The 57671-nt window shown below is 69.8% G+C and carries 53 protein-coding genes and 1 tRNA gene; 36 read left to right on the top strand and 18 right to left on the bottom strand.

Translation table 11 applies throughout. The annotated features are described in order from the left end of the window. Positions 1–319 precede the first annotated feature (319 nt). Entirely contained in the window at positions 320–829 is a 510-nt protein-coding gene (locus AB0D85_RS41505) for a hypothetical protein (protein ID WP_362332719.1), read from the bottom strand. Between the two features lie 14 nt (positions 830–843). Beyond that, positions 844–5457 (bottom strand): DUF6531 domain-containing protein, encoded by a 4614-nt coding sequence (locus tag AB0D85_RS41510; RefSeq protein WP_362332722.1) that lies wholly within the window; start codon positions 5455–5457, stop codon positions 844–846. Positions 5458–5815: 358 nt separating this feature from the next. On the opposite strand from AB0D85_RS41510, the gene AB0D85_RS41515 reads away from it, so the two are divergent. From AB0D85_RS41515 to AB0D85_RS41540, 6 genes are read left to right on the top strand one after another with little or no spacing between them, the layout of a single operon-like run. Next, a complete protein-coding gene (locus AB0D85_RS41515) occupies positions 5816–6469 on the top strand; it encodes a hypothetical protein (protein WP_362332725.1) in 654 nt (217 codons plus the stop codon). After that, complete coding sequence (locus AB0D85_RS41520; protein ID WP_362332728.1) at positions 6469–7500, top strand: hypothetical protein; 1032 nt, start codon at positions 6469–6471, stop codon at positions 7498–7500. Before AB0D85_RS41515 ends, AB0D85_RS41520 begins: the two co-directional genes overlap by 1 nt. Positions 7501–7515: 15 nt before the next feature. Continuing rightward, positions 7516–8148 carry a hypothetical protein gene (locus AB0D85_RS41525; protein ID WP_362332731.1) on the top strand — a complete coding sequence of 211 codons (633 nt, stop codon included), beginning with the start codon at positions 7516–7518 and terminating at the stop codon, positions 8146–8148. Beyond that, on the top strand, positions 8145–8447 hold the full coding sequence (locus AB0D85_RS41530; RefSeq protein ID WP_362332734.1) for a hypothetical protein: 303 nt from the start codon (positions 8145–8147) through the stop codon (positions 8445–8447). Before AB0D85_RS41525 ends, AB0D85_RS41530 begins: the two co-directional genes overlap by 4 nt. Further along, positions 8444–9835, top strand: a complete 1392-nt coding sequence (locus AB0D85_RS41535) for a WXG100 family type VII secretion target (RefSeq protein WP_362332737.1) — start codon at positions 8444–8446, stop codon at positions 9833–9835. Before AB0D85_RS41530 ends, AB0D85_RS41535 begins: the two co-directional genes overlap by 4 nt. Further along, positions 9832–10428 (top strand): hypothetical protein, encoded by a 597-nt coding sequence (locus AB0D85_RS41540; protein WP_362332740.1) that lies wholly within the window; start codon positions 9832–9834, stop codon positions 10426–10428. Before AB0D85_RS41535 ends, AB0D85_RS41540 begins: the two co-directional genes overlap by 4 nt. On the opposite strand, the gene AB0D85_RS41545 is transcribed toward AB0D85_RS41540, so the two are convergent. The 9 genes from AB0D85_RS41545 to AB0D85_RS41585 all read right to left on the bottom strand — a co-directional run bounded on the left by AB0D85_RS41545 (position 10411) and on the right by AB0D85_RS41585 (position 15147). Then, complete coding sequence (locus AB0D85_RS41545) at positions 10411–10857, bottom strand: hypothetical protein (RefSeq protein ID WP_362332743.1); 447 nt, start codon at positions 10855–10857, stop codon at positions 10411–10413. The genes AB0D85_RS41540 and AB0D85_RS41545 overlap by 18 nt on opposite strands. A gap of 152 nt (positions 10858–11009) precedes the next feature. After that, positions 11010–11153 (bottom strand): hypothetical protein, encoded by a 144-nt coding sequence (locus AB0D85_RS41550; RefSeq protein WP_362332747.1) that lies wholly within the window; start codon positions 11151–11153, stop codon positions 11010–11012. A 75-nt stretch (positions 11154–11228) separates the two neighbouring features. Beyond that, positions 11229–11978, bottom strand: coding sequence for a transposase family protein (locus AB0D85_RS41555; protein WP_362332750.1), 750 nt, complete (start codon positions 11976–11978; stop codon positions 11229–11231). A gap of 42 nt (positions 11979–12020) precedes the next feature. Further along, positions 12021–12521 (bottom strand): hypothetical protein, encoded by a 501-nt coding sequence (locus tag AB0D85_RS41560; RefSeq protein WP_362332753.1) that lies wholly within the window; start codon positions 12519–12521, stop codon positions 12021–12023. Positions 12522–12634: 113 nt separating this feature from the next. After that, entirely contained in the window at positions 12635–13177 is a 543-nt protein-coding gene (locus tag AB0D85_RS41565; RefSeq protein ID WP_362332756.1) for a barstar family protein, read from the bottom strand. A 23-nt stretch (positions 13178–13200) separates the two neighbouring features. Continuing rightward, positions 13201–13707, bottom strand: coding sequence for a hypothetical protein (locus AB0D85_RS41570; protein WP_362332759.1), 507 nt, complete (start codon positions 13705–13707; stop codon positions 13201–13203). Positions 13708–13758: 51 nt separating this feature from the next. After that, positions 13759–14082, bottom strand: coding sequence for a hypothetical protein (locus AB0D85_RS41575; RefSeq protein ID WP_362332762.1), 324 nt, complete (start codon positions 14080–14082; stop codon positions 13759–13761). A gap of 17 nt (positions 14083–14099) precedes the next feature. Then, positions 14100–14282, bottom strand: a complete 183-nt coding sequence (locus AB0D85_RS41580; RefSeq protein WP_362332765.1) for a DUF397 domain-containing protein — start codon at positions 14280–14282, stop codon at positions 14100–14102. 10 nt (positions 14283–14292) lie between these two features. Continuing rightward, positions 14293–15147 (bottom strand): helix-turn-helix transcriptional regulator, encoded by an 855-nt coding sequence (locus AB0D85_RS41585; RefSeq protein ID WP_362332768.1) that lies wholly within the window; start codon positions 15145–15147, stop codon positions 14293–14295. A 225-nt stretch (positions 15148–15372) separates the two neighbouring features. Between AB0D85_RS41585 and AB0D85_RS41590 the strand changes: the two genes are divergently transcribed. The 12 genes from AB0D85_RS41590 to AB0D85_RS41645 all read left to right on the top strand — a co-directional run bounded on the left by AB0D85_RS41590 (position 15373) and on the right by AB0D85_RS41645 (position 27637). Beyond that, positions 15373–15834, top strand: a complete 462-nt coding sequence (locus AB0D85_RS41590; protein ID WP_362332771.1) for an ATP-binding protein — start codon at positions 15373–15375, stop codon at positions 15832–15834. A gap of 98 nt (positions 15835–15932) precedes the next feature. Then, positions 15933–16181, top strand: a complete 249-nt coding sequence (locus AB0D85_RS41595; protein ID WP_362332774.1) for a hypothetical protein — start codon at positions 15933–15935, stop codon at positions 16179–16181. Between the two features lie 148 nt (positions 16182–16329). After that, complete coding sequence (locus AB0D85_RS41600) at positions 16330–17247, top strand: hypothetical protein (RefSeq protein ID WP_362332777.1); 918 nt, start codon at positions 16330–16332, stop codon at positions 17245–17247. A gap of 166 nt (positions 17248–17413) precedes the next feature. Next, positions 17414–18781 (top strand): nitrate/nitrite transporter, encoded by a 1368-nt coding sequence (locus AB0D85_RS41605; protein WP_362332780.1) that lies wholly within the window; start codon positions 17414–17416, stop codon positions 18779–18781. 88 nt (positions 18782–18869) lie between these two features. Further along, positions 18870–20030, top strand: coding sequence for a uroporphyrinogen-III synthase (locus AB0D85_RS41610; RefSeq protein ID WP_362332785.1), 1161 nt, complete (start codon positions 18870–18872; stop codon positions 20028–20030). Between the two features lie 185 nt (positions 20031–20215). Then, positions 20216–20356 (top strand): hypothetical protein, encoded by a 141-nt coding sequence (locus AB0D85_RS41615; RefSeq protein ID WP_362332788.1) that lies wholly within the window; start codon positions 20216–20218, stop codon positions 20354–20356. Between the two features lie 172 nt (positions 20357–20528). Next, entirely contained in the window at positions 20529–21137 is a 609-nt protein-coding gene (locus tag AB0D85_RS41620; RefSeq protein ID WP_362332791.1) for an ABATE domain-containing protein, read from the top strand. Positions 21138–21510: 373 nt separating this feature from the next. Further along, positions 21511–22032: a sigma-70 family RNA polymerase sigma factor gene (locus AB0D85_RS41625; protein WP_010039908.1), complete on the top strand. Its 522-nt coding sequence runs from the start codon at positions 21511–21513 to the stop codon at positions 22030–22032. A 47-nt stretch (positions 22033–22079) separates the two neighbouring features. Further along, positions 22080–22856, top strand: coding sequence for a zf-HC2 domain-containing protein (locus AB0D85_RS41630; protein WP_362332795.1), 777 nt, complete (start codon positions 22080–22082; stop codon positions 22854–22856). 190 nt (positions 22857–23046) lie between these two features. Continuing rightward, a complete protein-coding gene (locus AB0D85_RS41635; protein WP_362332798.1) occupies positions 23047–25374 on the top strand; it encodes a UvrD-helicase domain-containing protein in 2328 nt (775 codons plus the stop codon). A 339-nt stretch (positions 25375–25713) separates the two neighbouring features. Continuing rightward, the gene (locus AB0D85_RS41640) at positions 25714–27117 is read left to right on the top strand and encodes an NAD-dependent malic enzyme (RefSeq protein ID WP_362332801.1); all 1404 of its coding nucleotides are present in this window, start codon (positions 25714–25716) and stop codon (positions 27115–27117) included. Between the two features lie 238 nt (positions 27118–27355). Beyond that, a complete protein-coding gene (locus AB0D85_RS41645; RefSeq protein WP_046733427.1) occupies positions 27356–27637 on the top strand; it encodes an HU family DNA-binding protein in 282 nt (93 codons plus the stop codon). A gap of 104 nt (positions 27638–27741) precedes the next feature. On the opposite strand, the gene murA is transcribed toward AB0D85_RS41645, so the two are convergent. Continuing rightward, positions 27742–29082 (bottom strand): UDP-N-acetylglucosamine 1-carboxyvinyltransferase, encoded by a 1341-nt coding sequence (murA, locus tag AB0D85_RS41650; RefSeq protein ID WP_355717257.1) that lies wholly within the window; start codon positions 29080–29082, stop codon positions 27742–27744. Positions 29083–29333: 251 nt separating this feature from the next. Between murA and AB0D85_RS41655 the strand changes: the two genes are divergently transcribed. From AB0D85_RS41655 to AB0D85_RS41700, 10 genes are all read left to right on the top strand, one after another. Next, a complete protein-coding gene (locus AB0D85_RS41655; protein ID WP_362332805.1) occupies positions 29334–29906 on the top strand; it encodes a YqgE/AlgH family protein in 573 nt (190 codons plus the stop codon). Positions 29907–29935: 29 nt separating this feature from the next. Further along, complete coding sequence (locus AB0D85_RS41660) at positions 29936–30214, top strand: DUF3039 domain-containing protein (protein ID WP_351718250.1); 279 nt, start codon at positions 29936–29938, stop codon at positions 30212–30214. Between the two features lie 255 nt (positions 30215–30469). Further along, a complete protein-coding gene (locus AB0D85_RS41665; protein WP_362332810.1) occupies positions 30470–31759 on the top strand; it encodes an extracellular solute-binding protein in 1290 nt (429 codons plus the stop codon). Continuing rightward, on the top strand, positions 31756–32739 hold the full coding sequence (locus AB0D85_RS41670; protein WP_362332812.1) for a sugar ABC transporter permease: 984 nt from the start codon (positions 31756–31758) through the stop codon (positions 32737–32739). Before AB0D85_RS41665 ends, AB0D85_RS41670 begins: the two co-directional genes overlap by 4 nt. Before the next feature lie 5 nt (positions 32740–32744). Further along, positions 32745–33590, top strand: coding sequence for a carbohydrate ABC transporter permease (locus AB0D85_RS41675; protein WP_362332815.1), 846 nt, complete (start codon positions 32745–32747; stop codon positions 33588–33590). Between the two features lie 4 nt (positions 33591–33594). Next, positions 33595–35208: a beta-N-acetylhexosaminidase gene (locus AB0D85_RS41680; protein WP_362332818.1), complete on the top strand. Its 1614-nt coding sequence runs from the start codon at positions 33595–33597 to the stop codon at positions 35206–35208. A gap of 253 nt (positions 35209–35461) precedes the next feature. Next, a complete protein-coding gene (locus AB0D85_RS41685) occupies positions 35462–36355 on the top strand; it encodes an FAD binding domain-containing protein (protein WP_362332821.1) in 894 nt (297 codons plus the stop codon). After that, on the top strand, positions 36352–38073 hold the full coding sequence (locus AB0D85_RS41690) for a 2Fe-2S iron-sulfur cluster-binding protein (protein WP_362332824.1): 1722 nt from the start codon (positions 36352–36354) through the stop codon (positions 38071–38073). Before AB0D85_RS41685 ends, AB0D85_RS41690 begins: the two co-directional genes overlap by 4 nt. Further along, positions 38070–40379 (top strand): molybdopterin cofactor-binding domain-containing protein, encoded by a 2310-nt coding sequence (locus AB0D85_RS41695; protein WP_362332827.1) that lies wholly within the window; start codon positions 38070–38072, stop codon positions 40377–40379. Before AB0D85_RS41690 ends, AB0D85_RS41695 begins: the two co-directional genes overlap by 4 nt. Positions 40380–40737: 358 nt before the next feature. Continuing rightward, complete coding sequence (locus tag AB0D85_RS41700; RefSeq protein ID WP_362332830.1) at positions 40738–41907, top strand: SUKH-4 family immunity protein; 1170 nt, start codon at positions 40738–40740, stop codon at positions 41905–41907. A gap of 32 nt (positions 41908–41939) precedes the next feature. Here the strand turns inward: AB0D85_RS41700 and AB0D85_RS41705 are convergent, their stop codons facing one another. From AB0D85_RS41705 to AB0D85_RS41720, 4 genes are all read right to left on the bottom strand, one after another. Then, positions 41940–42635, bottom strand: a complete 696-nt coding sequence (locus tag AB0D85_RS41705) for a response regulator transcription factor (RefSeq protein ID WP_362332833.1) — start codon at positions 42633–42635, stop codon at positions 41940–41942. Further along, entirely contained in the window at positions 42632–43798 is a 1167-nt protein-coding gene (locus AB0D85_RS41710) for a histidine kinase (protein ID WP_362332836.1), read from the bottom strand. Before AB0D85_RS41710 ends, AB0D85_RS41705 begins: the two co-directional genes overlap by 4 nt. Then, positions 43795–44631 carry a type II CAAX endopeptidase family protein gene (locus AB0D85_RS41715; protein ID WP_362332838.1) on the bottom strand — a complete coding sequence of 279 codons (837 nt, stop codon included), beginning with the start codon at positions 44629–44631 and terminating at the stop codon, positions 43795–43797. The genes AB0D85_RS41710 and AB0D85_RS41715 overlap by 4 nt, the downstream gene beginning before the upstream one ends. Positions 44632–44853: 222 nt before the next feature. Then, positions 44854–44925: transfer RNA gene (locus AB0D85_RS41720), tRNA-Cys, on the bottom strand. A gap of 173 nt (positions 44926–45098) precedes the next feature. On the opposite strand from AB0D85_RS41720, the gene AB0D85_RS41725 reads away from it, so the two are divergent. From AB0D85_RS41725 to dapE, 5 genes are all read left to right on the top strand, one after another. Beyond that, complete coding sequence (locus tag AB0D85_RS41725; RefSeq protein ID WP_362332840.1) at positions 45099–46535, top strand: MFS transporter; 1437 nt, start codon at positions 45099–45101, stop codon at positions 46533–46535. A gap of 171 nt (positions 46536–46706) precedes the next feature. Next, a complete protein-coding gene (locus AB0D85_RS41730) occupies positions 46707–48512 on the top strand; it encodes a DEAD/DEAH box helicase (RefSeq protein ID WP_362332843.1) in 1806 nt (601 codons plus the stop codon). 374 nt (positions 48513–48886) lie between these two features. After that, entirely contained in the window at positions 48887–49528 is a 642-nt protein-coding gene (locus AB0D85_RS41735; RefSeq protein WP_362332846.1) for a helix-turn-helix domain-containing protein, read from the top strand. A gap of 340 nt (positions 49529–49868) precedes the next feature. Next, positions 49869–51338, top strand: coding sequence for an amino acid permease (locus tag AB0D85_RS41740; RefSeq protein WP_362332849.1), 1470 nt, complete (start codon positions 49869–49871; stop codon positions 51336–51338). Next, entirely contained in the window at positions 51335–52384 is a 1050-nt protein-coding gene (dapE, locus tag AB0D85_RS41745; protein ID WP_362332852.1) for a succinyl-diaminopimelate desuccinylase, read from the top strand. The genes AB0D85_RS41740 and dapE overlap by 4 nt, the downstream gene beginning before the upstream one ends. Here dapE and AB0D85_RS41750 read toward each other — a convergent pair. After that, complete coding sequence (locus AB0D85_RS41750; protein WP_362332856.1) at positions 52359–53909, bottom strand: helix-turn-helix domain-containing protein; 1551 nt, start codon at positions 53907–53909, stop codon at positions 52359–52361. The two genes, dapE and AB0D85_RS41750, sit on opposite strands and share 26 nt — an antisense overlap. Before the next feature lie 116 nt (positions 53910–54025). Here AB0D85_RS41750 and AB0D85_RS41755 point away from each other — a divergent pair, with 116 nt between their 5' ends. The 3 genes from AB0D85_RS41755 to AB0D85_RS41765 all read left to right on the top strand — a co-directional run bounded on the left by AB0D85_RS41755 (position 54026) and on the right by AB0D85_RS41765 (position 56782). Next, on the top strand, positions 54026–54808 hold the full coding sequence (locus AB0D85_RS41755; RefSeq protein ID WP_362332859.1) for a chorismate synthase: 783 nt from the start codon (positions 54026–54028) through the stop codon (positions 54806–54808). Next, on the top strand, positions 54805–55914 hold the full coding sequence (menC, locus tag AB0D85_RS41760) for an o-succinylbenzoate synthase (RefSeq protein ID WP_362332862.1): 1110 nt from the start codon (positions 54805–54807) through the stop codon (positions 55912–55914). Before AB0D85_RS41755 ends, menC begins: the two co-directional genes overlap by 4 nt. 79 nt (positions 55915–55993) lie before the next feature. After that, complete coding sequence (locus tag AB0D85_RS41765; RefSeq protein WP_362332866.1) at positions 55994–56782, top strand: S16 family serine protease; 789 nt, start codon at positions 55994–55996, stop codon at positions 56780–56782. Positions 56783–57017: 235 nt separating this feature from the next. Here the strand turns inward: AB0D85_RS41765 and AB0D85_RS41770 are convergent, their stop codons facing one another. Further along, a complete protein-coding gene (locus AB0D85_RS41770) occupies positions 57018–57602 on the bottom strand; it encodes a helix-turn-helix domain-containing protein (RefSeq protein ID WP_362332869.1) in 585 nt (194 codons plus the stop codon). Between the last annotated feature and the right edge of the window lie 69 nt (positions 57603–57671).

The raw sequence follows: 57671 nt of genomic DNA on the forward strand, positions 1-57671 counted from the left end.
CAGGCCAAGAGGCCACCGACGTCGGACCCGAGCGGCACCCACGACCGATTTTCGCGCTGTCACCACGGCGCGGGCAACGCGTCACATCAACTTGGGAGCACAGTGCTTCGGATTGCCCGCCGCACGGACGTCCACGGAAGTCATCACACCACCCCGAGGATCGCCCCCGGCGTGTTCGGCAGACCAAGACCATGAAGAGCAGCTACGTCACGTACGGCGTCCAGGTTGAGAAGAGCGCGACAGGGGTCTGGGAGTTCATGAAGATCGCGTCGAGTCGCGGTGCCGCCAAGTGCCAGCCGTGACGGCGGCACTGCTCAGCTCAGCCATACGGGTTCTCATCGAATTCCGGATTGCTGCTTGGGAAGTCGTCAGGGAAGAACGGCACCCGTAGCGATCCCGTGAGGAGTCCGAGCAATGTGGTCGTCGCCCCGGCGGGAGAGACCACGGCGTCGAGCTGCCCGGCTTGGATGATCACTGTCGGCCAGCTGTCCGGTTCCCCGACGGCGATCCACGCCAAGACGTCGCCGTTGTCGGTCACACCCCACTGGACCAGGTCCTCCGGGGCGGCACGGTGTTCGCTGAGAACGCGCCTGAGCGTCGTCAACGGCTTGTCACGGAAAGTCGACCGCATCTGCTCGGTTTGCCGAACGATGTCGAGGTTGCTGTTGGGCGCGCTATCCGCAAAAATCCACAGGAATTCATCGAAGCATCCTGTACCGTAGGTGTGGACCAGCTCCCGATAGTCAGAGGGGTAGGACCCCGGATTTCGGGGAGGGGGGCACAGAATGATCAGGCTGTGCAAGTCCTCCAGAGAGTCACTGTAACCCATGACTGACTCACCTTTTATAGATTGGGAATCCTTCTGCTGAACGACCATCCGAAGTCGTCGGCAGCTTCAATAAGGATATGGCTGGGAACGTTTCCCCCGTTTGCGTATTCGGGGGTGACGCTCATGATGACTGTGTTCTGGGATGCTCGAACGTGATCGGCGATAAGATCTTCGGCGTCGGAAATTGGTCCGTTGTTCTGGCTGGTCCCCTGAGTGACGATGTTCCTCATGTCCCTTCCGTCGCCTCCGAATTGCTGGCCGATCAGATGCCCTCGCGAATGACCGGCCGCACCGCCCTGAAAACCATGAGGAGCGTAACGGGCACCGCGACCGGGCGGACTTCCGATGAGACCGTTGGCAGCGTCGTCCAGTGTCTGGGGGGTGACCTCGGCGTAGGCACGCCCACGTTGCCCATTGGCCGCGATCTCACTGTAGTAGGGACTCAGCCCGAGAAGATCGACTCCGGTGTGCGGGTTGGAGACGTATGTGACCGGGTTGGGCGCCGGGGAAAGTCCCAGCGGGTCGGGAGTGAGATAGCGAGCAGTCTCGGGGTCGTAGTGCCGGAAGTAGTTGTAATGAAGCTCGGTTTCGGGGTCGTAGTACTGGCCTGGGAAACGGAGGGGGGTGTAGGCGGTAGAACCCTCGTTCCAGGCGGTGACGCCCCAAAGAGTGCTACGGCTGCGCCAGGTGACGCTCCCGTCCTCGTCGACGAGTTCCGTCGGCGTGCCGACGAGATCGGTGACGATCGAGAAGAACCTTGAATCGATTTCCGCCTGTGACGTTCCTGGTGTGACGATCCGTTCCGTCTGGGTGATCGGACGGATTCCGGAGTGATCCCACGTCGTCACCACCAGATGGGGCGTGGACGATGACCGCGTCACCTGTTCGCACAGGGTGACGCCGTCCCAGACGAAGTCAACCTGTTCCAGGACGGTCAGGCCGTCTGCGTCCATCCGCTGCTTGGCCGTCCGTCGACCCAGGGGGTCATAGGAATAGCGCCAAGAGGTTCCGTCCGGTGTCCTGACGGATGTCAGACGGTTTTCCGCGTTCCATGCGTAATGCCATGTCTCGGGCTTGCGGGAAAGGCGCTTCCGCTGGCGAAGTACGACCCGGCCCATGAGGTCGTACTCGTATCGGGTGTCGCCGGCACGGAGCACTCGCGTCCCGGCATAGTCGCGGGGTCCGATAGCCTGTTCACCAGCCTGGCGGACGGGCCAGGACGCGTCGGTCAGGTTGCCTGCCTCGTCGTAGGCGTACTGCTCGGACCAGTCGGTGGCACGGACCGCCGTCACGCGGCCCGTCACGTCCAGTTCGAACCGGCGGCTCCCCGCACCGAAATCGTCGATGCCGGCCAGGTTGCCGTCTGCGGCATAGGCATAGTCGCGGCGAATTCGTCGATCACCGAGGTGGGTCACCTCCTGAGCGGTGAGACGACCGAGACCGTCGTATGCCTGCCCGAGTACGAGGTCCTCGCCTGTGCGACGACTGGTTTCCAGCCCGGACCAGTCGTGCTGGAAGCTGACCGTGCGACCCGACGTTTCGAGCTGCGACCGGTTGCCCATCCCGTCGTAGGCCCATGCGCTGATGGCCCCGGACGGGGTAGTACGGCGAGATACCCGCCCCAGCCGGTCGTACTCGTAGGCCAGCACGTGGCCGTTGAGCGTTTCTCGTGTGACCCGCCCGCTGGCGTCACGCAGTAGCTCGAGTCGCGTGTCGGAGGACATGGCCGCGACCATCTGCCGGTTCAAGTCGTAGTCGAACCGGGTGACCTGGTTGTCGCTGCACTTCTCGATGAGATTGCCGACGGCGTCGTAGGCGAAACGGGTGGTCTGCCCGAGCGCGTCGGTGCGTGAGGTGAGTCGCCCCGCGGGGTTGTGGGTGTAGGTAAGGGTCCGTCCGTCGAAATCCGTCTCCGAGACGAGGCGTCCGGCCGCATCGTGTTCGTAGGTCCACGTCAGGCCCTGTGGATTGACGACGTGGACGAGGCGCAGATTGCCGTCATGAGCAAACTCGTAGCGGGATCCGTCCGGCCCCGTTCTTGCCGAGGGCAGATCGAAGTGCGTGTACTCGAAGCGGGTGACAGCACCTGTGGGGGTGGTGTGGCTGAGACAGTTGCCTTCCGCGTCGTAGGACCAGGACTCGGTTGCACCGTCCGACGTGATACGTCGGGACAAGCGGCCTTCGACGATCCACTCCAGGCGGGTCGTCTCCCCTGTCGGGTCCGTGTAGGTGACTATCCGACCGAAGGCGTCCCGCTCCCATGTCGTGGTCGCCCCGAGCGGGTCGGTGGTGGATACAGGCAGCCCGGCTGCGTCGTAGCACACCGTCCTGGCATTGCCGAGCCCGTCGACGACTTCGGTGACGCACCCCGCCGCGTCATGTGTGAACCGAGTCATGAGCCCTGCGGGATCCGTCAGAGCCGTGCAGTTGCCCTTCTCGTCGTACGCCCTCTGCCAAGTACTGCCGTCCGGCCGACCGATGACCGTGAGCATGTTCTCGGCGCCGTACTCGAAGCGGAAGACAGCAGCATCCGGCCGGATCACTTGAGTGGGGTGGCCTGAAGGGTCACGGACGAGCGTTGTCGTGTGACCGAGTTCGTCCGTGCGTGTTACGACGTGATGGTGGGCGTCGTAGGTGGTGCGGGTGGTGTTGCCAAGGGGGTCGATTTCGGCGATGACCTGGCTGTTGGTGTTGATGACGAAGCGGGTGGTGGCGCCTTCGGCGGTAGTGAGGGTGGTGATGCGGCACTCGGGCCAGGCGGGGTTGGTGCCGTCGTAGTCGAGGGTGATGGTGATGTGACCGGCTTCGCCGCCCTCGGCGATGCAGCGGTCGCGGTCGTCGTAGGCGTAGCTGTAACGGCTGTTGTTGGTGTCTGTCCAGGAGGTGACGCGCAACCGGTCGTCGTAGGTGAAGCGCAGAGGCAGGCCGGAGGAGTTGATCGTCTCGGTCAGATTGCCGTCGGTGTAGCCGTAGCGCTTGATGACGACGTCCGTGCCGTCCTCGCCGGCACCGGCCAGGGCGAGGGCGCTGACGCGGCCCTCGTCGGTGGTGATGCGCAGGTGGTAGCCGCCGGAGTGGCGGATGGCGAGCGGGGTGCCGTCCTCGTCGTGGTCGAAGGTGAGGGCGTGCTGGTTACGGTCGGTGATACGGGTGAGGAGGGCAGTGCCGTCGGGGGCGGGGCGGGTGAAGTGGTGGGTGTGGCCGGTTAGGGGGTCTTCGATGCGGTAGCCGCCGTCGTCCTGGCGGGTCAGGGGGCGGCGGGGGCCGGCCTCGGGCAGCACCGGGGTGTGGGGTGCGGCGGGGTGGGGGTAGGCGAGGAGCAGGCCGTCCTCGGTGACGTAGACGACGCCGGCGTCGTCGATTTCCAGGCGTTGGTCGAGAGTGGAGGCCCAGGTGGGGCCGAACCACCAGCCGCAGCGGTAGTCGGAGGCGACGCGGCGGGTGAAGGCGAGGGGCAGCAGGCCGGGCAGTTCGATGTCGGTCTGCGGGAGGTACATGGCGCCGGTGGCCATGTCCACGGGGTCGCTCCCCTTCGAACGGACCACGCTCTTGAGCCGGTTGAAGGCGCCTTCGCCGCCTTCGGCGAGCATGCCGCGCGCGTTCTTGCCCAGCCCGCGCAGGGCCAGGCTCATGGCCTTCATCCCGCCGCGGAGGTTCTTCATCTCCTTGAGGCCCTTGGCGAGTTTGCCGAGGCTGGTGATGCCCTTGCCGCCGGGTATGCAGTCCATGGCGGCGAAGGCCACGTCCCACAGGGATGCTTGGCCTTTCGAATATTTGTAGAGGGTGTCCGCGAGCACGACGAGCGCGGCGACGAGCACGATGGCGCCGAGGATCGGCCCGCCGATGATCATCGCGATGATCCCGACGACGGCGACGACGACCTTGCAGACGGTGACGATGGTGTCCCAGTTGTCCTCGAACCAGTGGCCCACGTCCTGCCACCAGTGCCGGTTCGGGATCCCCGCGTCCGACGCCTCGTCGATCTTCCGCTTCGCCTCACCCGCAGCCTCGTCACGCATCTTCCGCGCGTCCTCGGCCATCTTCTTCGCCGCGTCCAGGGCGCTCTGCGCGGTGGTGACGTCCGACTGGGCCTGGGTGTGGGCGGACTTGGCGCTCTGCACGTCCCGGGTCGCCGCCCGGACCTTCCCCTCATCGGGCTTGTCAGCGCTGGACTTACTGCCGGTGGGGTCGTCCTTGTACTTGTCCGCTTCCTTCGTCGCCCGCGTCATCCACGAATCGGCCGAGGACAGACGGGACTTGGCGGAGGAGAGATCGGACTGCGCGTCCTTCGCCTTCGCCAGGGCCTTGTCGGCCAGGGCCTGCGCACGCTCCAGCTTCGGCCAGTAGTCCGCGAGCGCGTCACCGCACAGCTCGTACGACTTCTTCAGCTTCTTCAGGTTCTTCGGAACGTCCTTGAACTGCTCCTTGAACACCTCCGCCGACTTGCCCGCCCACTGCAGGAGCGTGTCCTCACCCGCCATCCCCTTCACCAGACGCAACGCGTTCGAGACGTCGTCCGCGAAGGTGTGCAACTGCTGCGCGAGAGAACGGACGCGCTGCGGATCACCCGGCGTCGGGTCCCTGTCGAGGTCGAGTGGATGCCAGTCCGCCGGTCGATACCCCGCCATGTCCCCGCAACCCCCGTCGCGTACGCCCCGTCAATAACCATGAACTCACGCGAAGTTACCGGGCACGGCCGTTCGAAGTGAAGGACCTCATGTGAAGATGCGGATCATCTCACCTCAGGCGACCTGACCGGCCCCATGACCCTTTGCGAGGGCTAACCTCGGTACCACGGACAGCTCCCTCAATGTCACAGGAAGGCACCAATGCCCGTTGAGAGGCCGCTGGTTACCCTCCGATTGCCCCGATTGTGCATCCTTTGCGTAGGCGGGGTGCGACCATTCGCTCTGGTGCCCTTGAGGCTCTCCCGGCTACCGTATCCGCTGCTTTCTTCGACATCTCCCGCCCCACCAGGAGCCCACCGTGACCCGCCGCCCTCGCCTGCTCACGACAGCCACCGCCGGAGTGACGGCGGCACTTCTGCTCGCCGGTTGTGGCGGAGGAGGCGACTCCAAGTCGAACGACAAGATCGCGGGCGCGGACACGGGGGCGTCGGCTTCGCCGAGTGTCTCCGCTTCGGCGTCTGAGGCTGCGGGGCGTCCGAAGCTCGACATGCCGTCCGACCTGTCGTACGCCTTCGACTGGCCGCAGACCGGCAATGCTGACAAGGACGTGGTGCTGGCCGACAGCGAGCAGTCCGTCAAAGCGGTGGACCTTGCGATCGTTCATCAGAACGCACTCGACAAGGCGTACATCTACTACTACGAGGGTGAAGCCGCCGCCGGTACACAGAAGTTCATCCAGAACTATGTGGACCACAAGGCAAGCATTACAGGCGCCTACCGCTTCTACTCTCCCGACGTCTCGGTCTCCAAGGACGGTACGGCCTCCCTCAGCTATTGCGAGGACCAGGGCAAGGCATTCGTCAAGTATCTCAAAACCAATGAGATCAGGAAGACCAAGGTCACCGCGAAAAGCTACGTCAGTTATCACACTTCTTTGAAGCAGAACACCAAGGGGGTCTGGGTGATCGAGAAGATCATTTCTCAGGTTGGGAGTGCAGAGTGCCAGCCTTGATGGGGAAGTCGTACCGCTTTCCGCTGCTGGTGGCTTTCGGGACTTGCCTTTCTCTGCTGTCTGTTGCCGGTGTGGCTTACGCCGATGACACCCTCGATGGCAATGCCCAGAACTCTGAGCCGGGCCCGACGGGTAATAGCAGTCCGAACGGCACGATCTCAGCGAGTGCTTCAGGTGTTGCGTTCGACCTCTCCAAGAACGGCTCAGGCACCTCCGTGGGCCCCGTCACCTCCACCACGTCCTGGACTCCGCCGCCTTGTTGGTACGCGCCGAAGTACACCCCCGCCCAGCTCCAGGCGTACTTGGAGCCGATCTGGGAGGCGGACTCGACGGGGTACGAGTGGGATGCCACTCAGCGCGACCGCTACGTCAACGGGCACCCCTACAAGGGCTTCAACAAGGACAAGGCCGACAAGGGCTACTGGTGGGACTCGTACGTCGACGAGAGCTTCCCGCCCGGCTGGAACAAGTGCGACAAGCCCATCTTCTGGGTGGACAAGGGTGACGCCCCGCCCGCCGACATCGAGAACGCTGTGACGCCGGAGATCCTTGCGGAACTCGCTTACAAGGAGATCCGCGTCCCCAGCACGAAGGTGGCCCTGGCTCCGGCGGACAAGACGAAGGTCAACCTTCCCACCTGGGCCTGGCTGGACGGTGCCGAGTTCAAGCCGGTCTCCGTCACCGCCTCCGTCCCCGTGCTGGGCATCACCGCCACGACCACCGCCGAGCCGGTCTCACTCAAGATCGAGCCCGGTACCTCGGATGCGGTGACGTACCCCGCCTCGGGCGTCTGTGAGATCAGCAACGGCAGTATCGGCGAGGCCTACTCCAAGGGGAAGGCCGACGAGACGCCACCCTGTGGGGTGAAATACCTGCGCTCCTCGGGCACGGGCTCGTACCAGCTCAAGGCCACGATCACCTGGAAGATCCACTGGACGGGCACGGGAACACCGCGCAAAAACCTGCCTGACGGCACCTTCGGGGCCACCCAGGATGTCACCGTGCAGGAGATCCAGTCCGTCAACCGATGAGAGATATTGGGCGTCGTGCCTGAGCGAACGAACACACGCCGAGAACAGACTGTTCGTCAGACGCCCGGCTTCGGGATCATCACGCCCGAGGACTGGTACCGCATTCCGCTGCAGCCGCCGGATCGGCGTGAGTCCTCGATCAGTGCCCTGATCCGGCGGCAGTTCGTCGGGGTGGACGATCAGCCCGTGCTGCGCCGGAAAGCGGAGGAGCAGCTCCAGGGTGCGGCCGAGGCGGGGGCCGAGCGGGGCGGTCTGGTGCTGTATCTGTCGTTCTTGGAAGCGGCGGGCATTCCGCTCTCGGCGTCGCTGCTGGTGTCACACCTCCACGAGAAGTTCGACAGCCTTGACGCAGTGGCAGCCCTGAGCGGCTCCGGCGCGGTCGAACCGGTGACGCTGCCCGCCGCAGGGCGGGCGGCCCGATTGCTGCGTCGTGAGCGGACCAAGGAGTCACGCCGGCTGGGCTCAGAATTCGAGGACACGATCGTGGAGTACTTCGTCCCGGTCCCGGAGCGCGACGAAGCGTTGATGTTGACCTTCAGCACACCGTTGGAGCCGATCGCGGACGCCATGGTGGAGTTGTTCGACGCGGTGGCTGCGACCTTGCGGTGGCGGCACCACCGCGAGGAGACAACGGGGGCGCAGGAGTGAGCAAGAAACTCAAGGTCTCGACCGACGACCTGCATACGGCCGGGGCGGGCTTGCGGTCGGTGGCGACGGAGTTCGAAGGACTCGACAAACTCATGGACTCCTACGACCGCCGCACGGTCGGGCACAAGCTCTTGTACGAGCGGCTGCAGGACTTCTCCGACGGCTGGGACGACAACCGCAAGAAGATGGTCGAGGAGATCCAGGGACTCGGGCAGCTGGCCCACGAAGCAGGCAAGGCCTACACGGAGTTGGACACGGCGTTGTACAACGCGCTTGTAGGCAAGGGGCAGAAGAAGTGAGCCGCCCGGCGGACCACAGATGGGAAGTGCTGGGCGAGAGCGGCGATCCCGTACCGGGCGACGTCCATGAGATGGAAGCACTCTCACGCAGGTTCGAGGCCACGGCGAAGACCATCTCCGACACGGTCGCCGCGCTGCACCGCCTAGGCAACCTGGAGAGCTGGGAGTCGGACGCGGGACGCGCCTTTGCCGACAAGGCGAATGACACCGCACAAACGGTGAGCAAGGCGCAGGATCGCTACGCCGACGCCGGAGCGGCACTCAAGGAGTACTACACCGATCTGGAGACCATTCAGGGAGATGCGGACAGCCTCCTCACCCAGGCGGAACAACAGCACGACGATCTGTCTGCGGCCCGCTCCAAGGCCGAGAACCAACCCAAGGGCACGGATCAAGACGGGCAGGGCAAGCCGGACAAGAAGGTCACCGACCTCCAGGACGGACTCGACGGGCTTCGGGACAAGCTGGCAGCGGTGAAGACCCGCCATGAGAACGTGGGCAATAAGGCGGCCAAGCGTATTCACGACACCACGCATGGTGATGGGCTCGATGACTCTTGGCTGGACGACCTACGGGACTCCTTGACCTGGGTCGCCAATGCTGCCGGTGCCATCGCCGCGGTCTGTGGGGTGGTGTCCCTGCTCGTCGGCTGGATCCCCGTTATCGGGCAGGCGATCGCCGGCGTCCTGGGGACCGTCGCGCTGTTGATGACCGTGGTCTCGCTCGTTTGTCACCTGCTGCTCGCCATCAACGGGGACGGCTCCTGGAGCGACGTCGCCATGGACGTCCTCGGGCTCGCGACCTTCGGCGTCGGGCGCGTCTTCTCGGCGGGGTCCAAGTTGGCGGCCACGGTCGGGCGCAGCCGTGTATGGACCGCTGCCACCCAGTACATCCGTGCCTGGAACCCGACCCTCGGTACGGCGGCCAGGCGAGCCCTGGTGGTCGAGATGGTCGGCCAACGCGCGGGTGCGTTCCCTGGCGCCGCGCTCCCCGAAGTGTCGTTCGCCGCTGCGTTCAAGGGCCTGAAAGGCTCCTTAGCAGACGACTTGGGCACCGTCCGAAGCAACTGGCGGGACCTGTTCAAGGTCGGCGACAACCTGGCCGCGGCTCGTAGCGCGTACAACACGGCAGGAGTACGTGGCCTGGCCAGCATGTACGTGGGACCTGGCATGGTTGACGAACTCGGACGAATGAGGCACGTGTCCTCCGCGGATCTCAACTTCATCGGCACGCCCGATGCCTTCAAGAAGGCCCTGTCCTACAACGCCTGGGCGCTCGGAGCCACGGGCATCGGAGCGACGTCCGACACCAACAGCTTCATCGGGCTGTGGGACGAGGACCCGGACATCGATGTGACCGGCCCTGATGCCGCGCTGACCGGAAAGTGAGCTTCGTGGAGACGGCTGGGAACTGGTGCGAATGCCGGGTCGCATTGACCACTTCCGAGAACTGGCTGGTCCTAGACCTGGTCAGCGAGGAACCGGAAGCCTGGGCCCAGGAAGTCGCGGAACAGCACCTCGCCGGCGACTCTTCGGCGGAATCGCGTCGCGCTTTCGCCGAAGACCTTCTGTGGTACTGGGGCGCCGCTGTACGGCAACGGGCGGTATGCGCGGCTCTGCTGGCCCCGCCGAACGGCGCGATCCTGGCCAGCTACACAGTAAGGGAGCTGAAGGCACCTCCGGAGACCCTGAGCATGGAGGTGCTCAGGGCCGAGGCGGCTCATGCAGAGGGCCCTTTTTTCGGAAAGCCTGCGCTCACCGAGGTAGAACTCCCTTTGGGCTCGGCACTTCGAGTCCACCGTTTCGAGCCCACCGTGCCTGATACCGACACCAGCACCATCCTGGAAGGTGTGGCTCATTACGTGCTGCCCCGGGACTACCTCACCCTCCTGGAATGCCGGCTCTTGTGGACGACTCTGGGACTGGGCGAGGAACTGGGACGCATCGCCGACGAATTGGCGAATTCAGTCCGTCTGGTGTGAGCCCGATGGGCGACGCGACCCGAAGCGGTTTCCTGCGACCCCTGCCAAGCCCAGCTTTTCCCATGGGACCATGGCCAGCGGCATCCAACTGAAACCGATGGCGAAGACAGCCACGAGGGTGGCGACCCCCTTGGGAAGGATCCATCCCACCTGGGACACGACGATCGACACGACCAGGAGGTAAACGCCGAAGACCAGGAGAGCGAGCACCTTCAGCACGGCCGAGCCTGGGCTGACTCGCGACTCCTGCTCATTGCCCCGCACCATGCCGAACAAGATCACCGGAAGCATCAGGCCGATGACACCGCCCGCAGCGATACCACCTACAACCAACGCGGTGTGTCCGTGCTCAGGTACCACAGTCGAAATCGGCGAGATGTCCGCCAACTTGTTCGTGAATGCAACACCTACGAATGCCCCGAGGGTCATCGTGGCCAGGACGACAATTATCCCTGCCCCGAAGATGATGTTTCCCAGGAGAGAGCGCTGAGGGCGCTGTGCCGTGGAGCCCTCGGTCCTCGAAGCATCGGGCATGAGCTCTCCCATTCCTGGAGTGGGGTCCGGTAGAGGATAGCGAGCGGTCACTCGTCGAACCACGCCACCAGCCGTACGTTCTCCTCGCCGTGCACGCCCGCCAGCGTCTCCATCACCGTCCAGACCGGGGTCCAGGGGCCGTCCTCGGGGACCGCGTCCCGGCGGCGGGAGCGTTCGGTTCGGTAGAGCATGGTGTCCGTGGTCCATTCCGTGCCTTCCGGGTACCGGTTGGCGAGGTCCGTCGGTGATGTCGTCAGTGAGCTTCTTCAGCGTTGCCGCTCCAGCGTGAGGATGGCCTTGGCGATTGACGTCATTCGATTCGGGCTGCACCGGGACCTGCGGAAGATGCGCCAGGACTTCAGGCGGGCGACGCCGCGCTCGACCGGCGCTCGTGCAGAGGCCAGTGCCCGGTTGAGGGTCTTTTCGGTGAGGGTGAGTTCCTGCAGGGGCTTGCGTTTGATGCCAGTGGTCAGCCACGGGCCGCCGCCCTGGTAGGCGAGATCGGCCAGGATGGGAACGCCCTGGCGCTCGCAGATGCGGATGATCCGGTGGGTGCGGGCCGCGGTCAGGTCGTGGGTGCGGCCCGGCAGAGCGGGTGAGAGCCACAGCAGCCGGCCGCCGGGGTCGGTGACGACCTGCACGTTCACGCCGTGGCGCCGGTGTTTGTGGGAATAGTCGGCCCGGCCGTCGCCGACCCGGTCGCACTCGGCGAGGGTTCCGTCCAGCAGAACGAAGTCCGCCTCACTCTCGCGCAGGACCTTCAGCAGACCCGGTGCCCGTTCGGCGAGCAGGTCGATGACCTGGCTGGTGTAGGCGTGGGCGGTGGACTCGCTGATCCCGAACCCGGTGGCGATCTTTGCCAGGGTGGTGTGTTCGCGCAGGTACACCAGTGCCACCATCGCGCGTTGGGACGGGCGGAGCTTGCAGCGGCGGTCGCCCTCACGAGTGACGATCAGCATGGTGAGCCACTCCACGAGCGCATGTGGCAGGTCGAGTGCGGCAGGATGGATGACCAACGAGGCCCCCGAGCAACGTGATTGAGACGTCAGACACCTCGATCAACAGCCCGGGGGCCTCGCTCGTTGCGTTTCACCGGCCATCACCTGATCGGTGGCCAACTCGAAGAAGCTCAGTGTGTTGATTCCGCTTGCTCTGGCGAAGGACCGGCTCCAGTCGTGGGAGTGGATGAGATGGAGCGCGCCATCCGGCGCGCGGTGGTAGCGGGAGATGTGGGTGACGCGGGGGAGCGCAGGTTCCGTCCAGTCGATCGCCCTCGCCTCCGACCAGGTCAGCCAGGTCTCCGCGAAGGCCGTGCCCGCCCAGGTTGCGTGTTCCGCGCGGACCTTGAGGGACGTGTCAGACGGTAGGCCGCGGTTCGCTGCCACCGGGCGCCACATGGCCTGGAAGTCGCGCACTCCGAAGAGGCAGGCGAAGGCGTCGTAGTCCCTTGGCATGCCGAGCGAGAACAGGCTGATCGCCGGGTGCCATGCCGTCTCGTCGTAGTCCAGGCCCTCCCGCCAGGTGCGGCACTCCACCCAGCCGTGGATGTCTGTTCCCATGAGCCCAATTGTGCCAAGGAGTGGTCAGTATTCGCTCCAGCGGGCTTCCTCCTGCAGGCAGTCTTCCGAAGCGCAGTTGCACACTCCTCCACGCATGGTGGCATAACCATGCTTCAGTGCCATGCCTCAGGATTGAGCGCGGCCCCGACGAAACCGTCCCCCTTGGTGACCGTCAGGTCAGACTGCTCGACGTGGAGTGCGATCATCTCGCGGTCGAACTCACGGAACTCAAGGACGAAATGTTGGGTGACGGCGGGCCGGTCCAGGGGGTCGCCGTCGAGGTCCACGGTCGAATTCGCGCGGTCGGCCCCTTGGCACAGGACCGATACGAACAACGGGAAATGTTTTGTCTCCAGCAGTCGGTCCGCGTCGTGGATGACGCCGACGATCCCCACTCCACCCGTGACTGCACCGCACAGGCCGTCCAGGCAGTCCACCACGGCATCCCAGTTCCGTCCGAAATAGCCGGGGAATTGGAGGACTTCTGCGAAGGAGCGGTAGACACCCTGCTCGGTCACCAGATCGCGCGCGTCGAAATGGTGGACCTGCCCGCCCTTCGTTTCCAGATCTGACAGCAGCCGTTGAACCTCGGCCGCGCCTTCTGGGACGAAGAAGACCCAGGGCTCGGAAGTGCCGGTGAGGTCGAAACTGGTCATTCCTGGAACCTCGCCCTGTGAATTCACCTACGTACCTCGACGCCGCAGACCGGATCCTCGGGGTCCATGTTCATCCTGGTGGCCGCGAGGAGCTGCCGTAGGCGCCTTACTTCCTTCACGAGTTGGGGCACCGTCTCTCTGGCCATTGCGATGAACGCCGCATTCTCGTCCCAGCGCTCGTCGGCGCAGTCCACATAGCGTGGTTCTTGGACCAAGGTCGCCGCGATCAGCTCTCCGTGGTCGAAATCGGGCCACCTCTCTCCCCGCCCGGTGTCCTCCACCACGCTGACCGCGACCAGGTTCATGGCATGGGTGTCATCAAGAATCCTGACGAACCACGGCCCGGGCGTGGCCGCGGAGCACAGTTCCTCGATCTCGTCGAGATCGAGCTCCGGGCCTGGGCCGGCCCCGCCGGGCGGGGCCTCTTCCTGCTGCGTGTCGACGATTCCTCCTCCGGTCGGCGCGCCCACTTGCGCGCCGTCACACTTGTTGGGTTCATCTGCGCCACCGGTTGGCTGGACGGGATCCACTACAAGGGCGTGGGCCAAACACGGATCGGTCGGCGTGCACCGCGCGCAGGCCTACAGCGTCCAGTAGGGGGAGCCCTTCGGCGGCGCGGGACGGACGCGCAGGGCGGACAGAATGAAGCCCTCGTCGCCCTCGTCGCCGGTGGGCAGGCGCCCGGACTCGTTCGGGTAGTAGTACAGGCCGTACGACCAGTACTCCGGGAACTCGTGGCACATGAGATCGGGGTACGCCGAGATCTCCGTGTCGTGATACCGCTCGTTGATCCTGGCCACGGCTTCCGCTCGGGAGATGCCGAACCTTGAGATCATCTCGTTCGCGATGTCCCGGAAATACTCGACCATACCCTCGTCGAGTTCCATGAAGAATTCCGCTGTCATGGTCGGGTATGTGGGGATCAGAGCTTGGGGCGCGCCGTGTAGGAAACGAAGTGGGCCCAGGCGGAGGGCTTGATGGTGAGCCTGGGGCCGGCGGTGGTCTTCGAGTCGCGGATGTGGATGGCCGCGGCGGTAGGGGCAATCTCGACGCAGTTCGAACTGTCGCCGCTGTGGGTGGACTTGCGCCAGTGAAGTATGTGCACGGTCGCTCTCTCAGATGTCCTGGATGAGGTCCTGGATGAAGTCGCGCGACGCGGCGGGCCCGAGCGCGCAGGACTCCATGTGATCCAGCACGGCACGGTACTTGTTCAACTGCGCTTCTCCGTCGAGGAATCCGCATCCGCCGTGGTGGGTGTCGAGCTGCACCGTGTCGAGTTGCGGGACCGAGCCCTCGACGTAGTCGAAGGACTGGCCCGTGCTCGGGTAGTACTGCGCGTCGAAGGGGATCACCCGGACGGTGACATTCGGGAGCTCGCTCATGTCGAGGAGGTGCTTGAGCTGACCGCGCCTGACGTCGGGGCCGCCGAACCGGATGCGAAGAGCTGACTCGTGGATGATCGCCGCATACGGCAGTGGCCGCTCGCGGTGCAGGATTCCCTGCCGTCTCATGCGATAGCTGAGGCGGTGCTCGATCTCGTACTGCCGCATGGGCGGCACCACCGCCCCGAAGAGGGCACGGGCATGGTCCGTGGTCTGTAGCAGTGCGGGGATGTGCATCGCGAGGGCGACCCGCAAGCCGGCCGCATGGTGCTCGAGTTCGGCCAGGTCGACCAGTGCGGCCGGGAGGTGTTCGCGGTACTCCTCCCACCAGCCGCGCATCCGGCGTCCGGTCATCGCGGCGAGGGCGTCCACGAGGGCCGCGTCCGAGCAGTCGTACGCGGACGCCAGTGATCGGACTCGGTCGGAGCTGAGGGAGCTACGGCCTGTCTCGATCATGCTGACCCGGCCCTGGTTGACGCCGAGCAGCGCCGCGGCCTGGCTGACCGTGAGACCGGCTCGTTCACGGAGTCTGCGCAGCTCGGTACCGAGACGCTGCTGACGCAGAGTGGGGTTGCTGGTGGGCGGCAAGGCATGTCCTTCCCGGCCGGTAAGCGGCTCTCTCGTAACCCACATGAGGTAACTGGAGATACATCTCCCTCATTCTGGAGAGATATCTTCCAGTCGGGCCTACTGTAGTGCCCGCACCGCCCAACTCACCGCGCCCCTAAGCCGGAAGCGCACCTCCCCAGGCAGAGCCACCGCACGGCGCGGTCGTTGAGCGAGCCCGAGTCCCTTCTCCAGACGGAGGTATCCGTGGGCACCGTATCCCTGTCCGACACCTGGGTGTACGCCCTACGTCTGCCGCACGACCCGCGCGCGGCACGCGTCGCACGTATGACCGTACGGGCGGCGCTGAGCAGTCACGGGAGGCAGGAAATCCTCGATGTCATCGAGCTGTTGACCTCGGAGCTGATCACCAACGCGTACCGGCACACGAACGGCGCCGCCTCCCTCCGGCTGACCGCACTCGCCGACGGCCGACTACGGGTCGGCGTCTGGGACAGTCACCCGCGCATCCCCGCCCCGTTCGGAGAACCGCCCTGGGACCGCGTCCGGCTCGCCGCGCCGGACGCGGAGAGTGGGCGAGGGCTGCGCCTCGTGCAGGAGTACGCCGACTCCTGGGGCGGCTGGTCCATCGGGGACAGCGGCCCGGTGGACCACGCGGCCGGGAAGCTGCTGTGGTTCGAGGTGGGCGGCCGGAAGGTTGGTGCATGATGTCGCGGGTACGTCGTGCCGCTCCGCCCTTGCCCGTGGCGCCCAGTACGGCGGTTCGTGTCGCGCTGGCGTGTATCGCCCCGCACCGGCTGGGCGAGATGGAACAGCAGAAGGAACGGGCGTTGGCGGCTGCCCTGAAGGACGGCAAGATCGGCCACCTCCAACACTGGCTCGCCTATTGGCAGGCGTGCGTGGAGATCGAACGGCGGCCCGATCTCCGTTCCCGCTACCAGGCGGCGCTCGCGTCTGTGCACACCACCGGCAGCCGTGACGACCCCGCGTTCCGGGCAGCGATGACGGAACTCCGCGCTGTGGAAGCCGAGGCCCGGCGAGCGGTGTCCGCCTGACCCGGTGGGGGCTTGCCTCGGCGTTGCGCATGTCAAGGCGCGGTCAAGTTTCCTGTGAGTGGGGATCGTTGGGCGGTGCAGGGGTTCGGCCGCGTGAAAAACTGCCTCGGTTGCTCAAGTGAAGAGTGGGACACGGGGAGTGGATGCTGTGAGCACGCGGCAGGTGCGGAAGATGTTCCAGTTGATGGCCGGTGGCGGGCCCGTCGAGCTCACCAACGCCTGGTCCTCCGTGAAGAAGCTCGCCCGGCTTGCCTTCATCGCCCAGCAGTTCGGGTACGAGTACGCCGACGCCCGCTACACCGGCTCCCGCAACAACGTGCTCAAACTCCTCATCGTCCCGGACCACAGCCCGCAGGGGCGGGCCCGTGCCGCGCAGAACTGGGCGCAGTACCCGAACGCCGCCGACGGGGTCTCGCTGCCGGCCCTCGTTCCCGACGCCGTCAAGCTTCTCAAGGCCCGTATCCAGTTCGACCTCACCGGCAAGAACGCCGAGAGGCGGATGCTGTTCGGGGCCGGCGGTATCACCCTCGGGCTGGTGCTGGCCGCCGCACGCGCGGGCGGGAGTGCCGGCGCCTTCTTCGTCTCCGGTGTGGTGTGGGTCATCCTCATGGCCGTCATAGGGCTCGGGTTCTTCGTCACCCGCGGGCGCAACGCCAAGTTCGCGCAGCGGCTCCAGGCCGCGGGGTTCGTGCCGGTGACCGGCGAGGGCGGGCGGGTGCGGTATCTGCCGCCCGGCATGCCCATGCCGATGCCTGCGCCTATGCCCGTGGGCATGCCCATGCCGATGCCTGCCACTCCGGGCCAGCAGCCTCCCTATCAGCCCCAGCCCCCGCAGCCGTGGCCGCAGCAGCCCGGTCCCTACGGCCCGTACGGTGGCCAGAGCGGCCAGGGCCCCTACGCCGCCCCCGCCCCCGCCCCCACCGGTTACGGTCAGCAGCCGCCCGCCCCTTATGCCCCCGGCCCCTACGCCCCGCCGCAACAGCAGCCCCCCGGCCCCTACGCCCCCGGCCCCTACCAACAGCAGCCTTCCCATCAGCCCCACCACCCTCCCCACCCCTCCTCCTGACCCGTCCCCGTCCCGTGACCTCTCACCCGCTCTCTCCCCAGGGTGAGAGCAACGTTCCTTTCCGGTCACCCACAGCCACAGTGCGGAAACGCCGCCTCCCTACCTTCGGGCTCAGTCACTCATCCGAAGTCGGCAGACCGAGCACGCGGAGCACCGTGGAGGCGTCATGACAGCCCCAGCCCCTACTTCCCGTAGTCGCTGGATCCAGGAGTGGGATCCGGAGGACGAGACGTTCTGGAACGCGACCGGCGAGAAGGTCGCACGCCGGAACCTGATCTTCTCGGTCCTGTCCGAGCACATCGGGTTCTCGATCTGGACCATGTGGTCCGTGCTGGTGCTGTTCATGGGCCCGGAGTACGGGCTCACCCCCGCCGACAAGTTCCTGCTGACCTCGATGGTCACGCTCGTCGGCGCGGTCGTCCGGGTGCCGTACACCTTCGCCGTCGCGCTCTTCGGTGGCCGGAACTGGACGATCATCAGCGCCGGGCTGCTGCTCGTCCCCACCGTCGCCGCCTTCACCGTGATGAAGCCGGGGACGTCCTTCGACACGTTCCTGCTCGTCGGGCTGCTGGCCGGCATCGGCGGTGGCAACTTCGCGTCCAGCATGACCAACATCAACGCCTTCTTCCCGCTGAGGAAGAAGGGGTGGGCGCTGGGGCTGAACGCCGGTGGCGGCAACATCGGTGTGCCCGTCATCCAGCTGGTCGCGCTCGCGATCATCGGGGCGAGCGGCGGGCCGCGCGTGCTGCTCGGGATCTACATCCCGCTGATCCTCGTCGCCGCCGTCCTCGCCGCGCTCTTCATGGACAACCTCGCCACCGTGAAGAACGACACCGGCGCCGCGATCGACGCCGCCAAGGACGCCCACACCTGGATCATGTCCTTCCTCTACGTCGGGACGTTCGGTTCGTTCATCGGGTACGCCTTCGCCTTCGGGCAGGTGCTCCAGGTGCAGTTCGGGCGGACCCCGCTGCAGGCCGCCTACCTCACGTTCATAGGCCCGCTGCTCGGTTCCCTCATCCGGCCCGTCGGCGGCTGGCTCGCCGACAAGTACGGCGGCGCGAAGATCACCCTGTGGAACTACGTCGGCATGGCCGCCGCCACCGGCCTGCTCATCGTCGCCAGCATCGAGAAGTCGCTGCCGATGTTCGTGACCGTGTTCGTCGTGCTGTTCGTGCTCAGCGGGCTCGGCAACGGGTCGACGTACAAGATGATCCCCGGCATCTTCCAGGCCAAGGCCTTCGCCAAGGGGCTCGCCGGTGAGGAGGCCGCGGCCTACGGACGGCGGCTCTCCGGGGCCTCCATGGGGCTCATCGGGGCCGTCGGCGCGCTCGGCGGCGTCGGCATCAACCTCGCCTTCCGGCAGTCGTACCTCTCCTACGGCAGCGGCACCGGAGCCTTCGTGGCCTTCCTGGCCTTCTACGGTCTGTGCTTCGTGGTCACCTGGGCCGTATACCTTCGCCGGCCCGCCGCGCAGGGGCGGACCACAGCCGCCACCGAGACAAAGACGCAGCTCAGCTACGCCGAGGTGTGACGTAACACTGGTGACATCAACCCGAACCGAGCCTGTCACGGACCGTTGACAGGCTCGTTCGGCATGCGGGACAGCTAGGAGAGCAGCCATGGACGAGGAACAGCAGCGACCGGCCCCCGGCCAGCACGGCCCCCTCGCGGGGTTCACCGTGGGGGTCACGGCCGCGCGCCGGGCCGACGAGCTCGGGGCACTGCTCCAGCGGCGCGGTGCCGCCGTGCTGCACGCCCCTGCCCTGCGCATTGTGCCGCTCGCCGACGACGGCGAGCTCCTGGCCGCCACGAAGGAGATCATCGACCAGGTGCCGGACGTGGTCGTGGCGACGACGGCGATCGGGTTCCGGGGGTGGATCGAGGCCGCCGACGGGTGGGGCTTCGGCGAGCAGCTGCTGCAGAGGCTGCGGGGCGTGGAGCTGCTGGCCCGGGGGCCCAAGGTGAAGGGGGCCATCCGGGCCGCCGGACTGACCGAGGAGTGGTCGCCGTCCTCCGAGTCGATGGCCGAGGTGCTCGACCGGCTCCTGGAGGAGGGCGTCGACGGGCGGCGGATCGCCGTACAGCTGCACGGGGAGCCGCTGCCGGGGTTCGTGGAGTCGCTGCGGGCCGCCGGTGCGGAGGTGCTGCCGGTGCCGGTGTACCGGTGGATGCCGCCGGAGGACCTCGGCCCGATGGACCGGTTGCTGGATGCGGTCATCTCGCGCTCGGTGGACGCCCTCACCTTCACCAGCGCGCCGGCCGCCGCCTCGCTGCTGTCGCGTGCCGAGGACCGGGGGCTGCAGGGCGAACTGCTCGCCGCCCTCAACCACGACGTCGTACCCGCCTGCGTCGGCCCGGTCACCGCGCTGCCGCTGCAGGCCCTCGGCATCGACACGGTCCAGCCGGAACGCTTTCGGCTCGGTCCCCTCGTACAGTTGCTCTGCCAGGAACTGCCCTCGCGGGCCAGGGCGTTGCCCGTCGCCGGACACCGGGTGGAGATCCGGGGGCACGCGGTCCTCGTCGACGGCGACCTGAAGCCGGTGCCGCCGGCCGGGATGTCCCTGCTGCGGGCGCTGTCGCGGCGGCCGGGCTGGGTGGTGGCCCGCGCCGAACTGCTGCGCGCGCTGCCGGGCGCGGGCCGCGACGAGCACGCGGTGGAGACGGCGATGGCCCGCCTGCGCACGGCCCTCGGCGCGCCGAAGCTGATCCAGACGGTGGTCAAGCGCGGCTACCGGCTCGCCCTGGACCCGGCGGCGGACGCGAAGTACGCGGACGTGTGAGGCCGACGGCCATGGTGAACCCCGTATATCGCGTTGTGGGTCCGGGGACGCCGCCATAAGGTCACCGGCATGTCCGCCGCCGTGCTGCTCCGCTTCCTCGACGGGCCCGGCACCGAGGAGACGCCGTCTGACCGGAGTTCGCATGGACGGCTTGTCGTGGTACGGCGTTCGACGACGTCGACCACGTGGACTTCGCCGAGGCGTTCCGGATGGACGGCGTGCCGGGCGAGGGGGCCGAGGTCTTCTCCCTCATGCGGGAGAGCGGGCTGCCCGCGGGGGAGTACGTGCGGCGGTTCTTCGCCACGGGCGACGAGCGGACCGGCTGAGTGTCGTACGACGTTCTGGGGGCGCGCCCGGCAGTACGGCCGCCGTCATCGCGACGACCCGGGTGCGGGTCGGGCGGGAACCTCGTGGAACACCGGTACGAGGGCTTCCGGCCGACCGCCGGGCCGGGCACTGTAAAAGGACGCTTCCCCTGTCCTAGGCGGTGACAGGCACATGGCACTGGGTACGGCCGCGGCCCCGAACGAGCTGCGCTTCGACGCCGGGCGGATCTGCCTGGACCTGCTGGCGACCACGCACCCCGGCGAACGGCTCGACGGGGTCGAGCCGTTGCGCGCCTGGATCACCGGATCCGGACTCGTCCCGCCGGGCACCCCGCTCCCGCACGCCGACGCCGGCTGGCTGGCCGGCTTCCGTGAACTGCGGGGACATGTAAGACAGTTGGTGCGCGGCCGGAACATCGCGGGGACACCGTCGTACGACCCGTCGTACGACCTCGCACTCGCCCGCGTCAACGGCCTCGCCCGCGCCGCCGCACCCCCGGCACCGCGCGCCGTGCCCGGCGAGGACGGCTGTCTCGTGCGGGAGTTGGCCGAACCGCCGGAGTGCGCCGCGCTGCTCGCGGCCGTCGCCCGGGACGCGGTGGAACTGCTCACCGACCCCGTCGCCCGGGCGGCCGTCCGGGAGTGCGAGGGCGACAACTGCCCCCTCGTGTACCTCGACACCTCCCGCGGGCGCAGGCGCCGCTGGTGCTCCAGCGAGGTCTGCGGCAACCGCGAGCGGGTGGCCCGGCACCGGCGGCGGGCCGCGCTCGCCCGCGCCTGACCGTTGCTCCCGACGCTTCCGCTGCTTCCGGCCGCTCTCAACTTCCGTCCGTTTCACGGCTTCTGTCGGATCTTCATCAGGGCTCCGTCGAAGTGATTTCGACAACACTCCGTTTGGTGACGGGCGCGTACGGGCAGCCCGCCGGCCGTCGACGCTGTGTCGGAAATGTAAAGATCACGCGGTGGGAATGTGCGCTCATGTCCCGCTCGTCATGTCACCTCGCGGAAAAATGTGGGGTCTTGTTGAACACACCGCGAGTCACTTCCGTACCGGTGGGGGAGCGACCGACTGGGGGAACCCCCGGACACCGGAGGTGGGCGTGCGCAAGGATGCGGCCGTGGCCAATGAACGTGGATCGAGGGCCCGACATCGCATGTCCCAGCCCTCGGAGCCCGATGAGGAGCTGATGCGTGCCCTCTACCGAGAGCACGCCGGACCTCTCCTTGCGTATGTCCTTCGGCTGGTCGCCGGTGATCGGCAACGCGCCGAGGACGTCGTGCAAGAGACACTCATCCGTGCCTGGAAGAACGCCGGCCAGCTCAATCGAGCGACCGGATCGGTACGCCCCTGGCTGGTGACGGTCGCTCGCCGCATCGTCATCGACGGTCACCGCAGCCGGCAGGCCCGGCCGCAGGAGGTCGATCCGTCGCCGCTGGAGGTCATCCCCGCGGAGGACGAGATCGACAAGGCGCTGTGGCTGATGACGCTGTCTGACGCGCTCGACGACCTGACCCCGGCCCACCGGGAGGTGCTCGTCGAGACGTACTTCAAGGGGCGTACCGTCAACGAGGCGGCCGAAACGCTGGGCATACCCAGCGGAACCGTCCGTTCGCGGGTGTTCTATGCCCTCAGGTCGATGAAGCTGGCTCTGGAGGAGCGGGGGGTGACGGCGTGATGAGTGTGTACGGGGGGCACGGCGGATTCGGCACAGGTGGTTCGGGTATGTCTGGAGCCATGCAGGAATCTCCGGTGCCCAATGAGCACGAGACCGTCGGCGCGTACGCGCTGGGGATTCTCGACGACGCCGAGGCAACCGCTTTCGAGGCCCATCTGGCCGGGTGCGAATGGTGCGCCCAGCAGCTCGACGAGCTGGCCGGAATGGAGCCCATGCTGGCCGCCCTGGCCGACCTGCCGGGCTCCGGAAGCACACCGTCCATCGGTGAGTCCCTGTCCGCCCGGCCCAGCCCGCGACTGGCGGAGAAGCTGGTCGTCGAGGTCGCCGAGAAGCGGAAGGTCCGCAGCCGGCGCAGCCTCTTCGGACTGGCGGCCTCGGTCGTGCTGATCGCCGGCGGCACGATGGCCGGCGTGGCGATGAGCGGCTCGGACAGCGGCAGCAGCGGCACGGACATGGCCATGGGACCGGCCCAGGCGGCCTTCCAGACGATGTCCGACAAGACGACGGCCACGGACCCGACGACCCATGTCACCGCGACCGTCGCCGTCGAGAAGAAGGACTGGGGCACCCACGCGGTCCTCCAGCTCAAGAACGTCACCGGCCCGAAGAAGTGCTCGCTCATCGCCGTCGGCAAGAACGGCGAGCGCGAGACGGTGACCTCCTGGTCCGTCCCGACCTGGGGATACGGCATCACCGACGCCAAGACGGCGAAGGCCAAGGAGCCTCTCTACGTCCACGGTGGCGCCGCCTTCACCCCCAGCCAGATCGACCACTTCGAGGTCATGACCTTCGACGGGAAGAAGCTCGTCTCGGTCAGCGCGTAGGGCCTGCCCGGCGGATCGATCAGGTCGCAGGAAATCAGCGGCGGCTGTCAGTGCCGGTGAGTGACGACAACGCTGCAGATGTGCGTGCCACGTCCCGCGTCTGCGGCACGATCCGCCGGACAGGCCCTGGCTTCGGCGGGCCCCCTTCGCGTACGGTTGACGGCTGCCCAGCACGTCAGAAGGGGGCCCGGTGGCCGCTCAGGCTCAACCATCCGCGGTCGGCTCTCGCCGCTCCGAACAGGATGCCGTCCAGGACTCGGTCCAGGACTCCGTTCGGGACCGTGAGATCAGCGTCGAACAGGTACACCTCGACCGGGTGTACCGGCGTCTCGAGGAGAAGATCCACGAGGCCGAGTTCCTGATGAACGACGCGGCCAAGCGCGGTCAGGTAGGCACGCCCGGCGCACTCGCCGAGCGGGACGCGCAGGTCTTCCGGGCGGGCGTCCACCTGAACCGGCTCAACAACGAGTTCGAGGACTTCCTCTTCGGCCGGATCGACCTGCTGCTGGGGAAGGACGGCAAGAAGGGGCCCGACGGCGCCTACACCGCCGTGGAACCCGCCGAGGGCGCGGTCCGCTCCGACAACACCGCCGACATCGCCGAGACCCTGCACATCGGCCGTATCGGAGTCCTCGACCAGGACTACGCCCCGCTGGTCATCGACTGGCGGGCCCCGGCCGCCGCGCCCTTCTACAGGTCCACCCCGGTGGATCCCGGGCGTGTCGTACGACGCCGGGTGATCCGCTCCAAGGGCCGCCGGGTCCTCGGGGTCGAGGACGACCTGATGCGCCCCGAGCTCACCGCCCGACTCGACGGCGACGAACTGCCCGTCATCGGCGACGGCGCCCTGATGGCCGCCCTCGGCCAGGCCCGCAGCCACACCATGCGGGACATCGTCGCCTCCATCCAGGCCGAGCAGGACCTGGTCATCCGCGCCCCCGCCGCCTCGGTCACGTACGTCGAGGGCGGCCCGGGGACCGGGAAGACGGCCGTCGCCCTGCACCGGGCCGCGTATCTGCTGTACCAGGACCGGCGGCGCTACGCGGGCGGCATCCTGATCGTCTCCCCGACCCCGCTCCTGGTCGCCTACACCGAAGGCGTCCTCCCGTCCCTCGGCGAGGAGGGCCAGGTCGCCATCCGCGCCATCGGCTCCCTGGTCGACGGCGCCGAGGCGGCCCTGTACGACACCCCGGCCACCGCCCGTGCCAAGGGCTCCTCCCGGATGCTCCGGGTGCTGCGCAAGGCCGCCCGCGGGGCCCTGGAGCTGAACGACTCACCGACCCGGCTCCGCGTCGTCGCCTTCAACCGCCGCCTGGAGCTGGAGGCCGAGGAACTGAACCGCATCAGGCACAACGCCCTGAGCGGCACCGCCCCGGTCAACCTGCTGCGCCCCCGCGCCCGCAAGCTGCTCCTCGACGCCCTGTGGAACCGCTCCGGCGCGGCCGGCCGGCACACCGACCCGGAGCTGGCCGCGGAGCTGCGCTCCTCCTTCGACGAGGACATCCTCACGGAGGACTCCTTCACCGGGTTCCTCGACGCCTGGTGGCCCGAGCTCACCCCGGGGACCGTGCTCACCGCCATGGCCGACGAACGCCGGCTCGGCCGCTGGGCCCGCCGCATCCTCAACCCCAGCGAGATCCGCAGGGTGGCCCGCTCCCTGAAGCGGGACGGCCACACCGTCCACGACATCGCCATGCTCGACGAGCTCCAGGCCATCCTCGGCACCCCCGCCCGTCCCAGGCGCAAGCGCGAGGCGGACCCGCTGGACCAGCTCACCGGCCTGGAGGAGCTGATGCCGGTCCGCGAGGAGTCCCAGCGCGAGCGGGCCGAGCGGCTGGCCCAGGAGCGCGTCGAGTACGCCCACGTCATCGTCGACGAGGCCCAGGACCTCACCCCGATGCAGTGGCGCATGGTCGGCCGCCGCGGCCGGCACGCCACCTGGACGGTCGTCGGCGACCCCGCCCAGTCCTCCTGGTCCGACCCGGACGAGGCGGCCGAGGCCCGCGACGAGGCCCTGGGCACCCGCCCGCGCCGCCGCTTCGAGCTCACCGTGAACTACCGCAACCCGGCGGAGATCGCCGAGCTCGCGGCCAAGGTGCTGGCCCTGGCCATGCCCGGCTCCAAGTCCCCCTCGGCCGTCCGCTCCACCGGCGTCCGGCCCCGCTTCACCGTAGTGCGCGACTCGCTGGAGAAGACCGTGCGCGCGGAGGCCGAGCGCCTGCTGGACCTGGTCGACGGCACGATCGGCGTGGTCGTCGCCATGGACCGGCGCGCGGAGGCCGCCCGCTGGCTCGCCGGGCTCGGCGACCGGGTGGTGGCCCTCGGCAGCCTGGAGGCCAAGGGCCTGGAGTACGACGCGACGGTCGTCGTCTCGCCCGCGGAGATCGCCGACGAGTCCCCGGCCGGGCTGCGCGTGCTGTACGTGGCCCTGACCCGGGCGACCCAGCAGCTGACGGTGGTCTCCGGGGAGCGGGACGAACCGGACCCGGCCGGGGTGCCGGACCTGCTGCGGGACTGAGCACGGGGACCGGCGGCAGACCCGTTCGGCCGACGGTTTCCTGTGAACTCCCCGGACGGGAATGGTCCTACGGGATCCGTTTGTTAGCCTTGTCGTGACACCGGCTCGATCCAAGCCCCCGGGCCCAACCTTCGTCGCTACGAGCGACCACTTGCCGCGAGGCGAGCATGGCGGGTCGGTGTCATGAACCTCGAAGAGGCCCACGTCACCCTGTGACGTGGGCCTCTTTTTAGCGCGAACATTACGTACGAAACCTGGCCCGGCTAACGCCTACCCGGCGGTAGGTGCGACGATCGGACGGCAAAACCAGCGACACGGTGAAAACGAAGGAAGTCGGCCATGGCAACGGCGCCCAGCGTCTCCTACTCGATGACCATTCGGCTGGAGGTGCCCGCGAGCGGAACCGCCGTCTCGCAGCTCACCACCGCCGTGGAGTCCTCCGGAGGCTCGGTGACCGGCCTCGACGTCACCGCGTCCGGCCACGAGAAGCTCCGTATCGACGTCACGATCGCGGCCACGTCGACGGCGCACGCCGACCAGATCGTCGAGCAGCTCCGCCACATCGAGGGCGTCACCCTCGGCAAGGTCTCCGACCGTACCTTCCTGATGCACCTCGGCGGCAAGATCGAGATGGCGTCCAAGCACCCCATCCGCAACCGTGACGACCTGTCCATGATCTACACCCCGGGCGTGGCCCGCGTGTGCATGGCGATCGCGGAGAACCCCGAGGACGCGCGCCGCCTCACCATCAAGCGCAACTCCGTTGCGGTCGTGACGGACGGCTCGGCGGTGCTGGGCCTGGGCAACATCGGCCCGAAGGCCGCCCTTCCGGTCATGGAGGGCAAGGCGGCCCTCTTCAAGCGGTTCGCGGGCATCGACGCGTGGCCCCTGTGCCTGGACACCCAGGACACCGACGCGATCGTCGAGATCGTCAAGGCGATCGCCCCCGGGTTCGCCGGCATCAACCTCGAGGACATCTCCGCCCCCCGCTGCTTCGAGATCGAGGCGCGGCTGCGCGAGGCCCTCGACATCCCCGTCTTCCACGACGACCAGCACGGCACCGCGATCGTCGTCCTCGCCGCCCTGACGAACGCACTTCGCGTCGCGGGCAAGGCGATCGAGAACATCCGGGTCGTCATGTCCGGCGCCGGCGCGGCCGGTACGGCCATCCTCAAGCTGCTGCTCGCGGCCGGCGTGAAGAACGCGGTCGTCGCCGACATCCGCGGTGTCGTGCACGCCGCCCGCGAGGACCTCGTGGACGCCCCGGCCGACTCGCCGCTGCGCTGGATCGCCGACAACACCAACCCCGAGGGCCTCACCGGCACGCTGAAGGAGGCCGTGCGCGAGGCGGACGTGTTCATCGGCGTCTCCGCCCCGAACGTCATCGACGGCGACGACGTGGCCGCCATGGCCGACGACGCGATCGTGTTCGCTCTCGCGAACCCCGACCCCGAGGTGGACCCGGCGATCGCCCGCCAGACGGCCGCCGTGGTGGCCACCGGCCGCTCCGACTTCCCGAACCAGATCAACAACGTGCTGGTCTTCCCGGGTGTCTTCCGCGGCCTCCTGGACGCCCAGTCCCGCACGGTCAACACGGACATGATGCTCGCGGCTGCGAAGGCCCTCGCGGACGTCGTGACCGAGGACGAGCTGAACCCGAACTACATCATTCCGAGCGTCTTCAACGAGAAGGTCGCGGGAGCGGTGGCGGGCGCGGTGCGGGAAGCGGCGAAGGGCGCCTGAGGGACGCCTGCGCCGGAGCGCCCCGAAAGGGGCAGCAGCCCCCAGGCAAACAACTGTGAAACTTGCCACGCCATCCGACCGGCGCGTCGTGAAACCCCTCCTTCGGCCCAGCCGTAGGGTAGGCGCGGCACCCGGATTGGCGTTCCCGCCGCAGGTGGGGGCAGGATGCGTCCCGGCCCAACATGCGGCTCCGCCGCGTGGCACGCCTCCATGGCAAGAAGAACACGGGAGTAACAACATGAACCGCAGTGAGCTGGTGGCCGCGCTGGCCGACCGTGCCGAGGTGACTCGCAAGGACGCCGACGCCGTGCTGGCCGCGTTCGCCGACGTCGTCGGCGACATCGTCTCCAAGGGCGACGAGAAGGTCACCATCCCCGGCTTCCTGACCTTCGAGCGCACCCACCGTGCCGCTCGCACCGCGCGCAACCCCCAGACCGGCGAGCCGATCAACATCCCCGCCGGCTACAGCGTGAAGGTCTCCGCGGGCTCGAAGCTGAAGGAAGCCGCCAAGGGCAAGTGACCCTGGCGTCCGTAGGCCACGCGACGGCATACGGCTTGTGACAAAGACGATGGGGCGGCCCCTCCACCAGGGGCCGCCCCATCGTCGTACGCGTCCGTCAGGCGCTAGCCGAGCGCCTTGCCCGGCAGCTCCACCTTCGCGCCGAGCTCCACGAGCTTCTCCATGAAGTTCTCGTAGCCGCGGTTGATGAGGTCGATGCCGTGGACCCGGGAGGTGCCCTGGGCCGCGAGCGCGGCGATCAGGTACGAGAAGCCGCCGCGGAGGTCGGGGATCACGAGGTCGGCGCCCTGGAGCTTCGTGGGGCCGGAGACGACCGCGGAGTGCAGGAAGTTGCGCTGGCCGAAGCGGCAGGCCGAACCGCCCAGGCACTCGCGGTAGAGCTGGATGTGAGCACCCATCTGGTTCAGCGCGGAGGTGAAGCCGAGGCGGGACTCGTACACCGTCTCGTGGACGATCGACAGGCCCGTGGCCTGGGTCAGGGCGACCACGAGCGGCTGCTGCCAGTCGGTCTGGAAGCCCGGGTGCACGTCCGTCTCCAGGGCGATGGACTTCAACTGCCCGCCCGGGTGCCAGAAGCGGATGCCCTCGTCGTCAATCTCGAAGGCACCGCCCACCTTCCGGTAGGTGTTCAGGAACGTCATCATCGAGCGCTGCTGGGCGCCCCGGACGTAGATGTTGCCCTCGGTCGCCAGCGCCGCCGACGCCCAGGACGCGGCCTCCAGACGGTCCGACAGGGCGCGGTGGGTGTAGCCGCCGAGCTTCTCCACACCGGTGATGCGGATCGTGCGGTCCGTGTCGATCGCGATGATCGCGCCCATCTTCTGCAGCACGCAGATGAGGTCCTCGATCTCCGGCTCGACGGCCGCGTTGGACAACTCCGTGACCCCGTCGGCCATGACGGCCGTCAGCAGCACCTGCTCGGTCGCGCCGACGGACGGGTACGGCAGCCGGATCTTCGTACCGCGCAGCCCCTTGGGGGCCTCCAGGTACTGGCCGTCCGCGCGCTTCTCGATGGTCGCGCCGAACTGCCGCAGCACGTCGAAGTGGAAGTCGATCGGCCGGCCGCCGATGTCGCAGCCGCCGAGACCGGGGATGAACGCGTGCCCGAGGCGGTGCAGCAGCGGACCGCAGAACAGGATCGGGATCCGGCTGGAACCCGCGTGGGCATCGATGTCAGCGACGTTCGCGCTCTCCACGTACGTCGGGTCGAGCACCAGCTCACCGGGCTCCTCGCCGGGCCGTACCGTCACCCCGTGCAGCTGCAGCAGGCCCCGGACGACCCGCACGTCACGGATGTCCGGAACGTTGCGCAGCCGACTGGGAGCACTGCCCAGCAGGGCGGCGACCATGGCCTTCGGTACGAGGTTCTTCGCACCGCGGACACGGATCTCGCCCTCCAGCGGGGTGCCGCCGTGGACAAGCAGGACATCGTCGTTGACGGTCATGAATCTCGCGTTCCATGGAGTTGGGCAGGGCCGAACAGACAGAGTAATCGCCCATCGGCCCCCTTCCGTAAGCCCAAGTACCACCCAGCTGCGTCATAGCTGTGTCACAACACGAACTGTTCGCTGTCGGGCACATGGGGTCACCGCCCGTCACCGTGCGCCGGGGACGCTTCCTTCCGCCCTGAGCTGCATTCACTCCCACACCCTGATTGGCTCCCCACGGAACAGGAAGATGCGGGATCATGTCTGGCATGACCGAGGTGTCCTCGCTCACAGGGCGGCTGCTCGTGGCAACGCCCGCCCTGGCGGACCCGAACTTCGACCGTGCGGTGGTGCTCCTTCTCGACCACGACGAGGAGGGCTCCCTCGGTGTCGTCCTCAACCGGCCCACCCCGGTGGACGTCGGCGACATCCTGGAGGGCTGGGCCTCCCTCGCCGGCGAGCCCGGCGTCGTCTTCCAGGGCGGACCGGTCTCCCTGGACTCGGCGCTCGGCGTGGCGGTCATCCCCGGCGGGGCGAACGGCGACCGGGCCCCGCTCGGCTGGCGCCGGGTGCACGGAGCGATCGGCCTGGTCGACCTGGAGGCCCCGCCGGAGCTGCTCGCCTCGGCCCTCGGCTCCCTGCGGATCTTCGCCGGTTACGCCGGCTGGGGCCCCGGTCAGCTGGAGGACGAACTGGTCGACGGCGCCTGGTACGTCGTCGAGTCCGAACCGGGCGACGTCTCCTCGCCGTCCCCCGAGAGACTCTGGCGCGAGGTGCTGCGCCGCCAGCGCAACGAGCTGGCGATGGTGGCCACGTACCCCGACGACCCTTCGCTCAACTGATTCCCCGGAGCCTCGGTACCCTTGGCGGCATGAGCACTCTTGAGCCCGAGCGCGGGACTGGTACGGGGACCCTCGTAGAGCCGACGCCACAGGTGTCCCACGGCGACGGCGACCACGAGCGCTTCGCCCACTACGTCCAGAAGGACAAGATCATGGCGAGCGCGCTCGACGGCACCCCCGTCGTGGCGCTGTGCGGCAAGGTGTGGGTGCCGGGCCGCGACCCGAAGAAGTACCCCGTGTGCCCCATGTGCAAGGAGATCTACGAGTCCATGGGCGCCGGCGGCGACGGCGAGGGCCAGGACAAGTAAGCGACTGGTTTTCGGCTCGGCTCTCTGAGGCCCCGGGCACGCTTTGGCGTGCTCCGGGGCCTTTGTCGTGTTCGCGCGTTGCACGGGGTGCGTCCGCCGGTCACAGAGTGGTCGAGACCTCTTGTCGGCGTGTTCATGTTGTCCCTAACCTCCGTGGTGTTGTGCAGAGCGAAACCGTCGTTGCATATGTTGCAACGCATGGCGGTGCATTGCAGTGTCTCCCACGCCTGAGCGCGCCCCCGGAGGGTCACTCACATGAAGCTCCCCGCCCCCGCATTCCTCGTCGCCGCCCTGTTCCTGGCCGCCTGCGCCCCGGGGACCTCCTCCAACTCCGCCTCCGACAAGGACGACAGGAGCGGCACCCTGCGGGTGTGGCTCTTCCAGGAGGTCGGCAACGATCCCAAGCAGAAGGTCGTCGACTCGGTCGTCGCCGGCTTCGAGAAGGCGCACAAGGACACCAAGGTCGACGTCGAGTACATCCCGGTCGACACGCGCGCGCAGCGCGTCAAGGCCGCCTTCAACGACCCGGAGTCGGCCCCGGACGTCATGGAGTACGGCAACACCGACACCGCCGGCTACGTGCACGACGGCGGACTCCTCGACATCACCGAGGAGTTCGGGGCCTGGCCCGAGGCCAAGGACACCGACGCGACGGCGAAGCAGTCGGTCACCGTCGGCGGCAAGGTCTACGGCTCCCCCTTCTATGTCGGCGTTCGCGCGCTCTACTACCGCACGGACGTCTTCAGGAAGCTCGGCCTGAAGCCGCCGACGACCCTGGCGGAGCTGGCGTCCACGGCCCGCGCCGTCCGCAGTGCCGAGCCCGGGCTGTACGGCCTCGTCGTCGGCGGCGCCTACACCTACGGCGCGATGCCCTTCATCTGGGCCGACGGCGGCGAACTCGCCACCGCCAAGGGCGGCTCGTACACCTCGGCGATCGACAGCCCGGCCGCCCAGAAGGGCATCAAGGCGTACACGTCCCTGTTCGGCGACGACAACTGCCCGGCCGCCAAGTGCGCGGGCTTCGGCGGCAACGACACGATCACCGCGTTCGCGGCGGGCAAGGCGGGCATGGCGATCGGGGGCGACTTCAGCCATACGGCGGTGGAGGCGGGCGCCGTCAAGGGCAAGTACGCGGTGGTGCCGCTGCCGGGGGCTGCCGCCGGCTCGATCGCGCCGGCCTTCGCCGGCGGCAACAACATCGGGGTCCTGAAGAGCACGACGCACCGGACGCTGGCCGTCGCGCTGACGGAGGCGCTGACCTCGAAGAAGACGCAGGCCTCGATGTTCGACGCGATGGGGTTCCTGCCGACGTTCAAGGACGTCCGTGACCAGGCGGCGGCGAAGGAGCCGTTCGTTAAGCCGTTCGTGGCGACGCTGGCCGCCGGGACGAAGTTCGTGCCCGCGTCGGCGGGGTGGTCGGGGATCGACTCCTCGCTGGTGCTGCCGACGATGTTCCAGGAGGTCATCAGCGGTAGGAAGAGCGTGGGGGCGGCTTCGGAGGAAGCGGCGAAGAAGATGGACTCGGCGTTCGGCTCCGCCGGATGACGCCGGGTGGCTCGGGGCTTGCGGTTCGTCGGCGGGTGCGGGTGCGTGGGGGCTGGTCGCGCCCACGCGGCGGTAGCCGCAAATTCAGCACAGCCTCGCGCCCCTGGGCAAGCTGGAGTACTCCTTGGCTGTATCTTGCCCCCGCTCTCGTGGTCCTTGGGGGGCTGCTCCTCTATCCCATCTATCAGCTCGGGCTGATCTCGGTCTTCCGGTATACCCAGGCCCAGGTCAGTGGTGGGGAGCCGACCGCCTTCGTGGGGTTCGGGAACTACTCGGACGTCTTCTCCGACGGCGAGTTCTGGTCAGTTCTGCTGGCGACCGTTCTCTTCGCCGCCGCCTGTGTCGTGTCGACCCTTGTCGTCGGGTGTGCGCTCGCCGTGCTGCTGACACGGGTGCGGGCGTTGCCCCGGCTGGTGCTGATGCTGGCCGCGCTCGGGGCGTGGGCGACCCCGGCGGTCACCGGGTCGACGGTCTGGCTGTTCCTCTTCGACCCCGACTTCGGGCCGGTCAACCGGCTGCTCGGGCTGGGCGACCACTCCTGGACGTACGGGCGGTACAGCGCCTTCTTCCTCGTGCTGCTCGAAGTGGTGTGGTGCTCCTTCCCGTTCGTCATGGTCACCGTGTACGCCGGAATCCGGGCCGTGCCGTCCGAGGTGCTGGAGGCGGCCGCGCTGGACGGGGCCTCGCAGTGGCGGATCTGGCGGTCGGTGCTGGCGCCGATGCTCCGGCCGATCCTGACGGTCGTCACCATCCAGTCGGTGATCTGGGACTTCAAGGTCTTCACGCAGATCTATGTGATGACCGGCGGGGGCGGGATCGCCGGGCAGAACCTGGTGCTCAACGTGTACGCCTACCAGCAGGCCTTCGCCTCATCGCAGTACGGGCTCGGCGCCGCCATCGGTGTCGTCACGCTGCTGGTCCTGCTCGCCGTGACCCTGGTCCACCTGCGGCTGCTGCATCGGCAGGGAGAGGAGCTGTGACCGTCGTGAATCTTGTGCGCGGGTTCGTACGGCGGCCGGGGCGCGCGGCCGCCGAGGTGACGGCGCTGGCGATCGCCGTCCTGGTCGCCTTTCCGCTGTACTGGATGGTGCTGGGCGCCTTCAAACCGCCCGGTGAGATCGAGTCCGACCGGCCCCGGCCATGGACCCTCTCGCCCTCTCTGGACTCCTTCCGGCGGGTCTTCGGGCAGCAGGAATTCGGCCGTTACTTCGTCAACAGCCTTGTCGTCGCGGGCACTGTCGTGATCGTCTCCGCGCTCATCGCCTTTCTCGCGGCGACGGCCGTGACACGATTCCGGTTCCGCTTCCGGACCACCCTGTTGATCATGTTTCTGGTGGCCCAGATGGTGCCCGTGGAGGCCCTCACCATCCCCCTGTTCTTCCAGATGCGGGACTTCGGTCTGCTGAACACGCTGGGGTCGCTGATCCTGCCCCACATCGCCTTCTCGCTGCCGTTCGCGATCTGGATGCTGCGGGGGTTCGTGAAAGGGGTGCCGGAGGCCCTGGAGGAGGCCGCGTACATCGACGGGGCGAGCCGCACGCGCTTTCTCTGGCAGATCCTTTTCCCGCTCGTGCTGCCGGGCCTGGTGGCCACGAGCGTGTTTTCCTTCATCTCCGCCTGGAACGACTTCCTGTTCGCCAAGTCCTTCATCGTCAGCGACACGTCGCAGTCGACCCTGCCGATGGCGCTGCTGGTGTTCTTCAAGCCCGACGACCCGGACTGGGGCGGGGTCATGGCGGCGTCCACGGTGATGACGATTCCGGTGCTGGTGTTCTTCGTACTCGTACAGCGACGGCTGGTCTCCGGACTGGGCGGAGCGGTTAAGGACTGAGGTCATGGAACTGATTCCGGCGCCGACGCGCGCCAACTGGAACACGGCCGGTTACACGGCCCTCGACCGGGAAACGGCGCTGGAGGCGCGGCCCGGTACGGAAGGTGTCGCGCGTTGGCTGCGGACCACGGTGGGCGCGGCGACCGGCCTGCCGTTCCCGGAGGTGGGCGGGGGTGCCGACCGCATCGTGCTCAGCATCGAACCGGACCTCCTCCCGGAGGGCTATCGCTTCGTCAACGACGGCGGGCCGTACCTCATTCAGGGCGGCGACGCGGCCGGTGTCTTCTGGGGAGCACAGACCTTCCGGCAGCTTCTCGGCCCCGACGCGTTCCGCCGGGCACCGGTGTCGCCGGACAAGGACTGGGACCTACCGCAGATCACCGTCGAAGACCGGCCCCGATTCCCCTGGCGCGGCTTCATGCTCGACGTCTCCCGGCACTTCATGCCGAAGGAAGGCGTCCTGCGCTACCTCGATCTGATGGCGGCGCACAAACTCAACGTCTTCCACTTCCACCTGACGGACGACCAGGGCTGGCGCATCCGGATCGAGCGGTACCCCCGGCTCACCGAGGTCGGCTCCTGGCGGGCCCGCACGAAATTCGGCCACCGGGCCTCGCCGCTGTGGGAGGAGAAGCCGCACGGCGGCCACTACACGCAGGACGACATCAGGGAGATCGTCGCCTACGCGGCCGAGCGGCATATCACGGTCGTCCCGGAAATCGACGTACCGGGCCACTCGCAGGCCGCCATCGCCGCGTATCCGGAACTCGGCAACACCGACGCCATCGACACCACCGCCCTCTCCGTCTGGGACTCCTGGGGGATCTCTCCGAACGTACTCGCCCCCACTGACAACACCCTGCGCTTCTACGAGGGGGTGTTCGAGGAAGTGCTGGAGCTGTTCCCGTCGGAGTTCATTCACGTCGGCGGCGACGAATGCCTCAAGGACCAGTGGCGGGCCTCCCCGGCCGCGCAGGCGCGCATCGCGGAACTCGGGCTCGCCGACGAGGACGAGTTGCAGTCGTGGTTCATCGGCCACTTCGCGAAGTGGCTTTCCGCGCGCGGGCGCAGGCTGATCGGCTGGGACGAGATCCTGGAGGGCGGGATCGCCGAGGGCGCGGCCGTCTCGTCGTGGCGCGGTTACGGCGGCGGGATCGCGGCCGCGCGCGCCGGACACGACATCGTCATGTGCCCTGAGCAGTACGTGTATCTGGACCACCGGCAGGCGGACGGCGCGGACGAGCCCGTGCCGATCGGGTATGTGCGCACCCTGGAGGACGTGTATCGGTTCGAGCCCGTTCCACCGGGGCTGGACGAATCCCAGGCGCGACGGATCATGGGTACCCAGGCCAACGTCTGGACCGAGGTCATGGAGGACCACGCGCGCGTGGACTACCAGGCCTTTCCCCGGCTCGCCGCCTTCGCCGAGGTCGCCTGGAGCGCCCTTCCGGCCCCGGGGGAGCGGGACTTCGCCGACTTCGAGCGCCGGATGACCTCGCACTACCGGCGGCTGGACGCGCTGGGCGTGGGCTACCGCCCGCCGGCCGGACCGCTGCCGTGGCAGCGCCGGCCCGGGGTGCTCGGGCGCCCGATCGACGGCCCGCCCCCGAACCGGTAGCCGCGCCCCGCGCATCCCGAACGCGTAATGGAAAAAGACCTCAAGGATCACCGAAGAGTGTCAATCGGTATGCACCGGCGATGGCATACGAAAACGGACCATGTCGCCGGTGAGGTGGTCGAATGCCTCCTAGCGGACCCGTGCGTTCGAGGCTTGCGAAGATGTGCCAGAGTTGCCACGTCCGCCCTGTGAGCACGTACCGTACGGCCACACAGGTGGGACCAGGTGGGGCAGCGGGAAGGGGCAGCCGGTTTTGACCACGCACGCACCGCAGGCGGCGCAGGCCGTCACGCTGCCCACGACGCTGAACGAGGCCGTGGCGGCCCTCACCGCCATGCCCACCGCCGTCCCCGTGGCGGGCGGCACCGACCTGATGGCCGCCGTCAACTCGGGGCAGCTCCGACCCGCAGCCCTGGTCGGCCTCGGCCGGATCAGCGAGATCCGCGGCTGGCAGTACCAGGACGGCAACGCGCTGCTCGGCGCCGGACTCACGCACGCGCGCATGGGCCGCCCCGACTTCGCGGCCCTGATCCCGGCGCTCGCCGCCGCCGCGCGTGCCGCCGGTCCGCCGCACATCCGCAACGCGGGCACCCTGGGCGGCAACATCGCCACGGCCGCGCCGACGGGTGACGCGCTGCCGGTCCTCGCCGCCCTGGAGGCGACGCTGATCATCGCGGGGCCGGGCGGGTCCCGCCGGGAGATCCCGGTGTCGCACCTGCTGGCCGGTGTGGAGATGCTCCGCGCGGGCGAGCTGATCGGCTTCGTGCGCGTGCCGCTGCTGCACGCCCCGCAGGTCTTCCTGAAGGCGACGGGCCGCACCGGACCGGGCCGCTCGGTGGCCTCCGTGGCGCTCGTCCTCGACCCCGCGCGGCGCGGGGTCAGGTGTGCCGTCGGAGCCATAGCGCCGATGCCGCTGCGCCCGCTGGACGCCGAGCAGTGGGTGGCCCGGCTGATCGACTGGGACAACGACCGCGCGCTCGTCCCGGAGGCGCTGCACGCCTTCGGCGAGTACGTCGCGGCCGCCTGCATCCCCGACCCGGCCCCCGATCCGGACGGCACCGTGGCACCCCTTCCGCCCGCCGTACTGCACCTGCGGCGCACCGTCGCCGCGCTGGCCCGACGAGCACTGGGGAGGGCGCTGTCATGACCGACGACCAGCACGGAGAGGGCGCGCCCGCGGGCGGTGGCCGCCGCTGGGACCCGCTGCCCCAGGGCGACTACGACGACGGCGCGACCGCGTTCGTGAAACTCCCCGAGGGCGGCATCGAGGCCCTGCTGTCCGGTGACAGCCCCCTGGCCGCGCCCGGGCACGGCTATGTACCGCCGCAGATAGCGGTCGCCCCCGGCACCGAGACCTGGGGCGCGCCGGCCGACGGCACCCAGTGGCCCGACCCGAACGCGGTCCCCCAGGGGCGGCCCGCCGACGACCGGTTCACGTACAACCCCGCCTCGACGCAGCAGTGGACGTACGAAGAACCGCCGCCCGCCCCCGGTCACGATGTGACCGGCCAGTGGTCGATCCCGGTCGCACATGGTGATGTTCCGGACGAATCCGGCGAGTTCACCACATCCGCACTCATGGAGCAGTGGGGCGGCACGCCGCCGTCGACCCTGCCGGGCGGCGCGCCCGCACCGTGGGCGACGGAGGCCCCGGCGTGGGAGCACCCCGCAGAGGCTCCTGGGATGCCCGCAGGGGGCCCGGCGGGACGCGACGGCACTCCGGTCGCCGGTGGCGCCTCCGGGGCCGTCGGAGCGGCGCCTGTGCCCGGCGCGGTCGCGGCGGGCGAAATGCGTGAACCGGCCGATACGGGCGAACCGTACGCGGTCGGTGAATCGCATGACACCGGCGAACTCCGCGCGGTCGGCCGGGCGCCCGCATCCGCCCGACCCGCCGGCACCGGCGGTCCGGACGAGGCCGGCGAGGCCGGTGAACCGCACGACGCGCCCGGCCCGCACCCCGCCGACGGCGAGTCCGCCCCGCAGGGGCCGCCCGCACCCGACGACGAAAGCGCCACGGACGCTGCGGCCGGGGAACAGAGCGTCGGGGAACAGAGCGACGAACAACACGCCGAAGGCGAAGCCGAGGCGATCGACGACCACCCGCTCGCCTCCTACGTCCTGCGCGTCAACGGCGGCGACCGCCCCGTCACCGACGCCTGGATCGGCGAGTCCCTGCTCTACGTCCTCCGTGAACGCCTCGGCCTCGCGGGCGCCAAGGACGGCTGCTCCCAGGGCGAATGCGGCGCCTGCAACGTCCAGGTCGACGGCCGCCTGGTCGCCTCCTGCCTGGTCCCCGCGGTGACCGCGGCCGGCAGCGAGGTCCGCACCGTCGAGGGCCTCGCCCAGGACGGCCGGCCCTCCGACGTGCAACGCGCGCTCGCCCGCTGTGGAGCGGTCCAGTGCGGCTTCTGCGTCCCCGGCATGGCGATGACCGTCCACGACCTGCTGGAGGGCAACCCGGCCCCGACCGAGCTGGAGGCCCGCCAGGCCCTGTGCGGCAACCTCTGCCGCTGCTCCGGCTACCGGGGCGTCCTGGACGCCGTCCAGGAGGTCGTCGCCGAACGCGAGGCGCACGCCGCCGCCGACGCTGAGACGGATGGCGACGAGGCTCGTATTCCGCATCAGGCGGGACCGGGCGCCGGCGGCGTCAAGGTGTCGGCGTTCGACTCCCCGGGCACCTTCGGGGCGGGCATCCAGATCCCGCGCGAGCAGGCGTACGACCAGTCGTTCGGCGGAAATCAGTCGTTCGGCGGCAACCAGACGTTCGGTGGCAACCAGACGTTCGGCGATCAGAGCCAGCGCTACGACGACCAGAGTCAGAGCTACGACGACCAGCCCTACGGCCCGGACGGAGGCCAGGCGTGACCAACGAGACCGTCACCACGACCACCGCCGCGGAGACCGCCGCCTCCGCTCCGGAGCCCCCGCACGGCCTCGGCGTGTCGCTGCCGGCCGCCGACGCGCGGGCGAAGACCGAGGGCACCTTCCCGTACGCGGCCGACCTGTGGGCCGAGGGCCTGCTGTGGGCGGCCGTGCTGCGCTCCCCGCACCCGCACGCGCGCATCGTGTCGATCGACACCAGCCACGCGCGCGAGATGCCCGGCGTCCGGGCCGTGATCACCCACGAGGACGTCCCCGGCACCCCGCGCCACGGCCGCGGCACCCCGGACCGCCCGGTGTTCGCCTCCGAGGTCGTACGGCACCACGGCGAGCCCATCGCGGCCGTCGCCGCCGACCACCCCGACACGGCCCGCATGGCCGCCGCCGCCGTCATCGTCGAGTACGAGGTCCTCGACCCGGTCATCGACCCCGAGCAGTCCTTCGAGGCCGAACCGCTGCACCCCGACGGCAACCTGATCCGGCACATCCCGCTGCAGCACGGCGACCCGGACGCGGTCGGCGAGATCGTCGTCGAGGGCCAGTACCGCATCGGCCGCGCCGACCCCGCCCCCATCGGCGCCGAGGCCGGCCTCGCCGTGCCCCGCCCGGACGGGGGCGTCGAGCTCTACCTGGCCTCCACCGACCCGCACACCGACCGCAACACGGCCGCGGCCTGCTACGGCCTGTCGCTCGAACAGGTGAAGATCGTCGTCACCGGCGTGCCGGGCGCGACCGCGGACCGCGAGGACCAGGGCTTCCAGCTCCCCCTCGGCCTGCTCGCCCTGAAGACCGGCTGCCCGGTCAAACTCACCGCCACGCGCGAGGAGTCCTTCCTCGGCCACGCCCACCGCCACCCCACCCTGCTCCGCTACCGGCACCACGCCGACGCCGAGGGCAACCTCGTCAAGGTCGAGGCGCAGATCCTGCTCGACGCGGGCGCCTACGCCGACACCTCCGCCGAGTCCCTGGCCGCCGCCGTCTCCTTCGCCTGCGGCCCGTACGTCGTCCCGAACGCCTTCATCGAGGGCTGGGCCGTGCGCACCAACAACCCGCCCTCCGGCCATGTCCGCGGCGAGGGCGCCATGCAGGTGTGCGCCGCCTACGAGGCGCAGATGGACAAACTGGCGAAGAAACTCGGCCTGGACCCGGCCGAGATCCGCCTGCGCAACGCCCTCGCCACCGGCGACGTCCTGCCCATCGGCCAGACCGTGACCTGCCCCGCCCCCGTGGCCGAACTCCTCCAGGCGGTACGGGACTTCCCGCTCCCGCAGCTCCCCAAGGACACGCCCGAGGACGAGTGGCTGCTGCCCGGCGGCCCCGAGGGCGCGGGCGAACCGGGCGCGGTGCGCCGGGGCGTCGGCTACGGCCTCGGCATGGTGCACATGCTCGGCGCGGAGGGCGCCGACGAGGTCTCGACGGCCACGGTCAAGGTCCACGACGGCATCGCGACCGTGCTCTGCGCGGCCGTGGAGACCGGCCAGGGCTTCACCATGCTGGCCCGCCAGATCGTCCAGGAGACCCTCGGCATCGACGAGGTGCACGTCGCGCCCGTCGACACCGACCAGCCGCCGGCCGGCCCCGGCTGCCGCGGCCGCCACACCTGGGTCTCCGGCGGAGCCGTCGAACGCGCCGCGAAGATGGTCCGCACCCAGCTCCTCCAGCCCCTCGCGCACAAGTTCGGCATGTCCACCGAACTGCTCCAGATCACCGACGGCAAGATCACGTCGTACGACGGCGTCCTGTCGACCACCGTCACCGAGGCGCTGGACGGCAAGGAGCTGTGGGCCACGGCCCAGTGCCGCCCGCATCCGACCGAGCCGCTGGACGCCGACGGCCAGGGCGACGCCTTCGTCGGCCTCGCCTTCTGCGCGATCCGCGCGGTCGTCGACGTCGACATCGAGCTGGGCTCGGTACGGGTCGTGGAATTGGCCGTCGCCCAGGACGTGGGCCGCATCCTCAACCCGGCGCAGCTCAACGCCCGTATCGAGGCGGGGGTCACGCAGGGCGTGGGCATCGCCCTGACGGAGAACCTGCGCACCCCGCGCGGCCTGATCCGCCACCCCGACCTCACCGGGTACGCCCTCCCGACCGCCCTCGACGCGCCGGACATCCGGATCGTCAGACTCGTCGAGGAACGGGACGTGGTCGCCCCGTTCGGCGCCAAGTCGGTCAGCGCGGTCCCGGTGGTGACGTCCCCCGCGGCCATCGCCTCCGCCGTCCGCGCGGCGACCGGCCGCCCGGTCAACCGCCTCCCGATCCGCCCGCAGGCAGCGGTGGTCACCGGTCAGTGAGCGCCTGACCCCCGCTTCGACCGGTTACGGGAGCGCGTGGCCGAACGCCTGCCCGCCTTCAGGAGTGGAACGCGGAACTACGGTTGCGCGCCCGGTCGTTGGGACAGTTGCCGGCCGCTTCGGCGCGGGCCGTGGAACAGACGGTGGAGGCGATTCTCACCGGGACGGAACGGTCCAGGGGTGTCCGGCGTCTCTTCTGCGGGGCGTTGTCAGTGGCGCGGCGTAGTGTTCTGGGAAGTGGGGACGGCCGTTTCGGAGGGGAAGCCCGAACGGCACACCATGCCCTGCCCGGAACGACGTACGACGCACCGAACGACCCACTGTGCATTTCTTGAACTCTTTGATCGCGGGGGCAGCGATGAGCACGACCAGCACGACCGGCAGCGGTGCGGCGGCGATCACGCTGACCGAGGCCGAACTGGACAGGTACATCACGCACGAACCGACACGCAACTGGCTCACCGACCCCGGACTGCCCGATGGCGGCGGCCTGCTGACGTTCGAAGCACTGCGCACGGCCGGCCTGCGCACGCTCGCGGACGTCACGGACGGCCCCTCCCGGCTGGCGGAGGAACTCCGGGACCGGCTGGTGATAGGGGAGCTGCTGGCCCCGGCCGGCCTGGACACGGAGTCGATCCTCCTCGACGGCGGCACCGGCGAGATCACCACCGCCTACCTGATCGACCCCACCGACCCGCGCCCGCTGGCGCCCTCGCTGGAGACGCTGCTGCGCTTCGCCGCCGTCACCGAGGAACTGACGGGCCTGCGCGGCCGTTTCGCGTCCCTCGCCGGGACCTACGGCACCAAGGCGGCGACCGAGGCGTCCCGCAAGCTCCTGGAGCTCTTCGAGGAGGGCACGGCCGGCCAGGTCCCGCCGTACTGGAAGGCGACGGCCCTGATCCGCCCCCTCAGCCTGGTCGCGGGCCCCGGCACCGACTCCGGGCTCTCCGTCGATCTGCCGGCCCGGCTCCTGGACCAGGAGTTCGGCCAGGGCCGGGTGGCCCGCTTCGAGGAGGTCGACTTCCCGCCCACGCTCACCCACGAGCCGACCCGCCGCTTCCTGCGCGAGACGGGCCTGCCGGAGGACGCGGTCCTGTTCCACCTCGACCCGGACGCCCCGCTGCCCACCCTCAGGGAGTACTTCACGGACATCAACCCGGGCGGCTTCCCCCTCGACGAACTCCCGCTCCACGCCGACCGGCTCATACGCCTCGGCTACCTGGTCGAGGACAACAGCCTGGTCGTGGACGGCACCACGGGCGCGATCCTCAACTTCTCCCAGCCCGAGGCGACCCTCTACCCCCTCAACACGGACGTCTCCACCCTCGCCTACACCCTCTGGCTCCTCCACCACGAGCGCACCATCGACGAGCACTTGGGCCACGAACTCACCACGGAGGCCTACGACCAGCTCGCCGCGACCATGCTCCACACCCTCGCGACGATCGACCCCACCCCCGTGACCACGGACGCCGACTGGCACTACTGGACGGAGCTGTTCCAGGACGAGGCCGGCGGGGTGCTGTAAGGGCGGGACACCGTAAGCCTTTTGAGGGGGAGTCAGGTCACCAGGCCCTGGCGGTAGGCGTAGACGACGGCCTGGACACGGTCGCGCAGGTTGAGCTTGGTGAGGATGCGGGAGACGAAGGTCTTGACGGTCTCCGGGCTGATCACGAGGGCCGCGGCGATCTCGCTGTTGGAGAGGCCGTTCGCGATCAGACGCAGGACCTCCAACTCGCGCGGGGTCAGCGGGATTTCGTGCGGGGTGCCGCCGTCGGCGGGGCGGATCCGGGCGGCGTACCGGCCCACCAGCCGGCGGGTCACCTCGGGGTCCAGGAGGGCCGCGCCCGTGGCCACGGTCCGGATGCCGTGCAGCAGCCGGTCCGGCGGCGCGTCCTTGAGCAGGAAGCCGCTGGCGCCGGCGCGCAGGGCCTCGTAGACGTACTCGTCCAGGTTGAACGTCGTCACCACGAGCACCTTCACCGGATGCGGCACCCCGGCCCCGGCCAGCAGACGCGTGGCCTCGATGCCGTCGAGCACCGGCATACGGACGTCCATCACCACGACGTCCGGCCGCAGCCGGCCGGCGAGGTCGACCGCGGCCTGCCCGTCCCCGCACTCGCCCGCCACCTCCAGGTCGGGCTGGGCGCCGATGATCGTCGCCAGCCCGGTGCGGATCAGTACCTGGTCGTCACAGACCAGAACCCGGATCGGCGCGGCCCCCGACTCCCCGGACTCCCCGGGGGCGGCGGTCACGACGGGCTCCCGGCGGGTATCCGGGCCCGTACGACGAACCCGCCGTCCGCCTGCCGCCCCGCGCTGAACTCGCCGCCCAGCACGGCCACCCGCTCCCGGAGACCGGCGAGCCCGCGCCCGCTCCCGCCCGGGGACGCGGCGGCCGAGCCGGACCCGTCCGTGCCGACGACCACGGTGATCTCCTTCTCCCCATGCCGCACCCGCACCGAAGTACGGCTGCCGTGGGCGTACTTGAGGGCGTTGGTCAGGGCCTCCTGCACCACCCGGTAGGCCACCAGGTCGGCGCTCCCGGCCGACTCCGGCGGTGTGCCCTCCTCGGTGAACTCCACCGGCTGCCCGGCCCGCCGCGTCTGCTCCACGAGCGTGAGCAGCCGGCCGGCGGCCGGTGTTCTGCTCCCCGTGCCGTGGCCGTCGTAGTCGGGGTTGAGCAGGTCGAGCAGATGGCGCAGGTCGGAGATGGCCCGGCGGCCGGTGTCGGTGACCGCCGTCAGGGTCTGGTCGAGGCGCTCGGGCGCGGCGGTCAGATACCTGGCCGCCTCGGCCTGCACCACCATCGCCGTCACATGGTGGGTCACCACGTCGTGCAACTCGCGGGCGATACGGGTCCGTTCGGCGGTACGGGTGTCCTCGGCGACACGTCGGCGGCGTTCGGCCTCCGCGACCCGGGTGGCGCGCCACCACGCCCCGATGCCCCAGGCGAGGACCAGCGCCAGATAGAACGTCACGAACCCGGTCGACGTCTCGCGGCCCGCCCCCAGCCGGTACAGCGCGACCGCCAACGGCACGTAGGCCAGGGAGAACACGAGCGCGGTGGCCCGCCGGTGCCGTTCCAGATGGGCCCCGGTGCTGATCAGCGCGAGGGGCAGCGCGCTGCCCGCGGCCGTGTGGTAGCCGCGCAGTTGGTCGACGGCGAAGCCGAGCGACACCAGGGCGAGACAGACGGCCGGCCACCGGCGGCGCGCGGCGAGCGGCAGGCACTCCAGGCCGAGCACCAGGACGGTCAGCGTGTCGAAGGGACGGGCCGGCAGCTCTCCGACCTCGGTCCCCTTGCCGTGCAGCGCCGGCAGGAACGACCCGGCCAGGAGCAGCAGCCCCAGCGGCAGATCCCGGACCGTCACATCGAGGCGCTGCCACCACCCGGTCGCCTGCCGAGGACTGATCACCGGGGCAGTGTAGCGACGGCACCGGCCGGGACGCCCCGACGGCGGCGGGGCACCAGGTGCCCGCGTCGGTGCGCCAGCCACAGGAACCCGGCCGTCACCAGCACCCCGAGCAGCACCGAGTAGATGCTGGCCTCCGGCCCGAACGTACCGCCGGTGATCAGCTGCGACCCCGAGGTCGAGGCGTCCAGCAGCCCCTGGTGCGTTCCGCTGCCGGAGACCTCGGTGCCGAAGATGCCGGACTCGGCGAAGTTCCAGCCGAAGTGCAGGCCGATGGGGAGCCACAGGGTGCGGGTGGCGGCGTACGCGGCGCCGAGCATCCCGCCGGCCTCGATCGCGATGGCGAGGGCGCCCCAGACGGTCGCGTCCTTGTTGAGCAGATGCATCAGCCCGAACAGCACCCCGGTGGACACCAGCGCGATCCACGTCCCGGTGCGCTCCTCGACGATCCGGAACAGCACGCCCCGGAACAGCAGTTCCTCCGTCACCGCGGCGGCGGCCATGAACCCGACCTGCCCCACCGCGGCCGTCACCGACCCCGCACCATGGACCGTGTAGTCCCCGAGGAAGGCGATGTTCACGATCACACAGGCGAACGTCACCACACCGACCAACGCCCCGCGCCCGAACGCCGCCCGGGCGCCGTCCCGCCCCGCCTCCACGGCCGGCCGGTGCTCGGTCCGCCGTACCACCCACCGGTAGACGAACACCGCGCCCACGGCCGTCAGCAGACCGAGAACCAGGGTGAGGAACCAGTTCCCGTCCACCGCGGCGACCGCCTGCCCGCCGACGAAAGCGACCGCCGCGACGGCCAGGAGCTGCCAGACCAGCCTCATGATGACTCCTTCACAGAACCCGCGGCCCCAGCGCCACGGCTGGCTCGAACGCTACGGACGGGCCGCTCCGGAATCGTCACCGCTCAGTGGACACCTGCACGTAGCTCGCACGGGGGACAGCCCGGAGCCGACCGCGACACGTCCGGCACGAAGAGACACGAAGGTAAGGGCGGCACCCCTCCCGGGGTACCGCCCTTACCTTCTGCCTGGTCCGGCAGTCAGAGGCCGTGGCGGGAATCGAACCCACGTAACTCGCTTTGCAGGCGAGTCCCTGAACCACTCGGGCACACGGCCGTGTGCGTGAGTCGAAGGTAGGGCGGGGCGGGGGAGGGGTTCAAGGGAATCGGTGGGGCTGCAATGCGACTGCCACACGGCGTTCATGAACGGGGGGCGTACGACCAAGGTCCGAGGCGGGGTGGGGCTCGCGACAGGGGCCAAAGTGAGGGTTGGGACTTACCGTGGTGTGCATGACCGCCCTTGAGCCCAGCGACGCCGTCGTCGCGGATGAGACAGCAGACAGAGCCGATGACGAGGGTGTGCTGGGGCGGTCGTACCGGGCGCTGAGCGTCGGGATCGTGTCCGTGGTGCTGCTGATCGCCTTCGAGGCGACGGCCGTGGGGACGGCGATGCCGGTCGCGGCCCGGGAGCTGGACGGGGTCTCGCTGTACGCGTTCGCCTTCTCCGGGTACTTCACGACCAGCCTGTTCGGGATGGTGCTGTCCGGGCAGTGGTCGGACCGGAAGGGGCCGCTCGGGGCGCTGACGGCCGGGATCGGGTCCTTCGCCGCCGGGCTCGTCGTCGCCGGGACCGCCCAGAGCATGTGGATGTTCATCCTGGGGCGGGCCGTGCAGGGGTTCGGCGGCGGACTGGTCATCGTCGCGCTGTACGTCGTCGTGGGGCGGGCCTACCCGGAGCGGCTGCGGCCCGCGATCATGGCCGCCTTCGCCGCCGGGTGGGTGGTGCCGTCCATCGTCGGGCCGCTTGCCTCCGGCGCGGTGACCGAGCACCTCGGGTGGCGGTGGGTGTTCCTCGGGATCCCGGCGCTGATCGTGTTTCCGCTGGCGCTCGCGCTGCCCCAGATACGGCGCCGGGCCGGCGGGCCCGTGGCGGGAGGGGGCGACGGCGCCCTCGACCGGCGGCGGATCCGGCTCGCCCTGGCCGTGTCCCTCGGCGCCGGACTGCTGCAGTACGCCGCCCAGGATCTGCGGTGGGTGTCGGTGCTGCCGGGGGTGGCCGGGGGCGTGCTGATGGTGCCTGCCGTGCGCGGTCTGCTGCCGCGCGGCACCTACCGGGCCGCCCGCGGCCTGCCGTCGGTCGTCCTGTTGCGCGGGGTGGCGGCCGGCGCCTTCGTCTCCGCGGAGTCCTTCGTGCCGCTGATGCTCGTCACCCAGCGGGGACTGTCGCCCACCCTCGCCGGGTTCTCGCTGGCGGCGGGCGGGGTCACCTGGGCGATCGGGTCGTGGGTGCAGGCGCGGCCGCGCGTGAGGCCGTACCGGGAACGGCTGATGACCCTCGGGATGGTGCTGGTCGCCGCGTCGATCGCGGCCGCGCCCAGCGTCCTCGTGCACGGCGTGCCTGTGTGGATCGTCGCCGTCGCCTGGAGCGTCGGCTGCTTCGGGATGGGCCTGGTGATCGCCTCGACCAGCGTGCTGCTGCTCCGCCTCTCCGCCCCGGAGGAGGCCGGCGCCAACTCCGCCGCCCTCCAGATCTCCGACGCCCTGTCGAACGTCGTCCTGCTCGCCGCGACCGGCGCGGCCTTCGCGGCCCTCGGCGGCGGCAGCATGACGGGGACGACCGGCTCCGGCTCCCATCCGGCCGCCTTCGCCGCCGTGTTCCTGCCGATGGCGGCGGTGGCGCTCACCGGGGCGTGGGTGACGACGCGACTGCGGGAGCGGTCGTCGTAGACCCCGACCGCCCCCTGGCCGACGCAAACAAGCGCACGGCGGCTTCGTGATCTGTGACGTGAGTCCCACCCGGGGGTGACCCGGCCTTGTCCGCGCGTTGACAGCCGTACGGCGCCGGTAGGGTGGCCCGGTTGTCATACGTAGCCGCCCGAGCCCCTTACTACGGAGACCGTGACTACCACCGCCGCTTCCCCGTCCTCCTCCAACTCCCACCACCTTTCGCCGGCCTTCCCGGGCCGGGCGCCCTGGGGTACCGCCAGCAGGCTGCGTGCCTGGCAACAGGGGGCCATGGAGAAGTACGTCCAGGAGCAGCCGCGTGACTTCCTGGCCGTGGCCACACCCGGCGCCGGGAAGACGACCTTCGCGCTGACACTGGCCTCCTGGCTGCTGCACCACCATGTCGTGCAGCAGGTCACCGTGGTCGCCCCCACCGAGCACCTGAAGAAGCAGTGGGCGGAGGCCGCCGCGCGGATAGGCATCAAGCTCGACCCCGAGTACAGCGCCGGACCGCTCAGCCGCGAGTACGACGGGGTGGCCGTCACGTACGCCGGTGTCGGCGTGCGACCCATGCTGCACCGCAACCGTTCCGAGCAGCGCAAGACCCTCGTCATCCTCGACGAGATCCACCACGCCGGTGACTCCAAGTCCTGGGGCGAGGCCTGCCTGGAGGCGTTCGAGCCGGCGACCCGGCGGCTGGCCCTGACCGGTACGCCCTTCCGGTCCGACACCAACCCCATCCCCTTCGTGACGTACGAGGAGGGGCAGGACGGGATCCGGCGCTCGTCCGCCGACTACACGTACGGATACGGCAACGCCCTCGCCGACCACGTCGTCCGCCCGGTCATCTTCCTCTCCTACAGCGGCAACATGCGCTGGCGGACCAAGGCCGGTGACGAGATCGCCGCCCGCCTCGGCGAGCCGATGACCAAGGACGCCGTCAGCCAGGCCTGGCGCACCGCGCTCGACCCGCGCGGTGAGTGGATGCCGGCCGTGCTGCGCGCCGCCGACCAGCGGCTGACCGAGGTGCGCAAGGGCATCCCCGACGCCGGGGCCCTCGTCATCGCCTCCGACCAGGAGTCGGCGCGCGCCTACGCCAAGCTGATCCGCGAGATCACGGGCACCAAGGCCACCCTCGTCCTCTCCGACGACACCGGTGCCTCCAAGCGGATCGACGACTTCAGCGCGAGCGACGACCGGTGGATGGTCGCCGTGCGGATGGTGTCCGAGGGCGTCGACGTGCCCCGGCTGGCCGTGGGGGTCTACGCCACGACCATCTCCACCCCCCTCTTCTTCGCCCAGGCCGTCGGCCGCTTCGTGCGGTCCCGGCGGCGCGGCGAGACCGCGTCCGTCTTCCTGCCGACCGTCCCCGATCTCCTCACCTTCGCCAACGAGATGGAGGTCGAGCGCGACCACGCTCTCGACAAGCCGAAGAAGGACGGCGAGGAGGACCCGTACGCCGAGTCCGAGAAGGAGATGGAGGAGGCGAACAAGGAGCAGGACGAGGACACCGGCGAGCAGGAGCAGTTCGCCTTCGAGGCGCTGGAGTCCGAGGCCGTCTTCGACCGGGTCCTCTACGACGGCGCCGAGTTCGGTATGCAGGCCCACCCGGGGAGCGAGGAGGAGCAGGACTACCTCGGTATCCCGGGGCTCCTCGAACCCGACCAGGTGCAGATGCTGCTGCAGAAGCGGCAGGCCCGGCAGATCGCGCACAGCCGCAAGAAGCCGGACACCGAGGCGGACCTGCTGGAGCTGCCGGCCGAGCGGCGGCCCGTCGTCTCCCACAAGGAGATGATGGAGCTGCGGAAGCAGCTGAACACGATGGTCAGCGCGTATGTCCATCAGAGCGGGAAGCCGCACGGGGTGATCCACACGGAGCTGCGGCGCGTGTGCGGGGGGCCGCCGAGTGCGGAGGCGACCGCGGGGCAGTTGCGGCAGCGTATTGCCAAGGTGCAGGAGTGGGCTACGCGGATGCGGTAGTTCGTCGGCCGCGGGTCCGCTGTGGTTGCTCGCGCCCGCGCGGCGGAGCCGCATATTCACACAGCCCCGCGCCCCTGACGGGGCGCTCCAGCGAGGGCGCTGTGTACATACCGGTTCAAACCGAAGTAGTCCGTACCGGTACATGACCGGATTCTGGACGCAGGCTTCCGCTCAGCGAACCCGCACCGCTACTGTCCGGCTACGCACACGCCCCGTGGCAGCGCCGCCGCGGAGCGCAGCCGTGAAGCGACTGGGCCCGGAGCCGCCGGGCCGCCTTGCCGATCGGCGGCCTCTGAAGCGCGTCGCTGACGGGACTCGGCGATGCATCCGCCGCCTTGGAGGTTGCCGACCTCACCACCTAAGGAGTGGGCGTCGTGACCGCGGAGACCTCTCAGACGCTCGATCGGGGCCTCAGGGTCCTCAAACTGCTGGCCGACACGGACCACGGGCTGACCGTCACCGAGCTTTCCACCAAACTGGGCGTGAACCGGACTGTGGTGTACCGGTTGCTCGCCACGCTTGAGCAGCATGCGCTGGTACGGCGCGACCTGGGCGGGCGAGCCCGGGTCGGGCTGGGCGTGCTGCGGCTGGGCCGGCAGGTGCATCCGCTGGTACGGGAAGCAGCCCTGCCGGCACTGCGTTCGCTCGCCGAGGACATCGGGGCGACCGCGCATCTCACGCTGGTCGACGGGACCGAGGCCCTCGCGGTCGCGGTCGTCGAGCCGACGTGGACCGACTATCACGTGGCGTACCGCGCCGGGTTCCGGCACCCGCTGGACCGGGGGGCCGCCGGCAAGGCGATCCTCGCGGCGCGGCACTCGCCCAGGGACGAACCCGGGTACACCCTGACGCACGGGGAGTTGGAGGCCGGGGCGAGCGGTGCCGCGGCGCCGCTGCTCGGGGTCACGGGGGTCGAGGGCAGCGTCGGGGTCGTGATGCTGGCGGACTCCGTGCCGGAGCGGGTGGGGACGCGGGTGATGGACGCGGCGCGGGAGGTCGCGGAGGCGTTGCGTTAGGGCGCGGGCGGGTGGGGGCTGGGGCGGGGGTTTCGCTTACCGGCGCTGGCCGGGTGCCGCTGCGCCCACCCGTGCCGCCCCAGGCGGCACGCATGCCCGCAGCTGGGAAGCTGACGCGGCTGCAGCGCCCCTTCAGGGGCGCGGGGAACTGCGCGCTCAGCCCCCACCCACCCGCAGTCCGCACACCACCGAACCGCCCCCATTGTTTCGCCCACCCACCCGCATTGGCCGATCCGCCAATCCCGCCCCCCACCCTCTGGCCGATCCCCCCACCACCCCCACCCCCCTCCCTCCGCATCATCAGGGCCAGACAAGAGCCCACGGCGGAGGGAGCCGGAGTATGGAGACGGTTGGGACACGGCCGCGGCCAGGGCGGCGGGCCGCGGGCACCGCGGGTCGGCTCACCCGGCGGCAGTCCGTCGACACCCTCGTGGGCGAGGCCGGCGCCAGCCCGCTCACGCGCACGATGGGCGTCACACAGCTCACCCTGCTGAGCGTCGGCGCGACCCTGGGCACCGGCATCTTCGTCGTGCTCGGGCAGGCCGTGCCCGAGGCCGGCCCCGCGATCGTCGTCTCCTTCGTGCTGGCCGGCGTCACCGCCCTGTTCTCGGCCCTGTCGTACGCCGAGCTCGCCGGCATGATCCCCGGCTCGGGATCGTCGTACAGCTACGCCTACGCCACCCTCGGCGAACTCGTCGCCTGGGTGTGCGGGTGGTGTCTGATCCTGGAGTACGGCGTCTCGGTCGCCGCCGTCGCCGTCGGCTGGGGGCAGTACGTCAACGAACTGCTCCACCTCACCTTCGGTGTCACCCTGCCGGACTCGCTCAGCGCCCCGCCCGGCGCCGGTGGCACGCTCAACATCCCGGCCGCGCTCATCGTCGTACTCGCGATGGTCGTGCTGTTGCGCGGGGCCAGGGAGAGCGCCGTCGCCAACGTCATCATGGTCGGCGTCAAGATCGCGGCCCTGATCCTCTTCTGCGGGGTAGCGTTCACCGCGTTCCACGCCGGGAACTTCCAGCCGCTCTTCCCGCTCGGCGCCGCCGGGATGAGCGCCGGGGCCGCATCGCTCTTCTTCTCCTACATCGGCTTCGACGCCGCCTCCACCGCGGGCGAGGAGGCCCGCAACCCGCAGCGCGACCTGCCGCGGGCGATCATCCTCTCCCTCGTCCTGGTCACGGCCCTGTACGTGCTGGTCGCGGTCGCCGCGCTCGGCGCGATGCCGTGGAAGGAGTTCGCGGGGACCGAGGCGACGCTCAGCGAGGTGCTGGTGCGGTCCGTCGGCGGCGGGAACCTGTGGCCGATCCTGCTCTCCATCGGTGCCGTGGTCGCCACCACCAGCGTCGTGCTCACCGTGCAGTACGGGCAGATCCGGATCCTGTTCGCGATGTCCCGGGACGGTCTCGTGCCGCCGCTGTTCGCGAAGGTGCACCCGCGCACCGGGGTGCCCCGCGCCAACACCGTGATCGTCTCCTCCTTCATCGCGGTCCTCGCCGCCCTCGTGCCGCTCGGCAGCCTCGCCGACGCCACCAGCATCGGCACGCTCTTCGCGTTCATGCTGGTCAACCTGGCCGTGGTGATCCTGCGGCGGCGCAGCCCGGACGCGCCCCGCTCCTTCCGCGTCCCCTTCTCCCCGGTCGTCCCCGTCCTCGGCGTCGGCTTCTGCGGCTACATGCTGTTCAGCCTCGGCGCCGACACCTGGATCGCCTTCGGGACGTGGATGGCCGTCGGACTCGTCCTCTACGGCTGCTACGGCATCCGCCACTCCAAGCTCGCCCACACCACCGCCGCGGCCCCGCAGGAAAGCGCATGACCACCCTCGACCTCACCGCCGACGTCGTCGACCTCACCCGGGCCCTCGTCGACCTCCCCTCCGAGAGCGGGGCGGAGGCCCGGATCGCGGACGCCGTGGAGCACGCCCTGCGCGGCCTCGGGCACCTTGAGGTCGACCGGGTCGGCAACACCGTCGTCGCCCGCACCGCCCTCGGCCGGGACCGGCGCGTCCTGATCGCCGGGCACCTGGACACCGTCCCGGCCGCCGGGAACCTGCCCTCCCGGCTCGCCGACGGCTGCGTGCACGGGCTCGGCGCCTGTGACATGAAGGGCGGGGTGGCGGTGGCCCTGCGGCTCGCCGCCACCGTCCCGGAACCGGCCGCCGACCTCACCTTCGTCCTCTACGAGTGCGAGGAGGTGGAAGGGGAGCGCAACGGCCTGAACCACCTGGCCCCCGAGCTTCTCGCCGCCGACCTCGCCATCCTCATGGAGCCCTCCGACGCCGGGGTGGAGGCCGGCTGCCAGGGGTATCTGAGCGCCGACGTCGTCGTACCCGGCCGGCGCGCGCACACCGCCCGCGCCTGGCAGGGCGTCAACGCCGCACACAAGGCCGCCCGGGTGCTCCAGCGGCTCGACGACCACACCGCCGAGCGGGTCGTGATCGACGGCCTTGAGTACCGGGAGGGGCTGAGCGCGGTCGCCGTACGGGCGGGGGTCGCCGGGAACGTCGTACCGGACGAGTGCGTGGTGAGTGTCAACTACCGGTTTGCGCCCAGTCGTTCGGCGGCGGACGCGGAGGCGTACGTACGAGGGCTGTTCCCGGAGTACGAGGTCCGGGTCACCGAAGTCGTCGCCGGTGCGCTGCCGCGCCTCGACCGGGTCGCCGGGCTCGTCGAGGCGCTCGGGGCCGTACCCCGGCCCAAGTTGGGGTGGACCGATGTGGCGCGGTTCGCGGCGTTGGGCGTGCCCGCGCTCAACTACGGCCCCGGGGACCCCTCCCTCGCGCACACGGCGGGGGAGTATGTGCCGGTCGGGCAGTTGCGCGCCTGCGAGGAGAGCCTCAGGGCGTGGCTCGGGCGGCGCTGAGCCCGGCCAGTACCCGCAACTGCAGCCACAGCACCAGCCGTTCGTCGGGATCGTCCAGGTCGATCCCGACGTGCTGGCGGACCTGGCGCAGCCGGTAGCGGCAGGTGTTGGGGTGGACGGCCAGCAGCTCGGCCGCGCCCGCCATGTCGCAGCCCGCGTCGAACCAGCAGACCAGGGTGCGGGCGTACTCGGTGCCGTGCCCGGCGTCGTACGCCAGCACCCGCTGCCACGCCCCCGCGCTCAACTCCCGCTGCTCGCCGAGGACTTCGGCCAGTCGCAGCAGGGTGACCCGGGGGCGTACCTCGTCCACCGTGGCCACCGGGCACTCCGCGTCCAGCACCCGCAGCACCAGGTCCGCGTCCGCCCGGGAGCCGACCACCCCGCTCACGTCCGGGACCAGTTCGCCAAGGCCCGCCCGCACCGGCACCCGGAGCGCCTGCCCGGCCCGCCGCACGATGTCCTCGGCCAGCGGCCGGTGCCGGGCCCCCGGACCGGGCAGCAGCGCGTACACCACCCCGTCGGCCAGCACACACGCGTGCCGCCCGTAGCGCGCCTCGCACTGCAGCCGTACGACGTCCAGCAGGCGCAGCGCCGTGCGCTCGGCGTCCGGCACGCTGGTGGTGGTGTCGAGGGCGAACGCGGCCACCCGCACCTCGCCCTCCACCCCCAGGCGGACCGCGGCGGCCGGGGCGTCCGCCGTGCCGTCCAGGAGGCGGCGCAGCAGGTCGCCGCTCTGGTGGCGGGCCAGTTCCTGCGCCGCCCGGGCGCGCAGCAGGAGCAGGGCGGCGGTGGCGGCGCCCTGGACGAGGGTCTCCTCGGCGTCCGGGGCGAGCGTGCCGCCGTCGATCACCCAGACCGAGCCGAGCGTCTCGCCGCCGGCCCGCACCGCCATCGCCAGCCGGGGCAGGTCGGCGTCCGTCAACGCCGGGAGCCTGACCGGCCGTTCGGCGGCGAACAGGGTCCGGTACTGCTCGGTGTTCTCGGCGCTGGACGGTACCTGGAGGCCCAGGATGCCCTGCCGCCGGTCCTCGTCGACCGACTGGCCTGCGACGGTGGAGTAGGCGAGGATCCGCTGCCGGGGGTCCTCGATCGCGGTGGCCCCGCCGGCCCCCGCCGCGATCGCGTCCGCCAGCGCGAACAGGTCGCCGAGCCCGCTCCCGGGGGCCGCCGGGCGGGCGCCGATCGCCGAGGCCAGCAGCAGGTGGACATGGTGCCAGGCGGCGTCCTCGTCGACCGACAGCAGCGCGATCCCGTGCGTCTCCGCCTCCCCGACCGGCCCGTCCGCGCCCCGCACCACCACCCCGGTCAGCCCCGCCTCGGCGGCCGCCCGCACCAGCGGCCCGGCCGCCGCCGCACGCACCCCGACCGCCAGCAGCAGCGCCCCCGGCCGCCGGGGCAGCGGGGCGTGGGCGTCGTACAGCAGCGCCTCGGTCACCGGCACGGTCAGCCCGGCGGGGGCCGTGTGCAGCCGGACGGAGGGACCGCCGACGACGTCGAGCAGGTCGCCGAGGGTGCAGGCGTCCATAGGGGGTCCTTCGGGGGTCTTCAACGGGGGCTTCTTGGCCGATCTCCTCATGACGGTACGCATTCCTTGTCCGTCTGCACAACACGGGGGAGGGTGGCGGCTCCGAGACTCGGATCATGACCCTGACCGAGACCGGAGTCGGCATCCGTACCGTCCACGACGTCGCCGGGCTCGCGGCCGTGACCGACTACTTCAGCGATGTCTGGCAGACGCCCCGCACCGCACCGCCCTACCCGGCCGAGGTCCTGCACAGCCTGGTCCACGCGGGCGGCGCCGTGCACGCCGCGTACGACGGCACGCGGCTGGCCGGGGCGGCCGTCGCCGTGTTCGGCCCGGACCGCGACACCTACTCCCTCGTCGCAGCCGCCGACCAGGGCCTCGGGTACGCCGTGAAGCGGGCCCAGCGCGCCTGGGCCCTGGAGCGCGGCGCCCGCACCATGCGCTGGACCTTCGACCCGCTGGTCGGCCGCAACTCCCGCTTCAACCTGGTCAAGCTGGGCGCCACCGGCACCGAGTACCTCGTCGACTTCTACGGCCCGATGGCCGACGGCGTGAACGACGGCGACGAGAGCGACCGGCTGACCGTGACCTGGGACCTGACGGCGGACACCGCCGCAGTGCCCTCCACGTCGTACGACAGGCACGACGCCCCGGTCAGCCACCACGGCCCCGACGGCGAGGTCCTCGCCCGCCGCGACCCCGGCGACCGGGCCGTGTGGTGCCGGGTGCCGGAGGACGTCGTACGGCTGCGGGCCGCCGACCCGGCGCTCGCGCTGCGCTGGCGGTACGCCGTCCGCGAGGTGTTCACGGCGGCCTTCGCCGAGGGCTTCCGGGCCGTGGGGATGTCCCGGGACGGCTGGTACACGCTCGCCCGCACGACGGAGGGAACGGCAGTATGAAGCTGGAGCGCGTGGAGATCGTGCATGTCGCGATTCCGCTGGTCACGCCCTTCCGTACGTCCTTCGGGACCATGACGACGAAGGACACCTTCCTCCTCCACGTCGTCACCGACACCGCCGAGGGCTGGTCGGAGTTCGCCGCCGACCCCGAGCCGCTGTACTGCTCGGAGTTCACGGCCGGTGCGGAGATCGTGCTGCGGGACTTCCTGGTGCCGCGGGTGGCGGCGCTGCGGGGGCTCACCTCCGCCGCGGTCGGTCCGGCCACGGCGAAGGTCAAGGGGCACGAGCTGGCGAAGGCCGCGCTGGAGACGGCGGTGCTGGACGCGGAGCTGCGGACCTACGGGATTCCGCTGTCCGTGTTCCTCGGGTCGGTGCGGGACCGGGTGCCGGCCGGTGTCTCGGTCGGCATCAAGGACTCGGTCGGCGAACTGCTCGACGACGTCGAGGGGTATCTCGCCGAGGGGTACGTCCGGATCAAGCTGAAGATCGAGCCCGGCTGGGACGTCGAGCCGGTACGGGCGGTGCGCGAGCGGTTCGGGGACGCGCTGCCGCTCCAGGTCGACGCGAACACGGCGTACGGCCTCGCCGACGCGGAGCACCTGCGGCGGCTGGACGAGTTCGGGCTGCTGCTGATCGAGGAGCCGCTGGAGGAGGACAACCTCTACGGCCACGCCCAGCTGCAGCGGCGGATCGCGACGCCGGTCTGTCTCGACGAGTCCCTGCACAGCGCGCGCGACACGGCGGCGGCGATCGCCATGGACGCGTGCCGGGTGGTGAACGTCAAGCCCGCGCGGGTCGGCGGCTATCTGGAGGCCCGCCGCATCCACGACGTGGCCCGCGCCCACGGGGTGCCGGCGTGGTGCGGCGGCATGCTGGAGACCGGGATCGGGCGGGCGCCCAACCTGGCGCTGGCGGCGCTGCCGGGGTTCACGCTGCCGGGCGACACGTCGGCGTCGAGCCGGTACTTCGCCGAGGACATCACGGAACCGTTCGTCCTGGACGACGGCCACCTGCCGGTGCCGACCGGTCCCGGGATCGGGATCGAGCCCCTGCCGGACGCGCTGCGCCGCTTCACCCTGGAGCGCCGCGAGCTGCTCACGCGGTGACCGCAGCGGTGGCCGCAGCGGTGGCCGCAGCGGCGGCCGGGGCGATGGCCTGAACAGGTCGTCGCGTTAGATTGACTCCGTGCTCTCACGTCTCACGCGTCTCCAGGCCATCGCGGTGTGTGCGGTTCCCGTCGTGGCCCTCGTCGGTACGGCCGTCTTCGCGCCGCTGCCGTTCTCGGTGGCCCAGCCCGGGATGACGGCGAACGTCCTCGGCGACAACCAGGGCACCCCGGTGATCACCATCGCCGGGGCGCCCACCCGGACGACGGGCGGGCAGCTGCGGATGACGACGATCGAGGCGACCGGGCCGGACGCGCGGGTGTCGCTGGGCGATGTGATCGGCGGCTGGTTCCGGTCGGACCGGGCGGTGATGCCGCGGGACTCGGTGTACCCGAGCGGCAACAGTGTCAAGGAGATCCAGCAGCACAACACGGAGCAGATGCGGCAGTCGCAGGACGCGGCGGCCCAGGCCGCGCTGAAGTACCTCGACCTCAGTGCGGGCAAGGTCAAGGTGACCTTGAAACTCGCCGATGTGGGTGGGCCGAGTGCGGGGTTGCTGTTCTCGCTCGGGATCATCGACAAGCTCGACGGGAACGGGAGTGGGGGAGACCTCACCGGAGGGAAGAACATCGCCGGTACGGGCACGATCAGTGCGGACGGCACGGTGGGGGCCGTGGGCGGGGTCGCGCTGAAGACGCAGGCCGCGCGGCGGGATGGGGCGAGTGTTTTCCTTGTGCCCAAGGATGAGTGCGCCGATGCGAAGGCGGAGTTGCCGAAGGGGCTGAGGCTGGTGCCGGTGACCAGTCTCAAGGGGGCGGTGTCTGATCTGGTGGCGTTGGAGAAGGGGGCGAAGGTCCCCAGCTGTTGAGTTTTGGCTGCGGGTGGGTGGGGGCTGATCGCGCAGTTCCCCGCGCCCCTTAGGGAGTTGCCAGCGCTGGAGTTGCAAGGCGCAGGCCGACTTCGACCAATGCCCAGCCGATGCGTGTGCGGAGTTCCCTCTCCGGCCTGGTCTCCTTCGACCGGCGGTAGGCCTCCGCCTGGGCCTGCAGTTCGGCCATCCGGTACTGGGCGAGCTGGGTCTGCGGGTGCATGTCGTCTGCCTCTCAGTCCGTCTCGATGGGGAAGAGGTGCGTATGGATGCGTACTTGCTCCGCGTCGGGGGTGTCCTGGTCGGGGGCGCGGTCGCGGTACTCGTCGATCACGGCGTGCAGCTTGGCGATGAGCTCGCGGGACAGGTCGGGGGTGAGCCGTAGCGTCGAACTGCTCATGTCCCAGACGCGGTTCCACTCCTCGGGCCATGTCGTGCGGTTGCCGAGCCAGGTCGACAGGTTCTGGATCTGGGCCGTGGCGACCTCGTGGAGGTATATGTCGGCGGCCCCGCGCACGGCCGGATCGCTGTCCGCCAGCAGGGAGTCGTCGAAGCTCAGTCCCTTGTGGACCGCCTTCCACCAGCGTTCCCGCCCTTTGCCCCGTTCGGGCGCGTCCTCCACGAAGCCGTGGGCGGCGAGCTGGCGCAGGTGGTAACTGGTGGCCCCGCTGGACTCCCCCAGTTTCTCCGCGAGTTGGGAAGCGGTGGCCGGACCACCGAAGCGCAAGGCGTCCAGCAACTGCATCCGCAGGGGGTGAGCGAGCCCGCGCAGGGAGCGGGCGTCGAGGCTGCGGACCTGAGAGTCCCGGGGCTCGTCCATACATGCAAAGGTATCGATGCAAAGAGTCCTTTGCAACCCTCTCTTTGCATCAACTCCTTTGGAACTCGC

This window comes from Streptomyces sp. NPDC048277 (assembly GCF_040652235.1).
In the GTDB taxonomy this organism is placed as follows: Bacteria; Actinomycetota; Actinomycetes; order Streptomycetales; family Streptomycetaceae; genus Streptomyces.

Coding starts and splice junctions, on each gene's coding strand:
- AB0D85_RS41700 (WP_362332830.1), top strand. CDS start 40,738: ATGAGCACGACCAGCACGACCGGCAGCGGTGCGGCGGCGATCACGCTG.
- AB0D85_RS41690 (WP_362332824.1), top strand. CDS start 36,352: ATGACCGACGACCAGCACGGAGAGGGCGCGCCCGCGGGCGGTGGCCGC.
- AB0D85_RS41670 (WP_362332812.1), top strand. CDS start 31,756: ATGACGCCGGGTGGCTCGGGGCTTGCGGTTCGTCGGCGGGTGCGGGTG.
- AB0D85_RS41660 (WP_351718250.1), top strand. CDS start 29,936: ATGAGCACTCTTGAGCCCGAGCGCGGGACTGGTACGGGGACCCTCGTA.
- AB0D85_RS41740 (WP_362332849.1), top strand. CDS start 49,869: ATGGAGACGGTTGGGACACGGCCGCGGCCAGGGCGGCGGGCCGCGGGC.
- AB0D85_RS41725 (WP_362332840.1), top strand. CDS start 45,099: ATGACCGCCCTTGAGCCCAGCGACGCCGTCGTCGCGGATGAGACAGCA.
- AB0D85_RS41620 (WP_362332791.1), top strand. CDS start 20,529: ATGGCACTGGGTACGGCCGCGGCCCCGAACGAGCTGCGCTTCGACGCC.
- AB0D85_RS41665 (WP_362332810.1), top strand. CDS start 30,470: ATGAAGCTCCCCGCCCCCGCATTCCTCGTCGCCGCCCTGTTCCTGGCC.
- AB0D85_RS41630 (WP_362332795.1), top strand. CDS start 22,080: ATGTCTGGAGCCATGCAGGAATCTCCGGTGCCCAATGAGCACGAGACC.
- AB0D85_RS41545 (WP_362332743.1), bottom strand. CDS start 10,857: ATGACCCTCGGGGCATTCGTAGGTGTTGCATTCACGAACAAGTTGGCG.
- AB0D85_RS41655 (WP_362332805.1), top strand. CDS start 29,334: ATGACCGAGGTGTCCTCGCTCACAGGGCGGCTGCTCGTGGCAACGCCC.
- AB0D85_RS41715 (WP_362332838.1), bottom strand. CDS start 44,631: ATGAGGCTGGTCTGGCAGCTCCTGGCCGTCGCGGCGGTCGCTTTCGTC.
- menC (WP_362332862.1), top strand. CDS start 54,805: ATGAAGCTGGAGCGCGTGGAGATCGTGCATGTCGCGATTCCGCTGGTC.
- AB0D85_RS41640 (WP_362332801.1), top strand. CDS start 25,714: ATGGCAACGGCGCCCAGCGTCTCCTACTCGATGACCATTCGGCTGGAG.
- AB0D85_RS41625 (WP_010039908.1), top strand. CDS start 21,511: ATGTCCCAGCCCTCGGAGCCCGATGAGGAGCTGATGCGTGCCCTCTAC.
- AB0D85_RS41510 (WP_362332722.1), bottom strand. CDS start 5,457: ATGGCGGGGTATCGACCGGCGGACTGGCATCCACTCGACCTCGACAGG.
- AB0D85_RS41755 (WP_362332859.1), top strand. CDS start 54,026: ATGACCCTGACCGAGACCGGAGTCGGCATCCGTACCGTCCACGACGTC.
- AB0D85_RS41645 (WP_046733427.1), top strand. CDS start 27,356: ATGAACCGCAGTGAGCTGGTGGCCGCGCTGGCCGACCGTGCCGAGGTG.
- AB0D85_RS41605 (WP_362332780.1), top strand. CDS start 17,414: ATGACAGCCCCAGCCCCTACTTCCCGTAGTCGCTGGATCCAGGAGTGG.
- AB0D85_RS41505 (WP_362332719.1), bottom strand. CDS start 829: ATGGGTTACAGTGACTCTCTGGAGGACTTGCACAGCCTGATCATTCTG.
- AB0D85_RS41610 (WP_362332785.1), top strand. CDS start 18,870: ATGGACGAGGAACAGCAGCGACCGGCCCCCGGCCAGCACGGCCCCCTC.
- AB0D85_RS41680 (WP_362332818.1), top strand. CDS start 33,595: ATGGAACTGATTCCGGCGCCGACGCGCGCCAACTGGAACACGGCCGGT.
- AB0D85_RS41560 (WP_362332753.1), bottom strand. CDS start 12,521: ATGGGAACAGACATCCACGGCTGGGTGGAGTGCCGCACCTGGCGGGAG.
- AB0D85_RS41575 (WP_362332762.1), bottom strand. CDS start 14,082: ATGACAGCGGAATTCTTCATGGAACTCGACGAGGGTATGGTCGAGTAT.
- AB0D85_RS41750 (WP_362332856.1), bottom strand. CDS start 53,909: ATGGACGCCTGCACCCTCGGCGACCTGCTCGACGTCGTCGGCGGTCCC.
- AB0D85_RS41520 (WP_362332728.1), top strand. CDS start 6,469: ATGGGGAAGTCGTACCGCTTTCCGCTGCTGGTGGCTTTCGGGACTTGC.
- AB0D85_RS41595 (WP_362332774.1), top strand. CDS start 15,933: ATGGAACAGCAGAAGGAACGGGCGTTGGCGGCTGCCCTGAAGGACGGC.
- AB0D85_RS41565 (WP_362332756.1), bottom strand. CDS start 13,177: ATGACCAGTTTCGACCTCACCGGCACTTCCGAGCCCTGGGTCTTCTTC.
- murA (WP_355717257.1), bottom strand. CDS start 29,082: ATGACCGTCAACGACGATGTCCTGCTTGTCCACGGCGGCACCCCGCTG.
- AB0D85_RS41550 (WP_362332747.1), bottom strand. CDS start 11,153: ATGCTCTACCGAACCGAACGCTCCCGCCGCCGGGACGCGGTCCCCGAG.
- AB0D85_RS41770 (WP_362332869.1), bottom strand. CDS start 57,602: ATGGACGAGCCCCGGGACTCTCAGGTCCGCAGCCTCGACGCCCGCTCC.
- dapE (WP_362332852.1), top strand. CDS start 51,335: ATGACCACCCTCGACCTCACCGCCGACGTCGTCGACCTCACCCGGGCC.